Here is a 57,671-nt window from a genome sequence, read left to right as displayed (position 1 = left end):
TCCGCGGTCGTCGTCGCCGGGGAGCTCCTCGATCAGGCCGAGGAACTCCTCGACCAGGATATCCACGCGACCACGCTCGCGCAGGGGTACCGTCAGGCCGCCGAGAAGGCCAAGGAAATCCTCGACGAGCAGGCCATCGAGGTCTCCGAGGACGACTACGACACGCTCGTCCAGATCGCCCAGACGGCGATGACGGGCAAGGGCGCCGAGAACGCGAAGGACCTGCTCGCCGAGCTCGTCGTCGACGCCGTCATCGCGGTCAAGGACGACGACGGCATCGACACGGAGAACGTCTCCGTCGAGAAGGTCGTCGGCAGCTCCATCGACAAGTCCGAGCTCGTCGAGGGCGTCATCGTCGACAAAGAGCGCGTCGACGAGAACATGCCCTTCGCCGTCGAGGACGCCAACGTCGCGCTGTTCGACGGCGCCATCGAAGTGAAGGAGACGGAGATCGACGCCGAGGTCAACGTCACCGACCCCGACCAGCTCCAGCAGTTCCTCGACCAGGAAGAGGCGCAGCTCCGCGAGATGGTCGACCACCTCGTCGACATCGACGCCGACGTCGTCTTCGTCGGTGACGGCATCGACGACATGGCTCAGCACTACCTCGCCCAGGAGGGCATCCTGGCGGTCCGCCGCGCGAAGTCCGGCGACCTCAAACGCCTCGCCCGCGCGACCGGCGGCCGCGTCGTCTCCAACCTCGAGGACATCGAGACCGACGACCTCGGCTTCGCCGGCTCCGTCGCCCAGAAGGACATCGGCGGCGACGAGCGCATCTTCGTCGAGGACGTCGAAGAGGCGAAGTCCGTCACGCTCATCCTCCGCGGCGGCACCGAGCACGTCGTCGACGAAGTCGAGCGCGCCATCGACGACTCGCTCGGCGTCGTTCGCACGACGCTGCTCGACGGGAAGGTTCTGCCCGGCGGCGGCGCTCCCGAGGCCGAGCTCGCGCTGCAGCTCCGCGACTTCGCCGACTCCGTCGGCGGCCGCGAGCAGCTCGCCGTCGAGGCGTTCGCCGACGCGCTGGAAGTCATCCCGCGCACGCTCGCCGAGAACGCGGGTCTCGACCCCATCGACTCGCTCGTCGACCTCCGCTCCCGCCACGACGGCGGCGAGTTCGGCGCCGGTCTCGACGCCTACACGGGCGACGTGATCGACATGGAGGCCGAGGGCGTCGTGGAGCCGCTCCGCGTCAAGACTCAGGCCATCGAGTCCGCGACCGAGGCGGCCGTCATGATCCTCCGCATCGACGACGTCATCGCGGCCGGCGACCTCAAGGGCGGCGGCTCCGACGACGGCGGCGACGAGGGCGGCCCCGGCGGCGCGCCCGGCGGCATGGGCGGCATGGGCGGTATGGGCGGCATGGGCGGCGCGATGTAAGCGACGCTCGGACACACTTACACCACCCCGACCGCAGCCGTTCCACGAACCGACCCAACGACTGACCGTCGCGCGCCCCTTCGGGCCTCGACGACACGCGATTTTTATCGACGACGGACACGACGACCGACCGCGGAGCCGACGGCCCGTCGCTCGCGGCGTCGTCCCCTCTGCACCGCCGCGTCGATCCGGAGCGATCGCCTCACCGACACAACGATAACACCGGTGTCACCACCCGACACGAGTGTTCGCGAGCGATTAAGTGGCGTCCGACCCTCCGATCGAGTGACGAGACGAATCCGGTGCGAGCCGGTGCGGTCCGGTGTGCTCCGGTGCGACGCAGTGCGATTCGCTCGATTTGATACACAATGTCACAACAGAAAGCCGACTACGCAGACGACACCGCGATCGACGACGCGCTCGACCAGATCCCCGACGACGAGACCGTCGCCGAGACGGTCGCGAACCTCGAGGAGAGCGGATTCGACGTTATCGTCGTCGACGACGCCGCGGCCGCGCTGGAGGCGGTCGAGGCCCAGATCCCCGCGGGCGTCTCCGTGATGAACGGTCACTCGACGACGCTCGAAGAGATCGGCTTCGACGACCTCCTCGGCGAGGGCGACCACGAGTGGGAGAGCCTCCCCGACCAGATCTGGAGCATCGACGACGACGCGGAGCGGCAGGCCGCACGCCGGCAGTCGCAGACGGCCGACTACTTCCTCGGCGGCATCAACGCCATCTCGACGACCGGCGAGCTCGTCGCCGCCGACCTCTCGGGCAGCCGGATCGGCGCGTATCCCTTCGCCGCCGGCAACGTCGTCATCGTCAGCGGCGTGAACAAGATCGTTCCCACGCTCGACGACGCGCTCGATCGGCTGGAGTCGGTCGCGTACCCGCTGGAGAACGAGCGCGCACAGGAGGCGTACGGCGTCGAATCGGCGGTCGCCAAACAGCTCATCTACCGACGGGAGACCGAGGACGGTCGGACGACGATCGTGCTCGTGCGCGAGCGACTCGGGTACTGAACTCCGGTTAGGAGTTCCTTATCGAGCCGTTAAAAGAGTAGATTCGCGGCAGTGATAGTACTGATCACGAGGATCGCTGCGAGGAAGACGTAGCGGGCGTGTCGTGTTACGCTCGCTCTCGTTCGTCGCGCTCTCGGTGGCGATCCATCGCTCGCTTCCACTCTGGAGGCCTCTGACCGACGACCGTCGACCGATCGCTCACGTCTCCCATCGCCTCGAACGGAACCCCGTTTCATACTGGATGTGAACAGTAGCTATGCAATAATTCTTTGTATGGTATATACTAACGGCATTCGACCACGCGGCGATCGAGGGGACGGTCGACCGGAACCCTGCTATCGGTTGGTTAACGGCGCACGAGCGGTCTGCGGGAAATGGCACAACAATAAGGTTAATAATTGATTAGATACCAACAGTATATCACGTGCGACCCGAGACCCAGTCGTCGATTATCTGTCGGAGTGAGGCCGGTGATCCGCCGCCTCGCACGCCACGAACCGAGATCGTCGTCGACGGTAGAGTCGAGCTCGTTGCGCGGACCCACCTTCAAAACATAATTTAACATACACTAGATCATGATCCAAAATTCAGCAGATATGAGCCATATTAAACAATTTGAGCGGCGAAATTATCAGCTCAAAAACTATATATGAGATTAGTTTTTAATCTGATTCAATGGGAAACACGCTGGGTCAAGACGGTGATCAGCGAATGAGCATCGACGAAGAGGTCCCCGAACTCGACTGGGCCGTTATCAAGTCATTAATGGACGCACAGGCGAATACGAACACCTCCCTCGAGCGGTATCTGTTGTACGTTACCCACGACGACTTCGACCTCGACGAGCGACACATGGAGCGGTGTCTCTCACAGGCGATCAACCACCATCAGCGCGCGCTGGAAGACCTGAAGACGGCACGGGATCTCGTCGCCAGCACTCCGGACTGAACGCGACCGTCGCGGATTCTTCGTCTCCGATGCGGAGGGCGTATTCATAACGACCGGTAACTCCGTTCATAAGGATATATATACGATCAGTAGCGATATCGGGTGATGCGGCTCACAGTCCCCACTGATTTCGAAATTTTGCAGATCCTTTCCAACGGGAGGCGTAACAACGCCATCAACATCGCCGCCCATCTCGATAAGAACCGGTCGTACGTCAACACGCGTCTCCCAGTGTTGGCCGACTACGGGCTGCTCAATCGGGTCGGTCCGGCGCCGAACAGCGGCTTGTACGAAATCACCGAAAAAGGGCGGATCGCGGCGAACCACCGCGCGGAGTACGCGGACGACGACGTCGACTTCGAGGCGCTGATCGAGCGGAAGCTGGCGGAGCGCGCCGAAGAGTGATACTGCACCTCGGGGGAGTGTGAGGCGGCAGTCGGGCCGCAGTCGTCCTGTTTTGATTGAGACCGTCGCGTTCGGGAGCCTCGGGCTCGTCGACGGTCCTCGCGGGCGCGGGCCTCACACGCGTGCTAGTGCCGGCGCTGTACGGGAAGCAGTCGAGCGGTGGGTCGGCGCGCCCGCCGTGTTCGTATCCGGTGCCGTGCGCGCAGCCGGCAACGCCGCCGAGCCGAATCTCGCGAGCCGGTAGGTACCGCTAGTAGGTTGATCGCGGGCGTCCGCCGCACAGGATGCGGCACTGGCGCCGAGGATCCCGCACCGATTTCTTCATCTCGACGGCGACGAATCAGGCGTTAATGCGGAGCTTATGCCGCTAACTGCTCTAACACGACCGATTCTCTTGCGATCGATCTTGCCGATATCCGTGATCGAGGGATCAGTTAGCAACAGCATATACTGACGGTAGATATAAGTGGCATCCTTAGGAATGTGCTAACTGCAACGTGAAGTGTCGACTACAATTCCGTGGAGCAGTACAGAGCGAGGTGATTGCAGATTAGTGGCGATGACAGACGACACCAACGGGGACGAGGCCGTCGATCTGACACGGACGACAATCGAGTTGGACCGAGAGGTCTGGCGGGAGGTTCGCTCCGATGCGGTCGCGGACGGGGCGAACGTCTCCGAGAAACTCGAGGAGGTCCTCGTGGACTACTACGGAGTAGACCGATGACACGAGGGACCAACGTCCACGACGAGCTCGTCGAGACCCGAACGACCGAGGCGCATCGCGCGACGACCGACACGCAGACAACAACATACACACACACTACATGACAGACGGTAATAGACGGAAGAAGGCGCAAGCCGTCTTCTTCTCGATCGTGATGGTGCTCTCCATGGTGGGGGGTACTGTCGCGCTTGCGGGGAGTGCTGCGGCCGAAGCACCCAGTGGCGGCAGTCTGAGTGACACACACGTTCAGTCTGACGCAACGGTAACGATAGAGGGAATTGAGCCGAACGCGGACGGAAATAGCTTAGAAATCATCGCACTCAACGAGAGCGGAGATCAGGTTGGAAGTGCCTCAATCTCCGACAGCGATGTCTCAGATTCGGAAAGCTGGAGCACTGATCTCAGTGTCGCCGACCTCGGCGTCTCTGACGGCGAGTATGACATCTTCCTCAACGACACAAATGACGGCGTTGATTCGTCGGTAGGCACACTTACGATTGACGACGAAGAGCCGCTCGTCACTCCGGTTGGTCCGGAAGATGGTGAGGTTATCAACCACGTTGACCCGACAATTGAGTTTGAGGTCACGGACAATCAGTCCGCGGAGGCATTCTCGCAGAACGCTGACGTTGAACTGATCGTCGATCTCGTGAGTGCTGAGACGTCCGAAACCTACGTCATCGATCCTGTCGATGGTGAAAACACGGAAGGTCTCACATACGATACGAGCGACGGAACGCTCACTATTGAGCCCGGCACGGGCGATGTCCCTGAACTTGATGAAGGTCAAGTCGATGTCGACGTGACGGCTACTGATGAGGCCGGCAATCAGAACGTCTCTGACTCGTACGGCTTCGAAGTGAATAGCGGTGAACTTGAATTCGACCTGTCTGAGGTCGAGGCTATTGGATCCACGAATGATGTGAACGAAACGTTCACCACCAGTGTTTCGAGCACCGGTCCGGCTCTCAACGATTCGGAATCTCAGCTCACGATCACGGGTCCGGAGTACGATCTGACCCTCTCCGAAGATAATGAGACTGCGTACACCGCCGGTGGTCAGTTCGATATCAACCCGGAAACTGACGACGATATCCCGTCCTTCGATGAGGACGGTGTCTACACGGTTGAGTACTCTGCTGCGGACGAAGCCGGGACCTCGGCGTCATCCTCAGCTACTAGTTTCGAGGTGGACACTGAATCGCCGAACGTGACGGACCTCTCGCTCGCGTTCCCTGAGGTCGTCACGACCCAGACGAACGGCGAAGAAGTGGCTGTTACCTTTGACGAAGAGGTTCCTGCTGACACTGTCCGCGTGGACATTGACTCCGAGGAGGCAGATGCAAAGACCCAGACGCTCGACGATACGGATCTTGTCGTTGAGCAAGATGCAGTCTCCGATACGGTGACGTTCAACGCATCCTCCAAATTGGAGGCGGCAAACTTCGGTGAGATTGAAGATACTGAGGCAGTGGTCAATGTGACGACAGCAGACGACCTCGCCCAGAATGGACTTGGTAATGCTGACGCGGATGCCAGCAATGCCACCTTTGAGGTCGATAATGACGGTCCAACTGTCGCCCTCGATCCTGTTGAGACGAATAATGACGGCACGGTTAGCGGCCTGACGAACTTCACCGACTTTATCTCGAACACTGATGACGTCGATGAAGTGGTCGCATTCGTGGATGTCGGTCAGGATCCCGCCTCTGCACGCGACGTAACGGCAGACGCGGATTCCGTCCCGACGCAGAACTACCCTGACGGGACTCACGACTTCACCGTTGTCGTCTACGACGAGAACGGGAACTTCGATATTACGACTCAAGAGTTTACGCTCGACAACGATCAGGCGTTCTCCATTGACGAGAACCTTCTCGCCAATACCGTTGAGCAGAACCCTGATCTAAAGTCGCCTACTGGCGAGTTCGAAGTGCAGAGCGCGTTCGTGAACGATCCCGAAAACGTCGATCAGTTCTACGTCAACGGCGAATCCGTCGACGATGACTACACGCTCGACGCTGCGGAATACCGTGGCGACACTGTCTCCATCACGGCGGAGAACACGACAACTGATGATGAATTCACGTACTACGTCGAATTCTCCCAGTTCGTCGGTGTTGAGTCCGATGACGAAGGCACTGTCACGGTGAACGTCCAGACCGACGAAGAACTCGAAGAGGGCGATGCGCTCAACGTGTCGGTCAGTTCCGTTGACGGTCACCACGATGCTGTTGACCTCGACTTCACGCGTGACGATCTCACGTTCAAGGAGGTCGACTCGGACGCGAACATCTACAGCACCCAGATAGACGCGCCGCGTGACGGTGAACACGAGATTACTGTTGAGTCGAGTGATGTCGACGTGGCGCTCGAGCGCGACACCTTCGGCAGCCAGCAGAGTCAGACAAAGATTGTCGACTCGACGCTTCCGGAGCTTGTCAGCGCAGAGCTTAACGTCGATTACGACGCAGCGGCTGACAAGCGTACTACCACTATCGAAGCCAAGTTTGACCAGCCGTTCAGCGGTGCGGAGGATGTCGCGTTTGAGGGCGATGCCAATATCATCGGTAGTAGCTCAAACGCAAAAGAGCCCGGAACCTTGGTTCTTGAACTCGATCAGGAACCGCAGACCGGTGATGCTCCCCTGGTGAACGTATCGCAGCCGGAGGGCCTCGGTGACAACACGGCTCCGGAATCCGGAGACTTCACGACGATCGGTACGTCCACTGAGATCCTCGAACTCGAAGACGGCGTTAACGTCGTCTCCGCCCCGGCAGTTACGGGCGAAGTCGACGCGTCGGACTTCGATGAAGATGGCGTCGAGGCCGTTTGGGCGTACGACGCTGACGCAGCGGAAGGAGAAGAATGGTCCAGCTACGTGCCTGATGCAAATGAAGACGCGAACTCCTTGACTGGCCTCGAAGGCGGTCAGGGCTACGTTGTGAAGACTGATGGTGCGGTCGATGTCGGCATCAACGCCGAGAACGTTCCGAGCGCGGGAGACGGCGAAGTGCCGCAGTTCCGCACTGAGCAGGATCTCGTCGAGGGCTGGAACCTGATCGGTCACTACCAGACCGTGACCCAGCCGCAGGACGAGGCACTGGACTCGATCTCGGACAGCGTCCACTCGGTCAAGTACGGCTACACGACGCAGACTCCCAGCGCCCTCGAAACCGGTCAGGGCTACTGGGTCAACATGGATGAGGGCGACAACTACGCACCGACCGACCTCAACACGGTCGGACCGACGGTGCTCGATGTGTCGGTGAGCGACGAACCCGCCACGGATGGCGGCGAAGTTACGCTGACGGTTCAGGTCGAGCCTGACGAGGCCGCGATCGACCGTGTCGGCGTGACTAGTGACGAACTCGGACTGGAGGACGAACTCTCGGAAGTCGAGCGTGACACGCAGGGCGTGACGTTCGAGGGTACTGTCGACACCGACTACGCGGACGGATTCGTCGGTGGCACTGACGTGCCGGTCGGCGTCACCGTGGAAGACCTCGACAACAACGTGGCATACGGTAGCGTTGATGTCTCCGCCGAGGATAACCGCGGTACTCTCAGCGGGACGGTGAACGATTCGAGCGGGACTGCCATCGCCGACGCGACAGTCACGATCGAGCAGGACGGTACCCAGGTTGNCGGTACTCTCAGCGGGACGGTGAACGATTCGAGCGGGACTGCCATCGCCGACGCGACAGTCACGATCGAGCAGGACGGTACCCAGGTTGACTCGGTAACTACTGATTCGAACGGCGACTACAGCACAGAAGTCGAAACCGGCACGTACAACGTGACCGCAGACGCTGACGGCTACGTCGCTGATACTAACAACAACAACGAGGTTACCGTCGACGCGACGACTACCGTCGACTTCGCCCTCGCTGATGAAACNGCTGACGGCTACGTCGCTGATACTAACAACAACAACGAGGTTACCGTCGACGCGACGACTACCGTCGACTTCGCCCTCGCTGATGAAACGTCAGGATAGCAGAGACGTTCTGTTCACAGCTGACCGCCCCCGGGTTACGGGGGTAACACCGCGGGGCGGTCGGTCACGCGACCACGACACCACGAACGAAAACACGCCATCGATTCACAGCACATGAAAGAACGGTGACAGACACGATGACTCAAGAACAGCGACAGACGCACGCACGCGGGCTACTGATCGTAGCTATCGCGCTGTGCGTTGCGATGAGCATGGTAGCCATCCCGTTCGGCGCGGGAACGGTTGCTGCACAAGACAGCCCGCCACAGCCGCCGCACCGCGTCTACGGTGACGTGGTCGACGACAGCGGTAACGCGGTCTCGGGCGTGACAGTCGAAGCCGTCTACGACGGCCAGACAGTCGCGTCCACCGAGACGAACGCCGACGGCTACTACGACTTCCAAGTCTCCAACGAGGACAACTCGCTGGAGGCCGGTGACGAAGTCGAAATCACGACCGACGGCGCCTCCGACACGATCGAGTGGCAGTCGGGCGCCGCCGAACGACTCGATCTCTCCGGTGCAAACGCACCGGATGACGGCGGCGACGGCAGTACGGATGACGGCGGAGCCGACGACGACACGGATGACGACGGCGCCAGCGGCGGTGGCGGCGGTGGCGGTGGCGGCGGCGGTGCCGGCACCGGTGACGGCCCGGACACCGACGCCGAACCGCCGGAGCCGCCGGCTGACGTCGACGTCGAGTCCGACGAGACGGCCGACCTCGCGTTCGATTCGGAGACCGGCCAGACGACGGCCACGTTCAGCGAGGACAGCGCCGTCGCCTCGGTCGCCTTCGACTTCGAGACGGACGGCACGGTCAACGCCCGGACGCTGAGCGCGGCGCCCGACGAGACCGGTCCCGCGCCCGGCGCGGAGGCCGCCGTCTCGCAGATCACCGTCGGCGATTCGCTGACGAACAACGCGGCGACGATCCGAAAGCGGGTCTCGCAAGACCGGCTCGACGAGATCGGCGCCCCGGCCGAAGACCTCACCGCCTTCCGCTTCGCGGACGGCGAGTGGCAGGCCCTCGACACCGACGTCGTCGAGGAGACCGACGCCGGCGCGACGGTCGAGTTCGAGACGCCCGGCTTCTCGTACTTCGCGGTGAGCGCCACCGGCGAACCGACCGCGGCGTTCGACGCGCCCGGCGAAGTCGACGCGGGCGACGACGTCGAACTCGACGCGTCCGCGTCCGAGGACGAGTACGGCGAGATCGCCTCGTACGACTGGTCCGTCGGCGGCGAGAGTCTCAGCGGCGAGACCGCCACGACGACTCTCGACGACGCCGGCGATGTCGACGTCGAGCTGACCGTCACGAACGACGCCGGCGAGACCGACACGACGACCCAGACGATCTCCGTGCTGGAGACCGGCGATGGCGACGGCACGGCCGACCCGACGCCCGAGGATGACGGCCTCCCGGTCGGCCTCATCGGCGGCATCGTGGTCCTGCTGCTGGTCCTCGTCGGCCTCGGCGTGTTCGCCCGCGGACAGAACGACTAACCACTGCCGGCCCGGCCGGCGGCCTGTTGCGGTTTTTTGACGACCGATCTACAGCACGCAGCCTGCGCCTCTCTTTCCCCCGGCTTCAACGCGCGTGAGGCCCCTCAGTGCGTCACCGTTGTGTTCGTTCGAGCACAATTTCCTTATCCTCTCCCCGAGAAGTCCGAGCCGGTCCTCTCATGACGGCCCCAACTGCGCGTCTCCGGACCGACACGTACACCCTCTCCGACGGACGAACGCTGTCGTTCGCTACCGGTGGTGATCCGAGCGGCCATCCGATCATCGTTCATCACGGCACCCCGGGGTCGCGACTGTTCGGGGCGCTGCTGGCGGCGCCTGCAACTGAGATCGGAGCTCGAATCCTCGTGCCCGACCGTCCGGGATACGGGCGCTCGTCGCCGCCACCGGCGGGGTGGACGTGGCGGGACTGGCCAGACGATCTAGCAGAACTCCTCGACGCGGAGGCGATCGATCGGGCCGGTCTCGTTGGCTTCTCCGGCGGCGGTCCCTTCGCGCTCGCGGCCGCAAACGGCGACTGGGCGACCCGGGTCGGCCTGATCAGTACCGTGGTTCCCCCGGCCGAGAACGCCCTCTCCGCGCTCGGATCGATCCCGTTCGCGCTGCGCATCGTGTTTCGACTCTCGAAGGCGCTAACCTCGGTCGCCGGGCCGACCCCGATCGTGTCGCAGTACACGGACCGGTCCGTGTCGGACTCGGTCGCCGAGGCGGTGAACGCTGATTTTCACGAAGCCCTCAGACGAGACGCGAGAGCGGTCGAACGAGAGAGCCGGGCGTTCGCGAGCGCGTCGTTCGATCCGACACCGCCGGACGTGCCGGTCCGTGTCTGGCACGGGACACGAGACGAGAATACTCCTCTCTCGCCCGTCCGGACTTTCGTTCGAGAGTCCGAAGCGACGTTAACCACCGTCGAGGCCGACCACCTCGGAACGCTCCTCGACCGGCAGCGGGACGCGCTGGTGTGGATCGGCGCGGACTGGTGACTCCGGAACAGAAGTCGCTCCCGTTGGTCGCAGGAAAACGGGCCGGGAGGGATTCGAACCCCCGACCGTCCGGTTAAAAGCCGGACGCTCTCCCTAACTGAGCTACCGGCCCAGACACGAACGGCTACGAGCAGACCACGGATAAACGTTTAGAAACCGCCCGCAGCAAGGGGGCCACCGCGGCGACCCCGCCACCCCCGCCCTAGCCCGCTCCGGCCCGACCCGAAACGGTTTCCGAGCCCCCGCCGTCGCCGCAGGTATGGACTTCGACATGCGCGCGTTCGCCGCCGACCTCTGTGGGTTCGCCTCGACCGCCGGCGAAGAGGCGGCGGCCGCCGACTTCGTCGAGAACCGGCTGGCCGACCTCGGCTTCGAAACGTACGCGTGGGACGCCGACGCCGACCGCCTCGCGGACCACCCGTCATTCCCGGACGACCTCACCGCCGCCGACGTGGCGGGGCGCCGGAGCGTCGCCGGCGTGCTCGCGCTGGGCGGGGCCGACGGCTCGGGCGGCACTTCCACTCCCACGATCGTCTTGAACGGACACATCGACGTCGTGCCCGCCGAGCCCGCCGAGTGGTCGAGCGACCCCTTCGAACCGGTGTGGAGCGAGACCGAAGACGAGCGCGAGGGCGGCCGGACGGGAACCGAAACCCTCACCGCGCGAGGCGCGGCAGACATGAAGTCGGGCGTCGCGGCGTGCGTCGGTGCGGCCCTCGACGTGCGCGAACGGGTCGAACGGGGGGCGGCCGATCTGCCCGAGGCCGGCCTCCGGGTCGTCGTCGAGGCGGTCGCGGGCGAGGAGGACGGCGGATACGGCGCGGCGACCGCGGCGCTCTCGAACCCCTACCCCTTCGAGCGCGACGCGGCGATCGTCGCGGAGCCGACCGAACTCCGACCCATCGTCGCCTGCGAGGGGTCGCTGATGGCGCGGCTGGAGTTGACCGGGCGGAGCGCGCACGCGGCCACGCCCTGGCGCGGCGAAGACGTGCTCCCGCGGTTCGAGGCGATCCGCGGGGCGTTCATGGACCTCGAAACGGAGCGGGGCGAGTCGGTGACGCACCCCCTGTACGGCGAGTTCCCGGTGCCGTGGCCGGTCGTCTGCGGAACGGTCACCGCCGGCTCGTGGGCGTCGACGGTACCGGCGACGCTTGCCGCTGAGTTCCGGATCGGCGTGGCGCCCGGCGAGACCGTCGACGAGGTCGAGGCGGCGTTCCGGGCGCGACTCGACGAGGTGGTCGCCGACGACCCGTGGCTCCGCGAGCACCCGCCGACGTTCGAGCGGTTCTCGGTGCAGTTCGAACCCGCCGAAATCGCCGTCGACGAGCCGATCGTCGAGGCGGCTCGCGCGGGACTCGTCGAGGCCGGCGTCCCGGACGCGGAGCCGACCGGCGCCACCTACGGCGCGGACTCCAGACACTACGTCGCGGCGGGGATCCCGACGGTGCTTCTGGGGCCCGGAAGTATCACCGAGGCGCACTACCCGGACGAGACGATCGCGTGGGAGGAGGTGAAAGAGGGACGCGAGGCGATCGCGAACGCGATCGTCCGGTTTGCAGCGGATTACGCCGACCGGCGCGAGTCGGGGTCGGCGTCGCCGGCACCGTCGTCGAAGTAATCGTCGAGCGCCTCCGCCACGAGGGCGCCGGGCTCGACGTTGCGGTTCGAGGCTCGTCGCCTGAGTTCCACGTAGGTGTCGAGCGGGAGCCGGAGGTCGACGTGGCCGAGGTCGACGCCCGCCTCGCGGACCGCGCTCTCGACGTCGCTCCCGTCGTTGACCGCGGAGGCGATCGATCGAACCTCTCGGACCGTGAGGTCGCCGTCGATGGTCGCCCACGCGAGGAGGTAGCGGTCGGTGCCGCCGAGTCGGGCGATATGTTTCGCGGCGCTCGGCGCGATCCGCCCGTTCGCGACCTGTCGGCGGATCGCCTGCGGGAGGTCGTGGACCCGCGCCCACTTCCGGATGAACGCCACGGAGACGCCGTCGCCGGCGCGCGCGGCCGCCTGTTTATACGAGCCGACCCCGCGAACGAGGGCCGCGCACGCCGCCGCCCCCCGGAGCATCAACACGTTGTCGTCGTCGCCGACGTCGCCGGCCGCGAAGCGGCCCACGGTCTCCGCGGCCTCGGCGACGCTCTCGGGGTCGTTCGGGTCGAACCCGACCGCCTCGGCGGCTCGGTCGCCCGTGACGGCCGGGTCCGACCGGACGACGGGCTTGCCGACGGGGGAGCGCCGGTCGGCGCGTGAATCCTCGTTCATACCACTCTGTACGAGTGCGCGCACATAAGCGACCGGCACCGGGGCAGGTTTCGCTCACGACCGCGACGCCGCGGGCGGACGGTCGCGGACCCGACTAGTTCCCGGTCCAGCGCAGGATCGCCAGCGTCCCCTCGTACAACACGATCATGGTGAGCGTCACGATGATCGGCGCCATCCCCGTCGGGTCCGGGCTGAACAGGAAGGCGATCCCGAGGAACGCGCCCCAGAAGATCAGCCGCTTCGCCTCCAGCCACTGCCGAGTGACGAGGTTCATCATGATCGCGAGCATGATGAAAAGCGGGATCTGGAAGACGATCGCCATGAACGCCAGCATGATCACGATCAGGTTGAACGTCTCTGCGAGCCCGAACGCGATCGTCGCGGCGTCGGCGCTGTAGGTGGTGAAATACGAGAAGATCGCCGGCAACACGAGGAAGTGCGCGAACGCGATCCCGATCCCGCCGAGCACGAGGCTCGTCGGCACCGCCGCGAGGTAGTAACGCCGTTCGTTCTCGTACAGCCCCGGTTTCATAAACCGGTACGTCTGGTAGACGAACGCCGGTAGCCCGACGACGACTCCCGCGAGTCCGGCGACTTTGAGCCGCGTGAGCGGGAGTTCGAGGGGCCCGTACAGCCGCGGTCGGTTCTCTACGGGCTCGGGGATGTGGTAGCTCCAGAAGTAGTTGATGAGCTCCGTCGACTCCGTGACGACCACGAGCGTCGCGAGTCCGCCGATGGCGAACACGACCGCGAGCCGTCGCATCATCTCCTCAATGTGGGCCGCCAGCGGCATCTCCTCGTCCGTCTCCGGCCCCTCGATGCCCTCGAACGATTCGTCGTCGACGGTCGCCGTCGCGCCGCCGTCGCCGGCGGCGGCCTCGATATCGTCGGGGCCCGGCTCATCATCGCCGTCGTCCTCGATATCGTCGGGGCCCGGCTCATCATCGCCGTCGTCCTCGATATCGTCGGGGCCCGGCTCATCATCGCCGTCGTCCTCGATATCGTCGAGGTCCTCTTCGCCGTCGCCGGTCGTGACCTCCGGCGTCACCTCGGCGGTCACCTCGGATTCGACGGTCGTCGACCCCTCGTCGCCGGAGCCGGCGTCCGCGTCGGACTCCGCAGAGTCGGCGCCGTCGTCGCCGCTATCGACCGTCCCGTCGTCGGCGACCGAGTCGTCTACCGGGTCCGAGGGCTCGTCACGCGACCGGTCCGAGTCGTCCATTCAGTTCATCTACGCAACCGGGTGACTATAGGCCTTTTCGGATAGTCGCGGGCGCGGTCGCCCGTCGCGACCCTCTCGCGGAGCGCGCACGCGGTCGAAAAGGTTGATAACGACGACGGACTTCGGATGCCGTATGGCGAGTGCCCTCGACGAGGATACCCAGCAGTCGCTCGCGGACGGTCGCGAGTCGGCGAAGGCGTTCCTTCGGTCGGTCCAGAAAGACCTCCAGAAGGTGTTTATCGTCTTCCTGTTGGGCTTTCTCGCGACGTTCTGGGCGCTCCGAATATACGTTTGGGACACGCTCAGGGGAATTACCGAGGCGAACATGGACCCCGCGGTCGCCGCGGAAGCCGACGTCATCGCGACGACGCCGTTCGAGGTGATCCTGCTGCAGGCGAAGATCGGGCTGATCGTCGGTGCGATCGTCGCGATCCCTCCGTTCATCTACGTTTCTCGGGACGAACTGCGCGCCCGCGGTGCGTGGCCGCGGTCGCCCGTCTCTCGCTGGAAGCTCGCGGCGATCGGCCTCCTCGGCGCCGGGCTGTTCACCGTCGGGGTCGCGTACGGCGTCTTCGCCTTCTTCCCGATCATGTTCTCGTTTCTGGCCGGATTCGGCCTCGAAGCCGGGATCCAGCCGACGTACGGGATCGTGATGTGGACGGAGTTCATCGTCTTCCTCTCGCTGTCGTTCGGGCTGGCGGGGCAGATGCCCCTGATGGTCACCGGCCTCTCCTACTCCGGAATCGTTCAGTACGAGACGTTCCGCGACAAGTGGCGCTACGCGGTCGTCGCCATCTTCGTTTTCGGGGCCGTCTTTTCGCCGCCGGACCCGTTCACGCAGCTGATGTGGGCGTTCCCGCTCATCGTGCTGTACGGATTCAGTCTCTATCTCGCGAAACTCGTCGTCACCGCCCAGCGGAGCTCCGACGGTATCCGGGTCCTCGGGTCGGTTCGGAACCACTGGAACGTCGTCGGCGGCGCGGCGGTCCTCGGCGGCGGACTCGTCTACGCCTTCTACGAGTACGGCGGCCGCGACGGCGCCAACGGTCTTCTCCGGTGGGCCAACAGCGACTGGCGCTTCCTCGAACCGGGCGCCGGCCTCGGCGTCGACCCCGTCACGGCCGCCGCGATCTACGCCGCCGCGTGGGGGATCGCGTTCGCACTCCTCGCGACGCTATGGGCGGTGTTCACCGATCTCGACACCACGAGCGCGGGGTACCAGTACGGCGACCCGACGGCGATCGACGTGAGCGAACTCGACGCCGCCGGCGTCCGCGCAGCCCCCGACGACGCCTTCGCGGAGATGGAGGAAGGGGAGTCGCTCGCGCTGGCGCAGGCCGCGATCGAGGACGACGACGCCGAGAAGGCGCAGGCGATCCTCGACCGCTTCGACGCGGTACACGACGGGGAGGACGGAGACGGTGACGGCGACGGCACGGACTCCAGCGGTGCGTCGGCGGGAGGCGGCTCGGGCGGCAGTGGCGGTGGGAGCGGCGGTCTCATGGGATCTGTGCAGGACCGGTCCTCCCGGGCGGGGTCCACGTTCCTCTCCGAACTCACCGACGGCGACGAGGAGGACGCCGAAGACGACATCGGCGGCTACTACAAGGACCTTCGGTTCATCTTCGACTCGGTCCGCTCGCGGTCGTTCCGGCTCGTCGCCGTCTTCTCGAGCGTGATGGCGCTCGTGTTCACGTGGCTGTACCTCGGCGGACTCGCGACGGTTCGAAACGACCTCGAACGGCGGGTTCCGGCGGAACTCGGCGGCGGGATCAACATCATCACCCTCCACCCGGTCGAGGCGCTGATCTTCATGGTGAAGTTCTCCGTGCTGCTCGGGCTCGTCGCGGTGTTCCCCTTCCTCCTGTATTACGCGTGGCCCGCCCTTCGCGAGCGCGGCTTCGTCGCCGGGCGGATCTACCAGGTGTACCTCTGGGCCGGCGCGCTGCTGACCGGGCTCGTCGGCGGCTTCGCGCTCGGCTACGCGTACATCGCACCGGGGATCATCGGGTGGCTCGTCACCGACGCCGAGCTGGCGAACATGATCATCACCTACCAGGTGAGCGACTTCCTCTGGCTCGTCGTCTACACGACGATCGGGATCGGGTTCCTCGCGGACATCCCGGTCGTGATGCTGCTTCTGAACAAGGCTGGCGTCCCGTACGACGTCTTCCGCGAGCGCTGGCGCGAGGTCACCGTCGGGACCATGCTGTTCGCGGCCGTGTTCACCCCGGCCGACGTGATCACGATGTTCCTCGCGACGCTCCCGCTGATGGCGGCGTACGGCGTCGGCGTCGGCGTCCTGTTCCTCGTCACGTTCGGTGGCCGTCGGAACCTCTCGCCGCCGGCCGACTTCGTCGGGCGCTGACCGAGAGGTCGCGCCGGGCGACCGTCCCACTGTGTGTCCACTGTGAGCCCACCGCGAGCCCGCGGACGCGGGCGACGACGATCCGTCAAACCGCCGAGACCGACGAGTATTCCCGCGCGCGCCCGTTACGAGCGGACAAGATGAGCAAGGACTACATCGAGGTCCGCGGCGCCGAGGAGCACAACCTCAAGGACCTCGACGTCCGGATCCCGCGCGAGGAGTTCACCGTCGTCACCGGGCTCTCCGGGTCGGGGAAGTCGTCGCTCGCGTTCGACACCGTTTACGCCGAGGGACAGCGCCGGTACATCGAGTCGCTGTCGGCGTACGCCCGCAACTTCCTCGGGCAGATGGACAAACCGCAGGTCGAGGCCGTCGAAGGGCTCTCCCCGGCGATCTCTATCGACCAGAAGAACGCCGCGAACAATCCCCGATCCACGGTGGGGACCGTCACCGAACTGCACGACTACCTCCGGCTCCTGTACGCCCGGATCGGCACCCAGTACGACCCCGTCACCGGCGAGGAGGTCGGCGAGCAGTCCGCACAGGACATGGTCGCGCAGATCCTCGAACTCCCCGAGGGGACCCGCGCGAAGATCGCGGCGCCGGTCGTCCGCGACCAGAAGGGCGCGTTCGAGGACCTGTTCGACGAACTCGTCGGCGACGGGTACGCCCGCGTCGAAGTCGACGGCGAGCCGCTCGATCTGACCCTCGACGACCCCGAACTCGACCAGAACTACGACCACACGATCGACGTGATCGTCGACCGGGTACAGGTGTCGCCTGACGCTCGCTCGCGGATCACGGACTCGGTCGAGACCGCCTTGGAGGAGGCCGGCGGCGCGCTCAAGCTGATCGTCCCGGACCCGCCCGAGGACGTGCCGTTCGCCTCGAACGCTCGGTCGACCGGGTCGCTGGCGGCGGACGCGGAGGGCGACGACCGGCTCGTCGTCGAGTTCTCCGAGGAGCTCGGCAACCCCAACTCCGACTTCCAGTTTTCCGCGATCGAGACCCGCTCGTTCTCCTTTAACAGCCCGTACGGCGCCTGCGCCGAGTGCGAGGGGATCGGATCGACGAAGGAGGTCGACGAGGATCTCGTCGTCGAGGACCCCTCGAAGCCCCTCAAGCACGTCTTCGAGCCGTGGAGCTACAACCGCACCTACTACTCCCGCCAGCTCGACAACGTCGCGGACCACTTCGGCGTCTCGCTTTCGACGCCCTTCGAGGAGTTGGACGAGTCGATCCGCCGGCAGTTCCTCTACGGCACCGACGACGTCGTTCACTTCGAGTGGACGACGAAGAACGGCACCCGCGAGAAGACCGAGCGGTTCGAGGGCGTGATCCCCAATCTGGAGCGCCGGCACGTCGAGACCGACTCCGAGCGCGCCCGCGACCACATCGAGGAGTACATGGCCGTGACGACGTGCCCGGAGTGCGACGGCACCCGACTCAAAACGCAGTCGCGACACGTCCTCGTCGACGGCACGCCGATCACCGAGGTGAACCGGCTCTCCATCGCCGACGCGCGCGCGCACTTCGAGGGGATGGAGGAGACGCTCTCGGAGCGCGAGACGACGATCGCCGCGGAGATATTAAAAGAGATCCGCGCGCGGCTCGGCTTCATGGAGGAGGTCGGCTTGGAGTACCTCACGCTCGACCGGGAGGCGTCGACCCTTTCCGGCGGCGAGAGCCAGCGCATCCGGCTCGCCACGCAGGTCGGATCGGGGCTCGTCGGCGTGCTCTACGTGCTCGACGAGCCCTCCATCGGGCTCCACCAGCGCGACAACGACCGCCTGCTCGACACGCTCTCCGGGCTGCGCGATCTGGGCAACACCCTCGTCGTCGTCGAGCACGACGAGGAGACGATGCGCCGGGCCGACCACGTGATCGACATGGGACCGGGGCCGGGCAAGCGCGGCGGCGAGGTCGTCGCGCAGGGCGACTTCGACGACATCGTCGCCGCCGACGAGTCGATCACCGCCGACTACCTCTCGGGCCGCAAGGAGATCCCCGTCCCGACGGAGCGCCGGGAGCCCGACGGCGAACTCGTGGTCCGGGGCGCCCGCCAGCACAACCTGACGGACGTCGACGTGCCGATCCCGCTCGGCACGCTCACGGCCGTCACCGGCGTCTCCGGCTCCGGGAAGTCGACGCTCGTCAACGACATCCTGTATAAATCGCTCGTCCGCGAGATGAACGACAACACCTCCGTCGACCCCGGCGACCACGACGGGATCGACGGGATCGACCAGATCGAGACGGTGCGGCTCATCGACCAGTCGCCGATCGGGCGGACGCCGCGCTCGAACCCCGCGACGTACACGGACGTGTTCGATCACGTCCGCGAGCTGTTCGCGGAGACCAAGCTGTCGAAGCGGCGCGGCTACGAGAAGGGTCGGTTCTCGTTCAACGTGAAGGGCGGGCGCTGTGAGGAGTGCGGCGGGCAGGGGACCGTCAAAATCGAGATGAACTTCCTCTCGGACGTGTACGTCCCCTGCGAGCAGTGCGGCGGCGCCCGCTACAACGACGAGACGCTCGACGTGGCGTACAAGGGCGCGACCATCGCCGACGTTCTCGACATGAGCGTCGAGGAGGCGTACGACTTCTTCGAGAGCCACCAGGGGCTCCAGCGCCGGCTGAAGCTCTTGAAAGACGTCGGGCTCGACTACATGGAGCTCGGACAGCCCTCCACCACGCTCTCCGGCGGCGAGGCCCAGCGCGTCAAGCTCGCCGAGGAGCTCGGCAAGAAGGCGACCGGCGACACGCTCTACCTGCTCGACGAGCCGACGACGGGGCTCCACAAGGAGGACGAACGCAAGCTGATCGACGTGCTCCACCGACTCGTCGACGGCGGCAACACGGTGGTCGTCATCGAACACGAGCTCGACCTCGTGAAGAACGCCGACCGCGTCATCGACCTCGGTCCGGAGGGCGGCGAGGGCGGCGGCGAACTGGTCGCCAGCGGCACCCCCGAGGAAGTGGCCCGCACCGACGCCTCGCACACGGGACGGTACCTGCGCGACCTGCTGCCCGACGTCGACATCGCCGGGCCGCGCGACGACCGCCGGAAGCCGGCGATCGCGGACGACGACTGAGCGTACAGCCACGGCGATGATGGAGTGCGGGAGTGGGTGACTCGATCCGATGGCGCAGTTCTTTATAAGTGGAGCAGCGGTGTTGCTGTCGGCTGTTTATAAATCGTTGAGCGCGGCCTAACTATGCCAACGCTCTAACCGTACCACACAGCACCGCGCCTCACGCCTCCCCAGCCTCGCGGCTCCCTTCGGTCGCCGCGTCCCTCGCGCTCGGATTCGCGCCGCAGTGCGGCGCTCACCGGAGCGCGCCACCGCCGATTCGTTTATCAATAGTCGTCGCCACCGCTCTCGGTCATTTATAAAATATGTCGGCAGCGGCGATCTGCGACATCCACTCCGGACGCGATGGAGAACTCCCCGAGGCGGCGTCGGTACCGTTTTGTGTGCCACCCGTACCCTACGTACATGGACAGCCAGACGGAGGCGGATCGGGAGACGATCGCCATGTCTCCGCGGCCCGGAGCGCGGTTCACGTCGCTGCCGGAGCGGGAGTGGCGCGACGCCTTCTTCGGGCTCACGGTCGACGTCAGAGCCGCGGTCGCGGCCGACATGAGCCGGGCGGAGCTGGAGTCGTTCCTCGACCGGCTCGACCCCGACGAGGTCACGGACGTGCTCGGCTACGTCGACGAGCCGACCCGCGAGACGCTGCTCGAGACGCTCAACGCGGCCCGCCGCGAGAAGGTCGATTTCCTGCTGTCGTTCGACCCCGAGAGCGCGGCCGGGGTGATGAACCTGGATTACGTCACCGTCGACGCCGGCCGGTCGTTCGAGGCGGTGACGGAACGCGTCCGACGCTTCGAGGAGCGGACCGGGCGGATGCCGACGATCTTCGTCACCGAAGACGACGCGCTCCTCGGCGAACTGCCCGGGGCGGCGCTCTCGACTGCCGATCCGGAGACGGACGTGCTCACCGACTACGTGCGAGAGACGCCGTCGGTCCGGTACGACCGCGCCGACGAGGACGTGTTGGCGGTGTTTCGACAGAACAGCGAGCGAACCGTCGCGGTGCTCGACGAGGACGACGGTATCTTAGGCGTGATCTACGGAAGCGACCTCCTGCAGCTGATCGACGAGGCCGCCGGCGAGACGCTGTACGAGTTCACCGGCGTCGCCGAGGCGGAGAGCGTTCTCGACGGTCCTCTCGTGAAGATCCGTCGGCGGTACAAGTGGCTCATCCTCAACCTCGCGACGGCGTTCATGGCCGCCGCGGTCGTCGGACTGTTCGAGGCGACGATCACCGCCGTCGCGATCCTCGCCGCGTACATGCCGGTCGTCGCCGGGATGGGCGGAAACGCGGGCACGCAGTCGATGGCGGTCACCGTCCGCGGCATCTCGCTCGGGCAGGTGTCGCTGTCGACCGGGAAGCGCGTCATCGCGAACGAGGTCGTCGCCGGCGCGGCGAACGGGATCATCACCGGCGCGCTGGTCGCCGTCGTCGCGACCGCCTTCTCGTACGGCGAGTTCGGGGTCCTGCTCGGCGCCGTGATCGGCGTTTCGATGGTCGCGAACCTCGTCATCGCCGGCTTCTTCGGCGCGCTCATGCCGCTCGTGCTCGACCGGTTCGGCCTCGATCCGGCGACGTCCGCCACGATCTTCATCACCACGGCGACCGACGTGCTGGGCTTCTTCGTCTTCCTCGGGCTCGCGGGGGCCGTGCTGTTGTGACGCCCCCGTGATCCGCGCTCAGAACTTCTCCAGTAGCTCCGCGTAAAAGTCGGTGTCGCGGTCGCCGGCGAGCTTCTCGACGATGAGCTCCGGCGTCGACCGCGCGAGGTGTCCCTTCCGCGGCGAGCGGTTCACGCGGAGTTCGCCGTCGACGAGACCCTCCGCTTCGATCCCGTCGACGGCCACGTCGAAGTCGGCGGCGGCGCGGATCTCGCGGGCCAGGTGCGAGACGAAGACGGCGGTCGCGTTCTGCCCGTCGAGCGCCTCAAGGATGCCCGCGATGATCTTCGCGGAGGCGCCCGGCTCCGTGATCGACTCAAGCTCGTCGACTAAGACGAGCCGGCCGTCCGCGCCCTCGACGAGGTCGCCGAAGTCCCGGAGGGTCGCCTCGAAGGCACCGGCGTCGAGGGTGCCCTGCGATTTCGCGTAGTAGTGGATCTCCTCGAAGCGCTCGACCGTGGCCGACTCGGCGGGGACGGGCATCCCCATCTGCGCGAGGACGACGACGAGCGCGACCAGATCGAGGGTGGAGGTCTTCCCGCCGGAGTTGACCCCCGAGAGGAGCGTCGCCCCGGAGACGGCGTAGTCGATCGCCTCGACGTCCGCGAAGTCGACGTCGAGAAGCGGGGAGCGCCCGCCCTCGATGCGGAAGCCGGGGGAGTCGCGGTCGGCCGCGGATCCGTCGCCGCCGACCGCGGACTCACCGCTCTCGCCCGGATCGACCACCGCCGGCATCACGCAGTCGAAGTCCCGGGTGAACGCCGCGATCGCCAGCTCCACGTCGAGTTCGAGAGCGTCTCGAACCAACGCTTCGACGGGCTCGCGGAGGTCGCCGAGGTCGCTCGCGAGCTCGGCCTTGAGCCGGGCGGCTCGGCGGTCCCGCGCGGCGGCCAGTTCGGTCCGGAGCCGCGAGACGGCCGTCTCGTCGTGGTCGACCGGGAACGAGGGGTCGTCGCCGAACACGCGGTCGGCGAGCTCCGCCTCCTCGGGCTCCAGTCTGAGCGCGTCGGCGAGGTGCTCGCGGGCGCGCGCCATCGCCGCGTCGTACTCGTCGGCCAGTTCGCGGTCCAAAAGGGAGTCGACGCGGGCCCCCTGCTCGACTAACGACAGGAAGTCCGTCCCCTCGATGGTGACGTCGCGCTCGCGGATCGCCTCGCGGAGCCGGTCGTCGGCGACGGACTCCGCCGTCGACACCGCGGCGTCGAGGTCGTCGACGGCGGCGGTGAGCCGCTCCAATTCGGCGTCGCCGACGATCGTCCCGTCGTCGTCGAGCCGCGAGAGCGCGTCTCTGAGCCGATCGATATCTGCCGCGGGGTCGCCGTCCGGCGAGACCGGCGTCCCCGTCGCGGCCGCCGCCTCGTGGACCGTCGCGGCCGCCTCCAGCCGATCGCGATTCGCGGCGAAGAAGGCGAGCAGGCGCTCCGGAACCGTCTCCGCGGGCGTTTCGAGGGCGTCGGGACGCACGTGGACGTCGCCCTCGACGTCGAGCCCGGCGAACGCCTCGTCGAGCACGATCACGGTCGCGTACGACCGGGCGAGTTCGGTAATGTCGCGGGCGTCCTCGACTGTCTCGACCGAGAGCTCGGGGACGGCCGCCTCCGCGCGAGCGAGCGTCTCGGCGTCGCCGCTGGCGAGACAGCGGTCGCGGACCCGGACGGTCGGCGGATCCGCGAGCGGCTCGACGCCCGCGAGCGCCTCGCGGACGGTCGGGTCGGGGTCGCGCTCCATCGCCGCCGCGACGAACGACTGCGCCTCGTCGATCCGCGAGGCCGACGCGCTCGGGTAGAACGTTTCCAGCCGTTTCGCGGCGTAGTCGGTGACGGTGCGCTCGCGCAGCAGGTCGATCGCCGAACGGTACACCTCGCGGGCGCGGTCTGTCGCGAGCACGCGCCCCGCGTCGTCGTGGCGGCGGCGGATCGCTCCGCGGGCGATGCGGGCCGCGCGGGCCTCGTTGACGCCCGGCGCGCGGGCGATCGCGGCGACGTCGCCGGACTCGACCGTCGCCAGCGGGTCGTCGAGCTCGCGCAACGCGGCGGCCGTCTTCGCGCCGACGCCGGGGATCGCCTCCAACTCCATCTACTCGCGGATATCGCGGCAACGCGCAAAAGGATAGGGGGTCGGCGGGCGGACGCGGAGGCGTTCCGGTCGACTGCCCCCACCCGGCCGTCTGCCCGGCCGACCGCGGCCGACGCGCTTTTTCCCGCCGGCCGCGAACCCGAGGCCATGAGTCAGGATACGCTCGCCGTCGACGGCGACGGCGAGGGAGGCGAGAACGGCGACGGACTCGCCCCGGAGACGGCGGCGAAGGCGCGGACCGCCCGCGAGGCGCTCGGCGAGCGCGACGGCGTCCTCGTCGCCTTCTCGGGGGGCGTCGACTCCGCGGTGGTCGCGGCGCTCGCGCGGGACGCGCTCGGCGAGGACGCGGTGGCGTGTACCGCGCGCAGCGAGACGCTGCCGGCCGCGGAGCTCGACGACGCCACCCGGGTGGCCGAGGAGATCGGGATCCGCCACGAGACGGTCACCTTCTCGGAGCTCGACGATCCGAACTTCGTCGCCAACGACGGCGACCGCTGTTACCACTGCCGGACGATGCGGCTCGGCCGGATGTACGACACGGCGAAGCGACTGGGGATCGGCACGGTCTGTGACGGGACCAACGCCGACGACCCCGGGGAGGGTCACCGGCCCGGGCTCCGCGCGGTCGAGGAGCTCGACGTGTTCTCGCCGCTTCTGGACGCGGATATCTCGAAACCCGAGGTCCGAGCGATCGCCGAGGCGTACGACCTGTCGGTCGCCGACAAGCCGTCGATGGCGTGTCTCTCCTCGCGGATCCCGACCGGACTGGAGGTCACCGAGGCGCGGCTGAGTCGCGTGGAGAAGGCCGAGCGAGTGCTCCGCGAGTGGGGCTTTTCGGGGTTCCGCGTTCGCGACCACGACGGGCTCGCGCGCGTCGAACTCGCGCCGGACGAGCTCGAGCGCGCGCTGGACCCCGCGTTCGCCGACGCCGTCCACGAGCACCTCACCGACCTCGGCTTCGAGTACGTCACCCTCGACATGGCCGGCTACCGAACCGGGAGCGTCAGCCCGGGGGGCGACGAGGCCGACGCGGATAGTGAGGTCGACGCGGATAGAGCGGCAGGCGACGGGACGAACGTCGATCTCGGGCGGCAGTACCCTAAGTAGCCCGGGCCAACGTCGGCGACCCCGCGAGGGCGTGCCCTCGTCGCCGTTATCACCCGAGAGAACCCGGCGCGAACGCTTATAAGGTCTGTTGAGGAATCGACAGCTATGAGCGAGGCACAGACGCTCGCGGTCATCGCCGGGGGCGTCGGCGGTGCCGTCGGCGCGTTCGTCGGGGTCACTATCGGCGGCGACGCGCTCACGGTGTCGCTGACGACGTTCGTCGTCGCGCTGCTCGTCGGCGGCGCGGTCGTCGCGAGCGCCGTCATCGCCGGCGACGTCGACTTTCTCACTAGCGCCGACGGGGAGTAGGGCGGTCCGGGCGACTCACTCCTCGTCGAGCAGTTCGACGAGCAGCGCGTTCTGCGCGTGCATCCGGTTTTCCGCCTGGTCCCACACCAACGCGCGGTCCGACTCTAACACGTCATCGGTGATCTCTTCGCCGCGGTGTGCGGGCAGACAGTGCATCACCTTCGCGTCGGTGCCGGCGAGGAGGTCCGCGTTCACCTGGAACCCGTCGAAGGCGGCGAGCTTCTCGTGTCGCTGGCCCTCCTGTCCCATCGAGATCCACACGTCGGTGTAGACGACGTCGGCGCCGTCGATCGCGGCCTCCGGATCGGTCGTCGGCTCCACGTCCGCGCCGAACGCGGCCGCGCGGTCGAAGACCTCGGGGTCCATCCCGTAGTCGGCCGGCGTGGCGACCTCGACGTCGATACCGGCCATCGCGGCGCCGACGACGAACGACTGCCCGACGTTATTTCCGTCACCGATCCACGCCACGGTGGCGTCCTCGCCGACGGTCTCGCGGATCGTGAGCAGATCCGCGAGCGTCTGACAGGGGTGCGCCTCGTCCGTGAGGCCGTTGATGACCGGGCAGTCGGCGTACTCGGCGAGCGTCTCGACGTCCTCGTGGTCGAACAGGCGGGCCATCACCCCGTCGACGTACCGGCCGAGCACGCGAGCGGTGTCGCGCAGCGGCTCGCCGTGGCCGAGCTGGATGTCGTCCGGTCCGAGGAACATCGCGTGGCCGCCGAGCCGCGTCATCCCCGTCTCGAAGGAGACGCGGGTGCGCGTCGAGGGCTTCTCGAAGATCATCCCGAGCGTGGCGTCCGCCAGCCGGGGATCGGTCTCTCCGGCCTTCATCGCGGCGGCGCGGTCGAGCAGGGCGTCCAGTTCGGCGGGCGTCACGTCGTCGATGTCGAGGAAGTCGTCGGTAGCGAGTGGCATTGGATGTGTGTGGTGGATGTGGGTGGATGTGGGTGGATGTGTGGTGGCCGTCGGCGGTCGCGGTGCGGTGACAACGGTGCGATCAGTCGTCGGTCGCGAGGCGCGTCGATTCAAAAGAAGCCGGCGTCGCGGCCCGCGCCGCGACGCCTACGGTCGGTCCCGACAGACGTCGCTCAACACGGTCGTCGCCCGGTCCAGGTCCGAGAGCGGGAGCCGCTCGTCGGGCGCGTGGTCGAGATCGGAGTTGCCCGGGCCGTAGGTGACCATCGGGCAGTCCCACGCGGCCGCGAAGAGGTTCATGTCGCTCGTCCCGGTCTTGCGCAGCAGGCGAACGTCGCCGCCGGCGCCGCGGATCGCGACGCGGAACGCCCGGGCCAACTCCGTCCGGGGGCTCTCCATGACGGGGGGGATCGGCTCCTTCCAGTGGACCGATCCGGTCGACAGCTCCGTCTCCGCCAGCTCGTGGATCTCGTCGACGGTCCGGTTCGGCGGCACGCGAAGCTGCACGTCCATCGTCGCCTCGACCGCGAGCCCGTCGTCGGTGAGCCCGCCGTCGAACGAGACGGGCTTCGTCGTCACCTGCTCGAACACCGGCGTGTCGGGGTCGGCCGGGTCGAACGTCTCTTCGACGCCGTGCCACCAGTCGATCGCGTGCTGGATGGCGTTCGGCTCCGGCCGGGAGGTGTGGCCGGACTCGCTCGTGTTCACGTACGTGCCCGCGAGGAACCCGCGGTAGCCGAGCGTGATCCCGTCCCAGCCGGAGGGCTCGCCGTTCACCACGGCCTCGGGGGCGTCGCGGTCCTCGACGAGGAACCGGGCGCCCCGCGAACTCGTCTCCTCGCCGCTGACGCCGACGAACGAGACGCCCGTTTTGACCGCCGCGACCGCCATCGAGACGAGGGGACCGGTGGCGTCCACCGAGCCGCGCCCCCAGAGCACGGGCTCGCCGGGCTCACCGACCTCGTCGTCCTCGGTGGCCGGCTTCACTTCGACCGGGATGTCGCCCGGAACCGTGTCGATGTGCGAGGTCAGGAGGACGGCGTCGCTGGCGGGCGCGCGAACGTTCCCGACCTCGTCGATCCACGCCTCGCGGCCGTTGGCCTCGAAGAAGTCGACGAGGCGCTTCGCCGCCTGCTCCTCCTCGCCGGAGGGAGAGGGGATAGACACCATGTCGTACAGCAGCTTCCGGGCCGGCGTGTCGCAGGCTTCGGGGTACCCACCGCCGGCGACGACGTCGGTCCCGGCCGCAGACGACTGGGTCTCGGACGATTCGCTCCCGGACGAGTCGGTCTCTGAGGACTCGGCGGTCGAGTCGTCACCCTCCCGCTCCTTCCCGGTCGACATCATCCGACCACCTCTTCGATGGCGTCGACGACCGCGTCGGCGTGCTCGCGCTCGATCGTCAGCGGCGGGAGCAGCCGCAACACGGTGCGGCCCGCCGGCAGCGCGAGGATCTGGTGGTTGATCGCCAGGTCGCGAAGCAGGCGGTTCGAGCCGCGCTTCACTTCGATGCCGATCATCAGCCCGTCGCCGCGGACGTCGCGGACGTCGTCGCCGAGGCGGGCTTCGATCTCGCCGCGGAGGTACGTTCCCATCTCCTCGGCGTGCGCCGGGAGGTCCTCGCGCTCGATGACGTCGAGCGTGGCTCCCGCGGCCGCGGCGATCGCGGGGCCGCCGGAGAACGTCGATCCGTGGTTTCCGCAGTCCTCGGCGATCCAGTCGCGACACAGCGTCGCGCCGATCGGGAGTCCGCTGGCGAGCCCCTTCGCGGTCGTGAGCACGTCGGGCACCACGTCGTGGTGGTCGGCCGCCCACAGCGACCCGGTGCGGCCGAGCCCGGTCTGGATCTCGTCGAGGATCATCGCGGCTCCGGCGTCTGCCGTCGCCTCGCGGACCGCCTGCAGGTACTCGGTGGGTGCGGGGTTGATCCCGCCTTCGCCCTGCAGCGGTTCGAGAATCACCGCGGCGGTCTCCTCGTCGACGGCCTCGCGCATCGCCTCGGCGTCGCCGTACTCGACGAACTCGACGCCGCCGGCGAGCGGCTCGAACCCCTGTTTGTACTTCTGTTTCCAGGTGGTCGCGAGCGCGCCCATCGTCCGGCCGTGAAAGCCCTGGGTCGTCGCGACGATCTTCTCGCGGCCCGTCGCGTGCCGGGCGAACTTCAGGGCGGCCTCGTTGGCCTCGGTCCCGGAGTTACAGAGCCAGACGTTGTCGACGTCGCCGGGTCCGGCCGCTGACAGTTGCTCGTACAGCGCGGTCCGCGCCGCGTGCGGGTACGACGCCTGCACGTACATCAGCTCCTTCAGCTGGCTCGTCGCGGCGTCGACGACCTCGGGGTGGCAGTGCCCGACCGGGGTACACGCGTAGCTCGCGCCGAAATCGAGGTACTCGGTCCCGTTCGCGTCGGTGAGGTGAACCCCGTCGCCCGAGGCGATCTCGATCGGTTTCTCGGAGAAGACGAAGCCGCTCATGCGGACTCACCTTCCGTTTCGACCGATTCAGCGATCGCGGCGCGCTCGATCGTCGTCCCCGCGCCGCCGAGTGCGGCGACGATGGGGTCGTTGACGTTGGCGTCCGCGACGATCACGCGCCCGGAGCCGCCCGAGAGCGCCTCTTTGGCGGCCATCACCTTCTTGCCCATGAAGCCCTCGGCGGCGGCTTCGACCGCCGCCAGTTCTTCGGGCGTCGCCGCCGACTCGATCAGCGTGTCGGGGTCCTCGGGGTCCGCGTACACGCCGGCCACGTCCGTCAGCAAGACGAGGTCGGCGTCCAGCGCGCCCGCGACCGCGGCGGCCGCCCGGTCCGCGTCGGTGTTGACCGGCGTGACGCCGCCGTCGCTCTCTTTCCCCTCCATCGGGGGCGAGACGACGGGGGTGTAACCGTCCTCGAGCAGGCCGCCGAGCAGGTCGGCGTTCACCGACTCGATCCGCCCGGAGTGCTCGCCGCGACGGATCTTCTTTTTGCCGTCCTCGACCACTCGGACCGCCGACTTGCGCGGGCCCGAGAGGAGCCCGCCGTCGACGCCCGAGAGGCCGACCGCGTCGACGCCGGCCTCGCGGAACAGCGCCGTCAACTCGGTGTTGAGCGTGCCGGCCATCGCCATCGTGAACGCCTCCATCGTCGCCGCGTCGGTGAACCGACCGGTGACGCCCGAGGCGGACTCGACGTACTCCGGCTCCATGCCGAGCCGCTCTATCGTCTCGTCGACGACGGTCGAGCCGCCGTGGACGACGACGACCCGCCGACCGTTCGCCGCGAGGTGGGCGACGTCGCCCACCGCGCCGGCCGGGTCGACCGCCTTCGCGCCGCCGATCTTGACGACGACGGGCGGCTCGTCGACGGGCGCGACGCCGGTGTCGGTCCCTTCCTCGCTCATGGCGATCCCACGGGGTGGAGCCCCTGGAACTCGAGGCCCGCGGTCTCGGGCAGCCCGAGCGCGACGTTCGCCGCGTGGACGGCCTGTCCGGCGGAGCCTTTCATCATGTTGTCGATCGCCGAGAAGACGACGACGCGCCGGTTGCCGGGGTCGAGCTCGAAGCCGACCTCGCCGTAGTTCGTGCCGGCGACCGCCTTCGGCTCGGGGTAGCGGTAGACGCCGCCCCCGCCGGAGACGATCCGCATGAACGGCTCGTCGGCGTAGGCGCCGCGGTACGCCTGCCACAGGTCCGCCTTCGAGACGGGCTCGTCGGGGAAGACGTGGCAGGTCGCGCTCGCGCCGCGGACCATCTCGACCGCGTGAACGGTGAAGGAGACGTCGAGTCCGAGGTACGCCTCGATCTCCGCCTCGTGGCGGTGGCCGGTCGGGGCGTAGGGACGCACGACGCCCGAGCGCTCCGGGTGCGAGGAGGCCGCGCCGCCGCCGGCGCCGCCCTCCGAGGAGCCGACCTTCACGTCGACGACGACCTCGCCGGTATCGGGGCCGAGCGCGCCCGCGTCGACGAGGGGCTTGAGCCCGAGCATCGTCGCGGTCGCGTTACAGCCCCCGCCGGCGATCAGGTCGGCGCCGGGGAGGTTCTCGCGGTTGATCTCGGGGAGCGCGTACTCAGCGCGCTCCAGGTACTCGGGCGCGGTGTGCCCGTCGTACCACTCGTCGTACAGCTCGGCCTCGGGCAGCCGGAAGTCCGCCGAGAGGTCGACGACCGTGTCGGCCGCCTCGAAGTACTCGTCGACCTGTCCCATCGAGACGCCGTGCGGCGTCGCCGAGAAGAGCACGTCGACGGACTCCAAGTCGTCCGGGTCCGAAAAGCGCAGGTCGAGCCCGCGCAGGTTCGGGTGCGAGCGGCCGACGGTCATGTTGTCGGCAGACCGAGACGTGGCCTGCACGACCTCGAAGTCGGGGTGGCCCGAGAGGAGCCGCAACAGCTCGCCGCCGGTGAAGCCGGTGCCGCCGACGACGCTCGCGGTGTAGGTCTCGTCCGTCATGCCGTGACCTCCTCGCCGTCGGCCGCCGCAGCCGCCTTCGCCTCCAGCCAGTCGACGACCTTCGCGGGCACGTCGACGTCGGTGGTGGCGTCCAGCGCCTTGAACTCCACCGTGTGGTTCACCTCGTGTACGGTGTACTCGCCGGAGCCCTCGCCGCCGACCTCCATCAGGTCGACGCCGAGCAGCCCGTCACCGACCGCCTCGCTCGCGCGCTCGACCAGTTCCAGCGCGCGGTCGTCGAGGTCGAACGGCTTCGTCTCGCCGCCCTTCGCGGCGTTCGTGAGCCAGTGGTCGGACGACCGAGTCATCGCGGCGATCGGCTCGCCGTCGACCGCCAGCGCGCGGATGTCGCGGCCGGGCTTGTCGACGAACTCCTGGATGTAGAACACCTTGTGCTCGTAGTGGCCGAGCGTCTCCTTGTGCTCTAAGATCGCCTCGGCGGCGTTCCGCGAGTCTATCTTCGCCATCAGCCGGCCCCACGACCCGACGACGGGCTTGAGCACGCAGGGGTAGCCGAACTCCTCGATCGACTCCATCGCGGCCTCCTTCGTGAACGTGACCTCCGTCGCGGGCGTCGGCACGTCGGCCCGCGCGAGCGCGAGCGAGTTCTTCGCCTTGTCGGCGCAGATGTCGCCCGTCTCGGGCGTGTTCACGATGGGGACGCCGTAGCTGTCGAGGAACTGGGTCGCGTACAGCGACCGGCTCGTCGACAGACAGCGGTCGACGACGATATCGAGGTCATCGACGTTCGCGGTCGTCGAGTCGAGTCCGAACCGCTCTTTCCGGACGTCGATCTTCTCGACCTCGTGGCCGCGGTCGCGCAGTTCGCCGAGCAGCAGCTTCTCGTCTTTACGGATCCGCGAGTAGAGGATCCCTATTTGCATGTCGACCACTCGCGTGTCGCGGTCGTGGCGATCGTCGCCATCTACTCGCCCCAGTCCTCCTCGAGTTCGGGGGCCTCTTCCAACACGACGGGGTCAAGCGAGATGACCTCCAGCTCGGTCCCGGTGACCGGACTGTCGATGATCTCGCCGACCTCCACGTCGGCCGGAAGCTCGATCTCTTCGCCCGTAATCGGGTCCTCTGCCAGCACCGGGTCGGTGTCACTCGTCATCGTAGCTGGTACTCGACGGTGAACCCGCATAAACCCTTCGGACTTATAATTTAAATTACACTATGTAGACCGGCCGCTAACGGAACTGAATCGGTTATACAATCGCCGTGTGGAATCCGCTGTCAGATTCCAGTAGTGTTGTTGTCCCCTCGCGGGGACGGCGGCGCGATCGGCGGTCGCGGCTCGACCACCGATCGCACCGATCGTCGTCGTCGTCGCTGACGCCCGCGGATCTGCGGCCGTCGCAGTCCGGTCGGTCGCTCCGGCTCGGTCGTCGTCGCGGTCTCACACATACCCGGCCACCTCTGCGTCGAGCAGCTCGGCCGCGTCCGCGAGCGATTCGCGGCGCGCGGCCACCGCTTCCGCGTCGGTCTCGATCTCCGTCTCGGCCGCCGCGAGGTCGTCGGCCACCGTCTCGGGAGCGGGCCCTCCGGCGGAGTCGCGGCTCGCGACGCTGGTGGCTGGGTCGAGCGCCGACTCCACGTCCTCCCGGCTCACGTACGTCGAGAGGGGCTCGTCCGTGACCTTTCGAGTGGCCTCGTCAACTTTTGCGGCCGCCGCCTCCGCCGTGTCGTCGTCCGAGACGGTCTCCGCGGCCGTCGCGACGATCTCGTGAGCGGTCCGGAAGGGCATCCCGCCCATCGCGAGCAGGTCGGCGACCCCGGTCGCCGTCGAGAAGCCGTCGCCGGCGGCGTCCGCGAGCGCGGGCTCGTCCCAGTCGGCGGTCGCGACCGCGCCCGCGGCGATCGCCGTCGCCTCGCGCACGTCGTCCGCGATCTCGAACACGCCCGCGTGAGCGCGCTGGAGGTCGCGGTTGTACGCCCGCGGGAGCCCCTTCAGCAGGCTCAGCGTGCCGGTCGCCTCGCCGATCGCGTCCCCGGCGACGCCGCGGGTCAACTCCAGCGTGTCGGGGTTCTTCTTCTGGGGCATGATCGAGGAGGTCGACGCGTACGCGTCCGACAGCTCCACGACCCCCTTGTTCGAGAAGATGATGAGGTCCTCCGCGAGTCCCGACAGCGTCGTCGCGAGCGTCGCGCACGCGGTCGCCCCCTCCGCGAGGAAGTCGCGCGCGGAGGCGGCGTCCATCGAGTTGCGAACGGTCCCGTCGAACCCGAGCAGCTCGGCCGTCCGATCGCGGTCGACGTCGAAGGGCGTCCCCGCGAACGCGGCCGCGCCGAGCGGCGAGCGGTTGACGCGCTCGTACGCGTCGAGCAGCCGGGCGGTGTCGCGGGCGACGGCGCCCTCGTACGACAGCAGGTAGTGCGCGACCGTCGTCGGCTGGGCCGGCTGGAGGTGGGTGTAGCCGGGCATCACCGTCTCGGTGTGCTCGCTCGCCACGTCGACGAGCGCTTCGCGGAGGGCGAGCGTCGCCTCGACGGCCGCGAGCAGATCCTCGCGCAACCGGAACCGGATGCAGGTCGCGACCTCGTCGTTGCGCGAGCGCGCGGTGTGCATCCGGCCGCCGTCCGGGCCGATACGGTCGATGACGGCCGTCTCGATCGCCTCGTGGACGTCCTCGCCGTCGGAGAGGTCGCCGTGGCCGGCGTCCGCCACGTCGGCGAGCGCCGCGAGGATCTCGCCCGCGACCGCGTCGTCGACGATCCCCTGCTCGGCGAGCATCACCGTGTGCGCGCGGTCGACCGCGAGATCGGCCTCGAAGATGGCCGCGTCGGCCGCCAGGCTCGACAGGAATTCGCGGGCGGGGCCGCCGCTGAAGCGGTCGCGGCGGACGGCCGTGCCGGGGTCGTCGTCGGTCATTTAGTTCTCGTCGTCGCTTTCGTCCGTCTCGCCGGAGCCGTCGGTCGTCAGTTCGGGCTTCGAGACGCTCGCTTTCACGTCGTTCGCGAGGCGCTCCTGCAGCCCGTGGTACTTGGCGACGCCCGTCGCGTCCTCCTGGGCGATACCGGCGACGTCCTCGGTGTTGAACGAGGCCATCTCCTCGGAGTACACGGCGTACTCTGAGTCGCGAGCGACGACGCGGCAGTTGCCGCCCGAGACCTTCACGGTCGCCGTGCCGGTCACGACGTCCTGGGTCTCGTCGACGAACGCGTTCAGCGCGTCGACGACGGGCGCGAACACGAGCCCCTGGTACGCCTTCTCGGACCACTCCTGTTCGATCCCCTTCTTGAACGAGCGCTCGTTCTTGGTGAGAACGAGGTCTTCGAGGGCCTGGTGGGCCGTCAGCAGGACGGTCGCGGCCGGGTGCTCGTAGTTCTCGCGCACCTTCAGCCCGAGCATGCGGTCCTCCATCACGTCGGTGCGGCCGATGCCGTAGCCGCCGGCGTAGTCGTTGAGGTACTGGATGAGCGGAACGGGGTCCATCGCCTCGCCGTCGACGGCGACCGGGACGCCCTCCTCGAAGGCGATCTCGATGGTCGTCTCGCCTTCGGGCTCGGCGGTCCACTGGTAGATGTCCTCCGGCGGCTCGTAGTTCGGGTTCTCCAGCTTGCCGCCCTCGACCGCGCGCGACCAGATGTTCTCGTCGATGGACCAGACGCCGCCGTCGCCGGCCTCGACGGGCAGGTCCTTCTCGGCGGCGTAATCGATCTCCCACTCGCGGGTCAGGCCGAGCTCGCGGACGGGCGCGATCACTTCCAGGTCGGAGCCGCGCCAGACGGCCTCGAACCGGAGCTGGTCGTTCCCCTTGCCCGTGCAGCCGTGCGCGATGGCGTCACAGCCCTCGTCCTCGGCGACTCCGAGGATCGCCTCGGCGATGACGGGGCGCGCGAGGGCGGTCCCGAGCGGGTAGCCCTGGTACGTCGCGTTCGTCTTCACCGCGTCGAAACAGAGGTCCGCGAACTCCGCTTTCGCGTCGACGACGTGGAGGTCGAGCCCCAGCGCGTCGGCGGTCTCTTCGGCCTCGTCGAACTCCTCGGTCGGCTGCCCGACGTCGACGTTGACGCCGATGACCTCGTCGTAGCCGTACTCTTCTTTCAGTAGTGGTACACAGACCGTGGTGTCGAGTCCGCCGCTGAACGCGAGTGCAACGCTTGCCATTATCGGAGTAAAACAGCCTCTACCCCTTATATTCACCGGTTTAGATGACTCAATAAAAACGCAGCGGCGACGCTACGGACGGACGTAGCTGTCACTCTCGGAAACGGAACGGCGCGAACGCGACGAGGGATGAAGATTAGTGGCCTCGGGGGGCCGGTCGTCGCGTCGCGCCGGAAGCCGGTCGCGGCGGTCGGACGCCTCGTCGCGGTCGCGGGGCTCGTCGGCCTCGGAAGAGAGCGGCGTCGAGACGAGCCTCCGCGCGCATTACCACCATCTAGCCCGGTTTCGGTATAAAAATATTCCGCAATTCCGACGCGCTCGGCGGCGACGGCGCTTCATCCGCGACGTTGTGCGCTCGTTCGAGAGCGGGGCTGGGCGGATCAGTTCGTGGGGGTGGTCGTTTATAAGTGGCCAGTGTCGCTGTCGGCTGGGTATCATTCGTTGCTGGCGGGGTGAACGCCTCCAAAGCCCCGGCCGCACCACTGGAAGACGTTCCTGGTCGCTTCGCTGCGCGGGCTGCGACTTCCATGCTCCCGCTCGTTGCACTCGCGGGACCGCACCCGCAGCCTCACGCCTCCCCAGCCTCGTCGGCCGCCCTCCGCTTCGCTCCGGGCGACCGACTCCCTCGCGCTCGGTTCGCGCCGCGTCGCGGCGCTCACCGGAGCGCGCCACCGCAACACCTTTTTTATAAATAGCTGTCGCCGCCGCTCTCGGTTATTTATAAACAACGCCACCGCCGGCGGCCCGCAACACCCGCTCCCGTTCCCGGTCAGATCGCTTCTCGGTACGCGTCCAGCGTCCGCTCGACGTCCTCCTCGGTGTGCGCGTAGGAGGTGAACTGGCACTCGAACTGGTTCGCGGTGAGGAACACGCCGCGGTCTTTCATCTCCTGCCAGAACACGCGTTCCCAGCGGTCGGTGGCGGCGTCGGCCACGTCGGCGCCCGTCTTGGGGCAGGTGTCGTAGCGATCGCAGTCGGCGTTCTGTCGGCACCCGCCGGCACAGCAGGCGTCGACGTCGTCGGGCGCCTCGCGGGTGAAGATCGTCTTGAACATCGAGTCGGTGCCGACGACGGTGTACTCGGGGGCCCGCTCCGCGCAGATGTCGGTGATACCCTCGCGGAGCTGCCGCCCGAGGCGATTCACGTGCTCGTACACGCCGTTCTCGGCGGCGTACTCTAACCCGGCCTTCCCGGCGGCCATCGTCACGGGGTGCCCGGAGAACGTGCCGGACTGGAACACGTCGCCCGCGGGCGTGAACTCCTCGATGACGTCCGCTCGCCCGCCGATCGCGCCGACCGGGAAGCCGCCGCCGATGATCTTGCCGAACGTCGTCACGTCCGGGGTGACGCCGAACTTCGACTGCGCGCAGCCGAGGCCGCCGACCCGGAACCCGGTGATCACCTCGTCGAAGACCAAGAGAGCGCCGTGGTCGTCACACAGGTCCCGCAGCGTCTCGTGGTAGCCGTCGACGGGCATCACGATCCCCATGTTCGCGAGGATCGGCTCGACGAGGACGGCCGCGATGTCGTCGCCGTGCTCCGCGAACACGGCCTTGGCCGCGGCGGGGTCGTTGAACGGGATCGGGAGGGTGTGTTCGGCGAACGACTCGGGGATGCCCTTCGTCGAGGGGTGATGGTCCTCGGGCGACCCCTCCACGAGCGTCGACTCCTGTGCCCCGTGGTAGCCGCCCTGCATCACGACGACCTTGTCGCGACCGGTGTGGCCGCGGGCGAGCCGGACCGCCGAGACGGTCGCCTCCGTTCCCGAGTTGACGAACCGGATCGACTCGACGCTCGGGACGTGCCGCGCCACGAACTCCGCGTGCTCGACCTCGATCTCGGTCGGCGCGCCGTACATCGGCCCCGCGGCCGCGTGCGACTGGATCGCCGACTCGACCGGATCCGGGAGGTCGTGGCCGTACAGCAGCGGGCCGTACCCCATCACCCAGTCGACGTACCGGTTGCCGTCGGCGTCGATGACGTGGCCGCCGTCCCCGCGCTCGACGAAGAAGGGGTGCGGCATCGTCGCCCGGACCGAGGAGTTGACCCCGCCCGGCATGACCGACAGCGCGCGGTCGTACAGCCCGCGAGAGCGCTCGTGGTTCATACCCCGCGGTTGGGACGCAGGGGTGAAAGTAGTTGCCGACCCGGCGGCGGCGGTCGTTTCGTCGGTCTCGCGTCCCGCTGTCGACGTCGCGTCCCACTGCCGCCGCGCCGCCGCATCCCGCTGTCGCCGTCGCTCGGCGTGTCAAAAAAACAAGCGTCGAATGCGGTCGTTCGAAGTCGTTCACTCGCCGTTGCGGCGTCGAGCCGGTGCGAAGCCGACTTACACCGCCTCCGGGCCGGTCGCGCCGGTGCGGACCTGCATCGCGTCCTCGACGGGCAGGATGAACACCTTGCCGTCGCCGGGCTCGCCGGTCTTGGCGGCCCCGCTGATGGCCTCCGCGACCTCGTCGGCCGGGATGTCCGCGACCACGACCTCGATCTTCACCTTCTGGTGGAGGTCGACGGTGAACTCCTCGCCGCGCCACTGGCCCTTCTTGGCCGGCTGGCTGCCGCGACCGGAGACGTTGGTGACGGTGAGCGAGGGCGCGTTGATCTCCGCGAGCGCCTGCTTGATCGCACCGAGCTTGTCGGGGCGGACGACCGCGGTGACCATCTTGATCTCCGCGCCCGCCTCCTCGCCGCCGTCGGCGCGCGGGGAGCCCTCGGTGGTGTCGACGACGGCCAAGCCGCCGTCGGTCGCGACGTTCGCGCGGCCGAACTCGGGGTACGTCTCGACGCCGTGTTCGCTGACGTCGAGGCCGTCGCGCTCGTGGTCGGGGGTGACGCGGGCCTGACCGGCGGCCTTGAACGTGCCGAACACCACGACGGTCGCGACGACCGTCCACGCGGTGATGACGACGACGCCGATGACCTGCGAGACGAGCACGTCGACGGAGAAGCCGTTGACGCTGACGAACGGCAGCGCGAGCACGCCGATAACGCCCGCCGAGCCGTGCACGGGGAAGACCGCGCACACGTCGTCGATCTTCATCTTGTCCGAGACGAACTCGAACACCAGCGGGAGCTGGAGGCCGCAGACGAGCGCGACCAGGATGGCGCCCCACCAGGTGGCCAGGTCGGCGATCCCGGTGACCGCGACGAGGCCGGCGAGCACGCCGTTGGCGACGTAGAGGGTGTCGACCTTCTTCGTGAGGTACATCGAGCCGAGCGCCGCGCCGACGGCGCCGGCGCCCATGCCGAGCGTCGTCGTCAGCGCCACGCGGCCGACCACGGCGTAACCGCCGAGCGCGAGCTCGCCGGACTCGGTGACCGAGAACACGGTCGCGGTCGTACCGACGTTGAAGCCGTACCAGCCGAACGCCAGAATGAGGGTGCCGAGCACCGCGAACGTCATCGAGTGACCGGGGATGACGTTCGTGGTGCCGTCCTCGGCGTAGCGGTCCATGCGCGGCCCGAGCATGTACGCCGCGGTGAGGCCGGCGATACCGCCGACGCCGTGGACGATCATCCCGCCCGCGAAGTCGACGAAGCCGACGCCGGCGAGGAAGCCGCCGCCCCAGGTGATGCCCGCGACGACCGGGTAGATGACCGCCGAGATGGCGATCGTGTACGCCACGTACGCGCGGAGCTTCGCGCGACCGGCGACCGCGCCGGAGACGATCGTCGCCGCCGTCATCGCGAAGACGGCACCGAACAGCCAGCTGTTGATCCAATCGCCGTCGGCGAGCGCGGACGCCGGCGAGAAGCCGCCACCGCCGGCGACGCCTTCGATGCCGAAACCGACCAGGAAGTACACGAGGATGCCGATACCCCAGGTGAGCAGGTTCTTGGTGAGCTGGTTCGCGACGTTCTTCGCACGCACCTGCCCCGCCTCGAGCATCGCGAAGCCGGCGTGCATGAAGAAGATCAGGAAACAGACCACGGCGACCCACATCAGGTTCACCCCTTCGGCGATCACGCTCGGATCCACGGTCGCGAGCACGCCGGCCGTCACGCCGACACCACCTCAACTGAACATACGTCTTCCAGACAGCGCGTTTCGTTCGTGTTCATGTGCTGAATCACGTATCAACCGCGGGGAATGAGAATATATAAACGTTCGAGTTGGGTTTCACAAAAAAGACCTTTGATAATACGACGGTTGTCAGATATAAGGACGCATCTATGGTGTATAAGGTCGTTCTCTCGACGATACCTCGGCAATTGTTGCACTAGAACCGATCAGACGTGTTGGCTCGATATCGTCAATACCTGCCGGATCGGCCGAAACTGGCCCGCAGTCCGTCGGGCGCGGCGGTTCTCGGTGATTTTTGCCGCCGAACCGTCCGTCCGATTCTCACCTTACGGCCTGAAACAATCGAAATCAGTCGTTCTGGCGGATCTGGGCGGATATTGACGTTCGTACACCCGGCGCGCAGCCGTGCAGTCGCTCGTCGATCGCGGTCGCCACGCCGACTCGTCTCACGGCGACGGTCGAAAAGAAAAATCTGAGACCCGGATCGACGCCGACTACTCCGGGACTACTCCGGGACTACTCCGGTTTCAGTCCCTCGCCCTGGACGCGCATCACGGCCTCGCCGTCGGCGAGGTTCGGCGCGTCGACGAGCCGGACGATCCGCTTGTCGCCCTTCGATTTCCGGAGGTACATCCGGAACGTGGAGGCGTGACCGAGGATGTTGCCGCCGATCGCCTGCGTCGGGTCGCCGAAGTAGGAGTCGGGGTTCGACGCGACCTGATTCGTGACGAGGATGGCGGTGTTGAACAGGTCGCCGATCCGCATCAGGTCGTGGAGGTGCTTGTTGAGCTTCTGCTGGCGGTCGGCGAGCTCGCCCCGGCCGACGTACTCGGCGCGGAAGTGGGCGGTCAGCGAGTCGACGCAGACGATTCGGATGGGCCACTCTCCCTCCTCGTGCTCGCCGGCGAGCTCTTTGGCCTTCTCGGCCAGCAGGATCTGGTGGTTGGAGTTGAACGCCTTCGCGACGTGGATCTGGTCTAAGAACGCCCCGACGAGTTCCTCCATCGCCTCCTCGTTGTTCGGGGTCCCTTCGATCTCGCGCCGCTCCATCTCGTCGGCGAGGATCTCGTCGTCGAGCCCGCGGACCATGTCGTCGATCCGCTCCGGGCGGAACGTGTCCTCGGAGTCGACGAAGATACATCCGCCGTCGAGGCCGCCGTGCTCCGCCGGGAGCTGGACGTTGACGGCCATCTGGTGGGTCACCTGCGACTTCCCGGACCCGAACTCACCGTACACTTCGGTGATCGACTGCGTTTCGATGCCGCCGCCGAGCAGGTCGTCGACCTCGTCGATCTGCCAGGAGAGCTTCCCGATCTCCTCGCGTCGTTCGAGGACGGTCGCACCCGTCTCGAAGCCGCCGACGTCCGCGGCGTCACGGGCGGCGTTGATGATGTCGGCGGCCGACGATTCGCCGATGTCGGCGGTGTTCGACATCTCGCCGGGGCTCGCAACGGCGATCGACTGATAGCTTTCGAACCCGTTCTCGACGAGTTTGTCCGCGGTGGCGGGGCCGACTCCGGGGAGGTCCTCGAGTTCGTCTTCAGGCATGTACCCGCTCCTTGTTCGGCATCGGGTATAAAGTCTGGTTTACACCCGAGTGAAAGTGAAACTCCGGCGCGCGGGCGTTCCGGAATGGCTCGGCTCTGTATATAAGGGTCCACGGCGATATCGCGAACCGAATCGCCGGTGAAACTGAACGCGGTGCACGACCGTCGTCGCAGGAGTTGCCACAGAGGTGTTGCCGCGGGAACGCCGCCTCGGGACGGCCGATTCGGGCCGCTCAGAACCCGACGCGCCGGACGTAGTCGAGATCGCGGATCTCGACGAGCAGGTCGCCCGGGAGCTCGGTGTCAGTGATCACGTACAGCTTCGGGTCGTCGGTGAACTCGGGGTCCTCGCTCAGCACTTGGCGGATCGAGACGTCGTGGTCGGCCAAGATTCCGGTCCCCTCGGCGACGATCCCGGCCTCGTCGGCGGCCGCGACCTCGATCGTGAGCACCGTGAGATCGAGGACGGGAGCCAGGTCCATCAGACTCGGCACCGACGAGATGTTGGTGAAGATGCGCTTCAGGTCGGGGTCGGCCAGGATGGCGTCGGTCGTCGAGTCGACGACTCGGCGGTCGACGTCGAGCTCGCGCGCGATCCCGGTGTACGGGATCTCGATCCCGCCGGAGACGACGCGCCCCTCCTCGTTGACCGAGAAGCCGCGCTCTAAGAACAGTCTGATCACGGCCTGTTGGCTGGGGGACCCCTCGAACTTCTCGAGGATCTCGTCGAACATTCGTTACGGGACTCCTCGCGGGCCGCCATTAAAAAGGAAGGTGAGAGCGAACCGTCGCTGCTCGGCGTCGGGAACGGCTCTCGTCGGTCGGACCGTCTATTCGACGAGTCCGGCGTACACGGCGCCGAGCACGACCCCGTACAGGAGGTGTCCGACCGCGCTCAGCAGTCCGATGTTGGGAAACGGCGGGTTCGCCGGCGAGCCGACGGCCGGGAGCCAGATCGGCATCACGATCACGGCGAGGACGAGCCAGACGAGCAGCCCGTACGCGGCACCCGCGGCCGCCGCCGCTCCGACGCTCCTACCGAGTGCCGGCTTCGCCGTGAGCAGGGCCGCGAACCCGACGCCGATCACCGCGCCGTGGGACATGTGGATCACCCACCCGACGAACGGCGCCTCCGGCGGTGCGAGCCCGTACATCGACGGGATCACGATCTCCAACATCGGGTCGGGGATGAGAAACGCCATCACGAGCCCGAAGACGACGCTCCCGGCGAGCCCTCCGGCCACGCCCCCTCTCCAACTCCCGGCTTCGGTCGATACGCCCGTCGTTGTCGCTGTTTCTGTCGCCATGGCTCTCTCATGGACCGAATACCGGTAATAATTGCTGGCACAATGCGTTCACATTGCACATGCCCAGAATACCTAAATAGATTGAAACCATTACCACGGCGATCGCCGCCGGTTCTCTGCGGTCGTCGTCGGCTCCCGCCACACCACCCAACCCCTTTTAGCCGGTGGCGCCGAACCCCGTCTCGTGTCAGAGTCGTCGCACCTGCGGTTCTTCCCCTACGAGGAACCGTACCCGAACCAGCGCGAGGCGATGGACAGGATCGCCAACGCGTTAGACCGGGGCCAGGACGTGCTGTTCGAGGGCGCGCCGGGGACCGGAAAGACCCTCTCCGCGCTCGTTCCCGCGCTCGAACACGCCCGCGAGCACGACCGCACGGTCGTCATCACGACCAACGTCCACCAGCAGATGCGACAGTTCGTCGAGGACGCGCGCGCGATCACCCGAACCGAGCCCATCCGCGCGGTCGTCTTCCGGGGAAAATCGTCGATGTGCCACATCGACGTCGACTACCAAGAGTGTCAGACGCTCAGAGACACCACCCGCGAGGTGGTCGAGACGGAAAGCGAGGTCCGCGAACTGGAGACGCGCCAGCGCGAACTGCTCGCCGAGAGCCGCGAGGGCGACGCCGGCGCGGCGGAGGCTCGCGAGGCGATCATGGACGAGCTCGACGATCTGGAGGCCGAAATCGACGAGTACGAGACGGCGAACGTTTGCGCGCACTACCGGAACAACCTCGTGGAGGACACCGGGGAGTTCTTCGGCTGGCTCTTCGAGGACGTCCGCACCCCCGACGACGTGTACGCGTACGCGGACGAGCGAGAGCTGTGCGGCTACGAGCTGCTCAAGGAGGGGATGGAGGGCGTCGATCTGGTCGTCTGTAACTACCACCACCTGCTGAATCCCCAGATCAGAGAGCAGTTCTTCCGCTGGATCGACCGCGACCCCTCCGAGATAATCACCGTCTTCGACGAGGCCCACAACATCGAGGACGCCGCCCGCGACCACGCCACCCGCACCCTCACCGAGAACACGCTCGACGCCGCCGTCGAAGAGCTCGCCGACAGCGACGACTCGCGCGCCGAGGCCGCTGGAAACGTCGTGCGCGCGTTCCGCGACGCCCTCGTCGACACGTACGACGACGCACTCGGCTTCGGCGCCCACGAGGGCGTCGGAGAGAACTGGGAGGACCTCTCCATCGCCAACGACGACCGTCGTGACGACCTCACGCTCGCGTTCCTCGACCGCTACGAGGGGAAGGGAATCGACACGGAGACGGAGCTCGCGGTCCAACTCGGACAGGCGCTCGACGAGGAGTACGAGCGCCGCTACCGCGACGGCGAGACGACCACCCGGACGGAGTGTCAGACCCTGCAGGTCGCCCGGTTCGTCTCGACGTGGATGGACGAGGGGACGGCGCTCGGGCAGTACCCGGTCGTCTCCGTGCGTCGCGACGGCGGCACCGACGAGGTGTACGGACGCGCGGAGCTGTACACGTGTATCCCGCGACGCGTCACGGAGGAGCTGTTCGACGAGGTGGCCGCGAGCGTGCTGATGAGCGCGACGCTCCGCCCCTTCGACGTGACTTCGGACGTGCTCGGGCTGGAGGACGTGGCGTCGCTCGCGTACGGGATGGCGTACCCCGAGGAGAACCGCCGGACGTTCGCGGTCGACACGCCCCCGCTGTTCGCCTCGGAGCGAAACGACCCGGAGACACAGGAGACGGTGTCGTCGCTGCTCCGCGACGCGATCCGCTTCACCCCGGGCAACACGCTCGCATTTTTCCCCTCGTACGCCGAGGCCGAGCGCTACTACGAGCGACTCGGCGGCTCGACGGGCGAGGACGGCGCGGGCGGCGGGCTCGCTGGCGCGGGCCTCGGACGGCTCTACCTGGACGGGTCCGGCGAAGACGAAGCGGAACTGCGCCGGCGGTTCGTCGAGCGCGACGACGCCACCCTGTTCACCTCCCTGTGGGGGACGCTCGCGGAGGGTGTGAGCTTCGACGACGACGACGCTCGGACGGTCATCGTCGTCGGCGTCCCGTATCCGCACCTCTCGGACCGCATGGAGGCGGTCCAAGCGGCGTACGACCGGACCTTCTCCGACCGCGACCGCTCCCGCGATCCCGGCTGGTCGTACGCCGTCGAGATCCCGACGATTCGGAAGACGCGACAGGCGCTCGGGCGCGTCATCCGCGGCCCCGACGACTTCGGCGTCCGCATCCTCGCGGACCGGCGGTACACGGCGGCGGACATGGGGAAGTACTCGGTCCGAGGGGCCTTCCCGCCCGAGGAGCGCGCGGAGCTGCTCGATATCGACCCCGAGAAGCTGAAGTTCGCGATGCTGAACTTCTACGGCGACCACGACGCCTACGACGGCGCGCCGCCGGAGCCGTGAGCGACCGCGCGTCGCCGGAGCCGTGACCGACCGACCCCGCGCCGCCGCGCTCCGATCTACGCCGGGCGCGCCGCGAGCAACACCGCGATTCCGAGCAGTACGATCCCGAGAAGCGTCGTGATCACCGCGTGGATGAGCGTCATTCCGACGACGACGCGGCGCGGTTGGTCGTAGCTCCACGCGAACATGGCCCCGTCGACCAGTAACGCCGCGGGGACGAGTAGCGCTTCGGAGACGGAGAACGCACCGCCGACGACGCCGATGATCGCCGGGAGCGGGCCGACGTAGAGTGCCCGCCGAGGGTCGACGTCACCGAGGACGTTCCGCGCGGCGAGGTGCGCGGTCACGGAGAGGAACAGCGCGAACGCGACGGTCGTCCCGAGCACCGAGACCGGTGTCACCGTCTGTAAGAGCATGGTCGACGTACGGCTCGGCGGGTAAAAGTGGTCGCGAAATCGAGCCGACGGGTGCCGGCCCGCGGGGAGTCAGCCCAGCAGTCCGAGCCCGGTCAGCTCCTCGACGATCACGTCGACGGCGGCGGCCGCGTCGTCCGGCGTCGTGCCGCCGGTGACGACGAGCTTTCCGCTGCCGAACAACAGCGCAACCACGTCGGGCTCGTCGAGTCGATAGACGAGTCCGGGGAACTGCTCCGGCTCGTACTCGATGTGTTCGAGCCCGAGCCCGATCGCGATCGCGTTGAGGTTGAGGCTCTCGCCGAGGTCCGCGGAGGTGACGATGTTCTGGACCGTGATCTCCGGGTCGTCGATCGGGATCTGGAGCGCGCGGAGCTCGTCGAAGACGATAGCGAGGCTCTCGTGGACGGCGTCGATCGAGCTGGCGCCGGTACAGACGATCTTTCCGGAACGGAAGATCAGCGCGGCCGACTTCGGGTCCGTGGTGCGGTAGACGAGGCCGGGAAACTGCTCGGGGTCGTAGTCGGCGCCTTCCAGGTCCATCGCGACGCTCTGGAGATCGAGCTCCTGTCCGATCCCCGTCGACGCGACGACGTTCTCTATCGTGATCGTCTCCTTCGGATCGGCCATCTATACGTCATCGTCACTTGAAAGAGATAAAAAGGTGGTTGGTCGGAACCGCTATCCTCTTGCGACCCGGCGCCGGATCCCGGGTCGTGTACTGGCTCGAACTCGCCGGCGAAGAAGACGCGTTCGCCGCCGCCGAGGCGGCGACCGCTGCCGCCGGCGTCACCCTCCTCGCCCCGGGTGTCGCGGGCGCCGGGAGTATCGACGGCGCGGCGATACCCCGCCTCGCGTATACCCGCGCCGCCCACGAGGCGCTCGCCCGAACCGACGCGGCCGTCGACGCCGCGGTCGCCGCGCTCGAGGCCGCCCCGCTCGACCGCACCGGAACCGTCGCGGTCCGCGCCCGAAACGTCCGGAACACGACCGACGTCTCGACGAGCGCGGCCGAGCGCGAACTCGGCGGCGTCCTCGTCGACCGCGGGTTCGACGTCGACCTCGACGACCCCGACCACGTCCTCCGGGCGCTGTTCGCCGCGGGCGAGCGCACCGCCCACGACGCGGTCGACGGCGCCGACGGCGGGGAAGCCTCGGTCTGCACGCTCGGGTGGGTCGCCGCCGAGGGCGCCCGCGACTTCGCGCCGAAGCCGACCGACCGCCCGTTCTTCCAGCCCGGGAGCATGGCGCCGGCCGACGCCCGCGCGTACGTGAACCTCGCGGGCGCGGCGCCCGGTCGCACCCTGTTGGACCCGATGTGCGGCACCGGTGGGCTCCCGCTGGAGGCCGGCCTCGTCGGCGCCGACGCGATCGCGTGCGACGCGCAGCGGAAGATGGTTCGCGGGACGCGCGAGAACCTCCGTGAGTACGTCGACGCGACCGCCGACGCCCCGGACTGGCACGTCCTCCGGGGCGACGCGACGGCCCTCCCGTTCCGTGACGACGCGGCCGACGGGGTCGCCTTCGACGCGCCCTACGGTCGGCAGTCGAAGATCGCCCGTCACGAACTCGCAGATCTCGTCTCGGGCGCGCTCGCGGAGGCCGAACGCGTCGCGCCCCGCGCCGTCGTGGTCGCCGATCGCGATTGGCGTCGCGAGGCCCGCGCGGCCGGGTGGGCGGTCGCCGCCGCCTTCGAACGCCGGGTTCACCGATCGCTGACGCGACACGTGCTCGTTCTCGACGGACGCGCCGGTCGGCACGGCGCCGTCACGGACCGCGACTGAGCCGCTCGCAAGACGATTCTGGAGTGGACGATCGATCGGCGAAACCGCCGTCGAACGGGCGTTACACCTCCTGTTTCACTTTCGCCGTCCCCGCGGGCAACGGTTAAGTGGACGGCCTGTCGTGGTTTGCACATGACCGGGGACGCCGGCGGCGACATGCTCTCGTGGGACGAGTCGGTGTTCCGCGACGAGTCGGTGTTCGAAATCGACCACGTCCCCGAGACGTTCCGCCACCGCGAGAGCCAGCTGGAGAGCTTGAAGTACGCGCTCCGCCCCGCCGTCCGCGGCTCTCGCCCGCTCAACACGATGGTCCGTGGCCCGCCGGGGACCGGAAAGACGACCGCGGTCCAGAAGCTGTTCGGGGAGCTCGGCGCGCGCACCGACGTCCGGACGGTCCGCGTCAACTGCCAGGTCGACTCGACGCGGTACGCCGTCTTCTCGCGGCTGTTCGAGGGGATATTCGACTACGAACCGCCCTCCTCCGGGATCTCGTTTAAAAAGCTCTTCGGCCAGATCACCGACCGGCTCGTCGAGGAGGACGACGTGCTCGTCGTCGCCCTCGACGACGTGAACTACCTCTTTTACGAGAACGAGGCCTCCGACACCCTCTACTCGCTGTTGCGCGCCCACGAGGCGCACTCCGGCGCGAAGATCGGCGTCATCGTCGTCTCCTCCGATCTGGGCCTCGACGTGATCGACGACCTCGACACCCGCGTGCAGTCGGTGTTCCGCCCGGAGGAGGTGTACTTCCCCGTCTACGACGCCACCGAGATCTACGATATCCTCTTCGAACGCGCGAAACGCGGCTTCCACGACGGCGTGATCGGTGACCCCGAACTGGAGCGCGTCGCGGACCTCACCGCCGACAGCGGCGACCTCCGCGTCGGCATCGACTTGCTCCGCCGGGCCGGACTGAACGCGGAGATGCGCGCCTCGAAGACGATCGCCAAGGAGGACGTCGAATCCGCCTACGACAAGTCGAAGCACGTCCACCTCTCGCGATCGCTGCGGGGCCTCTCCGACTCCGAGCGCGCCCTCGTCCGGGTGCTCGCGTCCAACGACGGCGAGCGCGCCGGGACGGTGTACGAGGCGTTCCACGACGAGACCGGTCTCGGCTACACCCGTTACTCCGAGATCATCAACAAGCTCGACCAGCTCGGCGTGATCGACGCCGAGTACGCCGACGTCGAGGGGCGCGGACGCTCCCGCGAGCTCTCCTTGGCGTACGACTCGACGGCCGTGCTCGACCGACTGGAGTGAGGGCCGCTCGGACTGACGCCCCGCCGGTGCTCGCGACGCCGACGCCTTTTCAATCCACCCCGTCCAGTCGACGGTATGAAAACGAGCGGCGGGAGCGACGCGGCGAAGCGACGCGCCGGCGAGTCGGCGGCCGGGACGGTCGACGACGGCGACGTCGTCGGGCTCGGGACGGGCTCGACGGCGGCACACGCGATCAGACGGCTGGGAGAACGGGTCGACGCCGGCCTCGATATCCGCGGCGTGGCGACCTCGTTCGCGAGCCGCGAGCTCGCGATCGAGTGCGGTATCCCGCTCCTCGATCTCGACGAGGCCGTCGGCGCCGACGCGCCCGGAATCGACCTCGCGATCGACGGGGCGGATCAAGTCGCGGTCGGCGGCACCGGCGACGCCGGCGACTCGTTCGCGCCCGCCCTTATCAAGGGAGGCGGCGCGGCCCACGCCCGCGAGAAGCTGGTCGACGCGACCGCCGATCGGTTCCTCGTCGTCGCCGACCCCTCGAAAGAGGCCGCCGTGCTCGACAGGGCGGTCCCCGTCGAGGTGCTCGCGAGCGGTCGGTCGGTCGTCGCCGAGGCGGTGCGAGCGGTCGGTGGTGAGCCGACCCTGCGGCGCGCAGAGCGGAAGGACGGACCGGTCGTCACCGACAACGGGAACCTCGTGCTCGACTGCGCGTTCGGCGACATTCCGGAGCCGGCCGCGCTGGCGACGACGCTGTCGACGACCCCGGGCGTCGTCGAACACGGGATCTTCGTCGACCTCGCAGACGAGGTCCACGTCGGGACGACGTCGGACGTTCGAGTGCTTACGCGCTGATTCTGTCGGCAGCGGCGGTTCTCCGGTGACTCATTGGGCGGCTCCTCGGTGGTTCCTACCAGCGGCTCCTCGGTGAGTCCTCGGTGTCTCACTCGGCGAACGCGTCGCTCGCCGATCGGCGGTCGGTCAAAAAATCGGAACGGGGGTCGCGTCCGTCTTAGAGGTCGCGAGGCTGGACCGTCTTCCGGTCGTTGGCCTCGGCGCGGCGCGCGGCGTCTTCGAGCAGCTCGTCCACTTCTTCGTCCAGCGCGTCGTAGAAGTCCGAAGCAACGTTCTTGTCGTCCAGGGCTTCCTTGACGGCCGCTTTGACAATAAGGTCTGCCATGCGATCGGGAATATCCGTCGACAGTTAATAAGAGTTCCTGAATTCGACCGCGAGGAGCGTCGTGCGTGCCGTTCGCGAGGGGGTGCCGGAACGCTCACTTATAAACTTTGTGAGAGAGCCGGACGATCCCGGGTCGTCACCGCCGCGAGTGGCGACTCGGACCCGGTCGTCGTCTCGGACCCGGTCGTCGTCTCGGACCGATAGGTACGACTCCGTTCGACCCCGACGGTCCGGCATGCGCGACACGCTCGAAGCACTCGACGCGGGCGAAATCGGCGTTTCGGAGGCGGAATCGCGGCTCGCGGGTTACGCGACGACGGCGGCCGGCCGGTTCGACGCCGCCCGCGAGCGACGGCGCGGGATCCCCGAGGCGATACTCGCGGAGGGGAAGACGCCGGCCGAGGTCGCGGCGCTGACGACGACCGCGGTCGAAACGACGGGGCGCGCGCTCGTCACCCGGGCGGACGCCGACGACGCGGCCGCGGTCCGGACGGCGTTCACGGCGGGTCCCGACGCCGACGACGAACTGAGCGCGGCCGTCGACCACGACGAGCGAACCCGGACCGTCGTCGTCCACGGCGACGAGTTCACGCCTCCGTCGCTCGACGCGACCGTGGCGGTCGTCGCCGCCGGCACCGCGGACGCGGCGGTCGCCGGCGAGGCCGCGATCGTCGCCCGGGAGATCGGCGCGACGGTCGACCGCGTCGACGACGTGGGCGTCGCGAACCTCGACCGCATCCTCGACCAGCGCGACCGGATCGCCGAGGCGGACGTCGTCGTCGTCGCCGCCGGTCGCGAGGGGGCGCTCTCGACGGTCGTCGCCGGGCTCGTCGACGCGCCGGTCATCGCGCTCCCGGTCTCGACGGGGTACGGCGTCGGCGGCGAGGGAGTCGCGGCGCTGCAGGGCGCGCTCCAGTCCTGTTCGGTGCTCACGGCGGTGAACGTCGACGCCGGGTTCGTCGCCGGCGCGCAGGCCGGTCTGATCGCCCGCGCTGTCGACGCGGCGCGGCGCGACTGATCCCAGCTACGGCGCTGTTTCCCGGTGACGGTTTATAAGGTGTTTTCCGGAAGCTGGTGGGGGTGAGAAAGGGTATTTGTTCGTCGAGTCCCTACTGATATTTGCCGGTGAATACCGGTACCAAATGCCACGCTGTGACCACTGCGGATCGCACGTCTCGGACCGCTTCGCGCGCGTGTTCTCCGACGAGCACGGCACCCTGCGCGCCTGTCCGGACTGCTCCGCGAACGCGGGAATCGCCGAGGTCTCTCGGGAGCGCGGCCGCACTGGGGACTGACCCGCACCGGAGATCGACCGGCGGTCCCCGCCGACAGCCACTCCGCCGACAGCCACTCCGCCGACAGCCACCTCGCCACCGATCATCCTGCCAGTAGCCACTCCGCGACCGGCAGCTATTCGTCGCCCGCGAGCCGATCCCCGGCCGTGTCCGATCGGGCCCACCACGTGTACGTCATCGAGTGCGCCGACGGGTCCCTCTACACCGGCTACACCGTCGACGTGGAGCGCCGCGTCGCGGAACACGACGCCGGCGAGGGGGCCAAGTACACCCGCGGCCGAACCCCGGTGACGCTGCGGCACGTCGAATCGTTCGACTCGAAGTCGGCGGCGATGTCGCGCGAGTACGCGATCAAGTCGCTGACGCGCACCCAAAAGGAGCGACTGGTCGGCGAGGAGTGACCCGCGAGTCGGGTCCGTGAGACGCACTTCGGTTCCCGAGTCGGACTCCCGGCCTATTCGACGAGCCGTTCGATCTCCGTGACGAGGATCCCGCTCGCACCGACCGTCTTCAGTTCCGATATCGTCGCGAACACGTCGCGCTCCTCGACGACGGCGTGGACCGCGACCATCCCGTTGCCGTTCTCGTCGGCCTCCACGTCCATCACGGTCGGGCCGCCGAGTCCGGGGATCACGTCTTTCACCGCGTCTAGTCGGTCCTTGGGCGCGTTCATCATCAGGTAGCGGCGGCCGTCGGCCGCGAGCACGGACTCGAAGGCGGTCCGCACCTGCTCGACCTTCGGGTCGTCGACGACGTCCGGGCGCGCGAACAGTCGCACCGAGGAGTCGAGCACGTCGTCGATCACGGCGAGCCGGTTCACCTTCAGCGTCGTCCCCGTCGAGGTGATGTCCACGATGGCGTCGGCCATGTCGACGTGCGGGGTCAGCTCGGTCGCACCGGTCACGGTGACCACGTCGGCGTCGACCCCCACCCGGTCGAGGTAGTCACGGGTGATCCCCGGGAACTCGGTGGCGATGGTGCCGCCCGCGAGGTCCTCTACCGCCGAGATGTCGCCGTCCTCCGGCGCCGCGAGGACGAGCTTACAGGAGCCGTACCCCAAGTCGAGCAGGTCGACGAGGTCGTCGTCGCCCGCGGCGGTGGCGGAGTCGGCGACGCCGCCGGACTCCGCGGCCTGATCGAGGCCGGTGATCCCGATGTCTGCCGCACCGTCTCGGACGTACTCGGGGATGTCGGCCGCCCGCGCGAAGAGGATCGACACGTCGGGGTCGACGGTGTCGGCGTACAGCTGGCGGTCGGCGGTCTCCTCGATGTGGAGCCCGGCGCGTTCGAGAAGCGAGAGCGTCGGATCGTGCAGGCGGCCCTTGTTGGGGACGGCGATGCGCATACCTCGACGGTCGCGGGGCGACGGGGAAACGTTTTCGTCCGGCCGACGGTCGGTTTCCGCTGACCCGTCCCGCCGCGCCGCTCAAGTGTCTTCGCCGCCAACGACGCGTATCGTGAGCGACGCCGACTCCCCCCTCTCGGAGGACCGCCCGACCGTCGACCGCCCCCTCCGCGTCGACGCCCCGTTCGAGCCCGCGGGCGACCAGCCCGCGGCGATCGAGGAGCTCGTCGAGGGGTTCGAGTCGGGCGCGGACACGCAGACGCTGCTCGGCGTGACGGGGTCCGGGAAGACGAACACCGTCTCGTGGGTCGCCGAGGAGCTGAACCGACCGACCCTCGTGTTGGCGCACAACAAGACGCTCGCGGCCCAGCTGTACGAGGAGTTCCGCGAGCTGTTCCCGGACAACGCCGTCGAGTACTTCGTCTCCTACTACGACTACTACCAGCCGGAGGCGTACGTCGAGCAGACGGACACGTTCATCGACAAGGAGATGTCCATCAACGAGGAGATCGACCGCCTGCGCCACTCTGCGACGCGCTCGCTGCTCACCCGCGACGACGTGATCGTCGTCGCCTCGGTCTCGGCCATCTACGGGCTCGGCGACCCGCAGAACTACCGCGACATGGCGCTCCGCCTGGAGGTCGGCGAGGAGGTGGGTCGCGAGGAGCTGCTCACCCGGCTCGTCGACCTGAACTACGAGCGCAACGACGTGGACTTCACCCAGGGGACCTTCCGCGTGCGGGGCGACACCGTCGAGATCTACCCGATGTACGGGCGATACGCGGTGCGCGTCGAGCTGTGGGGCGAGGAGATCGACCGCATGCTCAAGGTCGATCCGATGAAAGGCGAGGTCGTGAGCGACGAGCCGGCCGTCATGCTCCACCCCGCGGAGCACTACTCGATCCCGGACGACAAACTGGAGCAGGCGATCGGGGAGATCGAGGCCCTGATGGAGAAACGCGTCAGCTACTTCGAGCGGCAGGGCGATCTGGTCGCCGCCCAGCGCATCGAAGAGCGCACCACCTTCGACGTCGAGATGCTCCGCGAGGCGGGGTACTGCTCCGGGATCGAGAACTACTCGGTGCACATGGACGACCGCGAGTCCGGCGACGCGCCGTACACCCTGATGGACTACTTCCCGGACGACTTTCTCACCGTCATCGACGAGTCCCACCAGACGATTCCGCAGATCAAAGGCCAGTACGCGGGCGACAAGTCGCGGAAGGACTCGCTCGTCGAGAACGGGTTCCGGCTCCCGACCGCCTACGACAACCGCCCGCTCACCTTCGAGGAGTTCGAAGAGAAGTCGGACCGGACGCTCTACGTCTCGGCCACGCCCGGCGACTACGAGCGGGAGACCTCGGAGCGGATCGCCGAGCAGATCGTCCGGCCGACGCACCTCGTCGACCCCAAAGTCGAGGTGACCGAGGCGACCGGGCAGGTCGAGGACCTCCTCGAACGCGTCGACGAGCGGGTCGAGCGCGACGAGCGCGTCCTCGTCACCACCCTCACGAAGCGGATGGCCGAGGACCTCACGGAGTACTTCGAGGAGGCCGGGATCGACGTCGCGTACATGCACGACGAGACGGACACCCTCGAACGTCACGAGATCATCCGCGACCTCAGACTCGGCAACATCGACGTGCTCGTCGGCATCAACCTCCTCCGGGAGGGGCTCGACATCCCGGAGGTGAGCCTCGTCGCCATCCTCGACGCCGACCAGGAGGGCTTCCTGCGCTCCACCACCACCCTCGTCCAGACGATGGGGCGGGCCGCCCGCAACGTCAACGGCGAGGTCGTGCTCTACGCCGACCGGATGACCGACTCGATGGAGGCGGCGATCGAGGAGACCCAACGTCGCCGGGAGATCCAACTGGAGTACAACGCCGAGCACGGCTACGAGGCGACCACCATCGACAAGCCGGTCGGGGAGACGAACCTCCCGGGCTCGAAGACGGACACCTCGTCGGTCAGCGTCGGCGACGTCGAGAGCGAGGACGAGGCGAAAGCGCAGATCGAGGCCCTCGAAGACCGGATGGACGAGGCCGCGAGCAACTTGGAGTTCGAGCTGGCTGCGGACATCCGCGACCGCATCGCCGAACTCCGCCGCGCCTTCGAACTCGACGGCGGCGACGACGGCGTGCCGGCGCCGATGATCGACGAGTAGCCGGGCGCCCCCGCGTCGGGCAGTAGCTGGGCGCCCCCGCGTCGGGCAGTAGCCGGGCGCCCCGCGTCGCACACTCCCGACGTCCACTCACGGCGTTCCCGATTCTCAGACCGCGAGACTGCGACGCCGGGGTTTTTATCTACGAGCGTCGGAGCCGGTCACATGCATCGCCGCGCGGTCGTGGTCGGCGCCCTCTCCGTCGCCACCGCCGGCTGCGTCGACCGGCTTCACGACGTGGCCGCGTCGACGCCGCGGGACCTCCGCGTCCGGAGCCGGTACGTCGACGGGAACCCGCTCGTCGACGGTCAGAGCGTTCACGACCGCCCCGAAGAGCTACTCACGCATGCGGCCTCGTTCAGTTCGGGGGCCGACGCGCGAGCCGCTGTTCGGCCCGACGCCGCCGCGACCCGGGCGTTCGTCGACGAGACGGCGTTCGTCGACGACGGGGGCGGCGCCGTTCTCGTCGTCGCCCAGCGGCTCGCGGCGCCCGCGGTCGAACTCCGACTCGGGTCGATCAGTCGGACGGGCGACCGGTCCCTCCGGGTCGCCGTCGAGGAGGCGGGGGTCCGCGGGGACCCCGACGTCGCGGACGACGAACTCGTCGCGAAGACGCTCCTGTTACGGCTCACCGACGACCGCGGCCCGCCGGCGCGCGTCGTCGTCTCGGTCGACGGCGACCGCGCCGGCGTGACGATCTAGGGGCGGGCGCGTCCGACCGGGTCCGATCGCGTCCAACTCCGCCCGACCCCGTCCCGGTCCCGCGATCGTTTAGTGGCCCGGCGGTCTGTCGCCGATATGGCACCCTCTCGTCGACGCCTTCTCGGAGTCGCGCTGCTCGCGGTCGCCGCGGCTATCTTCTCGCTCGCCAGCACCGTCACGCCCGGGTTCGTTCCCGGCGTGGAGACGGCTTCGGACCTCCCCCCGTTCATCACCCCGTCTCCGTTTTCGACGTTCGCCGCGCCCGCGCTGCTCGCGATCGGATCGGTGCTGCTGGTCGCCGGCGCGGCCGGGCTCGCGGCCGTCGACCTCTCCGCGCGTCTCGCCCTCTTGGCGCCCGTGATCGGCGTTCTCGTCGCGCTCGGGTTCGCTCTCGGGTTTGCTCGTGACCCGGTGGCGTCCCTCCACGCAGTCGTCGAGTCCGGGACGCTCGCAACGGTGCGCTCCGGGACGCCCGCCGCGGCCGGTGCGGCCTTCGGTAGTGCGGTAGCGCCGGTCGTCCGCGCCGCGACCACGGAGGACACGGTCGCGCTGCTCGTCGGCGCGGCCCTGTTGCTCGCGGCGGTCGCGGCGGTGCCCGGATCCGTGTTCGCACTCGTCTCTGGGGGCGTCGCCGGCGCGCTCGCTGTGGGCGCGCTCTGGGTGGTCGATCCGGTGACGTGGCGGCCGTAGCTCGTCGTCGCTTCTCCTCGGTCGCTCCCCTCGACTGCTTGTCCCGACTCACGCCGTATACAAATTCGCTTGTACTACTGAAATTCGGTTGGTAATATTTATGCCAGTGGGGCCGGAGATGTGTGACACGGTTCGAGGGGTTTCCGCCGCGGACGGCGGTCGATAGCCGTGCTCTCACGGCCGTCTGCTCGACGCCACACAGTGGCAACGCTGCCCGGTGGCGACGTGCTCGCTGTGCCGCCGTTCGCCAGTGGCAACGCTCGCGCAGTGACGACGCCGGCGGGCGTTCCGCGGTGGACTCGACTCGACTCGAACCGAGCACACACATGAGCACGACCACACACGACACCGCGATTCGCGATCTGCTCGACCGGGCTCGGGCGGGCTACGAGGACGTACTGGACGAGGCCGAACGAGATCGGATCACCGCCGAAGTCGAACGGGCGCTGTACGACGGTGCCGACCGAGACGAGATCGCCGAGGCGACGATCGACGCGCTCACGGCGCGGATCGAGCGCGACCCCGCGTACGATTCCGCGGCGGCCCGAGTCGCCCGCGGGGACTACGTCCGGCGGGTGACCGGTGAGCGGCCGCCCGACGGCGGCGAGGCGCTCGCGGAGGCGTACCGCGAGTCCTTCCGGGCGGCCATCGACCGCGGACTCGACGCCGGGCTCCTCGACGAGCGGATGGGCGAGTACGACCTCGACCGGCTCGCCGAGGCGATCGTTCCGGAGAGAGACGAGCTGTTCGATTACACCGCACTCGACACGCTCGAGCAACGGTACTACCTTCGAGAAGCCGACTCGGAGCCGTTCGAACTGCCGCAGGTCTTCTGGATGCGGGTCGCGATGGGCGTCGCGCTCCGCGAGGACCGATCCGAGCGCGAGGCCCGCGCCGAGGAGTTCTACGAGGTGCTCTCCACGCTGCGGTTCGTCCACTCGACGCCGACGCTGTTCCACGCCGGGACGACGCACCCGCAGCTTTCCTCGTGTTACCTCACCACCGTTCCGGACGACTTGGAGGGGATCTTCGACGCGTACAAAGAGCACGCGAAGCTGTCGAAGTGGTCCGGCGGGCTCGGGAACGACTGGACCCCGCTCCGGGCGGACGGCGCCCTCGTCTCCTCAACCGGCGTCGAATCGACGGGGACGGTCCCCTTCCTGAAGATCGCCAACGACGTGACCGGCGCGATCAACCGCTCCGGGAAACGACGGGGCGCGGCGGCCGCCTACCTCGAAGCGTGGCATCTCGACTTCCCCGCGTTCATCGACCTCCGCCGGAACACCGGGGACGAACGCCGACGCACGCACGACATGAACACCGCCGCGTGGGTGCCGGACCTCCTGATGAAGCGGGTCGAGAACGACGAGGAGTGGACGCTGTTCTCGCCGGACGAGGTGCCCGATCTCCACGGAGCCTACGGCGAGGAGTTCGAGACCCTGTACGAGGAGTACGAGGAAGCCGCAGCGAACGGCGAGCTCCGGCAGTACGAGACCGTCGACGCGAGCGATCTCTGGCGGGAGACGCTCACGCGGCTGTTCGAGACCGGACACCCGTGGATAACGTTCAAGGACCCGTGTAACGTCCGATCGCCGCAGGACCACGTCGGCGTCGTCAACTCCTCGAACCTGTGTACGGAGATCACACTCAACACGAGCGAGGACGAGACCGCGGTCTGTAACCTCGGATCGATCAACCTCGCGCGCCACATGACGTTCCGCGGCGACGCCGAGTCGCACCCGGCGCCCGACGACGTCGCGGTCGCGGCGCGGAGCGGGACGGAGGACGGGCGCCTCGACTCTCCCGTCAACCGCGGCGCCGACGGCGAGGCGGCCGAACTCGACGCCGAGCTGTTCGCCGACACCGCCGAGACGGCGATGCGGATGCTCGACAACGTCGTCGATCTCAACTTTTACCCGACCGAGAAGGCCGAACGCTCCAACATGCGCCATCGCCCGATCGGGCTCGGGATGATGGGCTTCCACGAGGCGCTCCAGCTCGCCCGCGTCCCGATGAACTCCGAGCGCGCCCTCGGATTCGCCGGGAAGGCCGGCGAGCTACTGGGGTATCACGCGCTCGACAACTCCGCGAAGCTCGCCGCCGAACGCGGCGCCTACGAGACGTTCGAGGGGTCGAAGTGGGACCGAGATCTCCTCCCGCAGGACACCCTCGACCTGTTGGCGGACGAACGCGGCCGGGAGGTTCCGGTCGACCGCGAAGAGACGCTCGACTGGGACGCCGTCCGCGACCGGATCGCCGACCACGGGATGCGGAACTCCAACACCACCGCGGTCGCGCCGACGGCGACGATATCGACCATCGCCGGCACCTCCGCGTCCATCGAGCCGCAGTACTCGAACCTCTACGTCAGATCGAACATGTCTGGCGACTTCACCGTCGTCAACGAGCGGCTCGTCGCGGACCTCAAGGCTGAGGGGCAGTGGGGGTCCGAGGCGCTCGATCGGTTGAAGTACCGCGACGGCGCCGTCGGCGATCTCGACCTGCCCGGAAGCTTGTCGGACCTCTACCGCGGCGCCTTCGAGATCGACCCGCGCCACCAGCTCCGACTCACCGCTCGTCGCGGCGCGTGGATCGACCAGAGCCAGTCTCACAACGTCTTTTTCCCGTCCACCGACGGCTCGCTCCTCTCGGACGTGTACGAGACCGCGTGGGAGCTCGGGTTGAAAACGACGTACTATCTCCGTACGCTCGGCGCGTCGAGCATCGAGCAGTCGACGCTCGACATGAGCCAGTACGACGACACGCAGTCGCGCGGCGGCACTCGGAACGCCGCGGACGACGCGGATCTCGACGACGGATCCGGGTCGGTCCCCGCCGAGTCCGGGTCGGCCGACGAGGTCGGAGGCGACCTGCCGACGGTCGAGGACCCGACGTGCGACGCCTGTCAGTAACGCTCCCCCAACGACCGTCCAACAGCCGAACTCACGACACCACCAATGCCGATACTCAACACCGACAGCCACCACGACCCGAACAAGATCCTGCCGATCGACTACGACTGGGCCCGCGAGTACTACCGGAACGGCGTCAACAACAACTGGGTCCCGGAGGAGGT

The 57,671-nt window shown here is 67.9% G+C and carries 47 protein-coding genes and 1 tRNA gene (2 of these 48 only partly in view); 26 read left to right on the top strand and 22 right to left on the bottom strand.

Annotated features, from left to right (window positions below; genetic code table 11):
• The 8 genes from thsA to C461_RS12550 all read left to right on the top strand — a co-directional run.
• Window positions 1-1,380, top strand: partial view of a thermosome subunit alpha gene (thsA, locus tag C461_RS12580; RefSeq protein ID WP_080506295.1) — the 3' portion only. It extends 270 nt beyond the left edge of the window; the window shows 1,380 of its 1,650 coding nt (coding positions 271-1,650); the start codon falls outside the window, past its left edge; it ends in the stop codon at window positions 1,378-1,380.
• Between the two features lie 368 nt (window positions 1,381-1,748).
• Window positions 1,749-2,405, top strand: coding sequence for a lactate utilization protein (locus C461_RS12575; RefSeq protein ID WP_008001821.1), 657 nt, complete (start codon window positions 1,749-1,751; stop codon window positions 2,403-2,405).
• A gap of 711 nt (window positions 2,406-3,116) precedes the next feature.
• Window positions 3,117-3,353, top strand: a complete 237-nt coding sequence (locus C461_RS12570) for a hypothetical protein (RefSeq protein WP_008001820.1) — start codon at window positions 3,117-3,119, stop codon at window positions 3,351-3,353.
• A 105-nt stretch (window positions 3,354-3,458) separates the two neighbouring features.
• Window positions 3,459-3,758: a hypothetical protein gene (locus C461_RS12565; protein ID WP_008001819.1), complete on the top strand. Its 300-nt coding sequence runs from the start codon at window positions 3,459-3,461 to the stop codon at window positions 3,756-3,758.
• Window positions 3,759-4,317: 559 nt separating this feature from the next.
• Entirely contained in the window at window positions 4,318-4,485 is a 168-nt protein-coding gene (locus C461_RS15870) for a hypothetical protein (RefSeq protein ID WP_008001817.1), read from the top strand.
• Between the two features lie 100 nt (window positions 4,486-4,585).
• Window positions 4,586-8,485, top strand: a complete 3,900-nt coding sequence (locus C461_RS12560) for a carboxypeptidase-like regulatory domain-containing protein (protein ID WP_008001815.1) — start codon at window positions 4,586-4,588, stop codon at window positions 8,483-8,485.
• Window positions 8,486-8,622: 137 nt separating this feature from the next.
• The gene (locus tag C461_RS12555) at window positions 8,623-9,990 is read left to right on the top strand and encodes a PKD domain-containing protein (RefSeq protein WP_152418401.1); all 1,368 of its coding nucleotides are present in this window, start codon (window positions 8,623-8,625) and stop codon (window positions 9,988-9,990) included.
• Window positions 9,991-10,169: 179 nt separating this feature from the next.
• Window positions 10,170-10,991 (top strand): alpha/beta fold hydrolase, encoded by an 822-nt coding sequence (locus C461_RS12550; RefSeq protein ID WP_008001811.1) that lies wholly within the window; start codon window positions 10,170-10,172, stop codon window positions 10,989-10,991.
• A gap of 38 nt (window positions 10,992-11,029) precedes the next feature.
• Here C461_RS12550 and C461_RS12545 read toward each other — a convergent pair.
• A tRNA-Lys gene (locus C461_RS12545) sits at window positions 11,030-11,103 on the bottom strand.
• Window positions 11,104-11,250: 147 nt separating this feature from the next.
• On the opposite strand from C461_RS12545, the gene C461_RS12540 reads away from it, so the two are divergent.
• Window positions 11,251-12,609 (top strand): M20/M25/M40 family metallo-hydrolase, encoded by a 1,359-nt coding sequence (locus tag C461_RS12540; protein ID WP_008001810.1) that lies wholly within the window; start codon window positions 11,251-11,253, stop codon window positions 12,607-12,609.
• Here C461_RS12540 and C461_RS12535 read toward each other — a convergent pair.
• Window positions 12,555-13,250: a DUF7119 family protein gene (locus C461_RS12535; protein ID WP_008001808.1), complete on the bottom strand. Its 696-nt coding sequence runs from the start codon at window positions 13,248-13,250 to the stop codon at window positions 12,555-12,557. The two genes, C461_RS12540 and C461_RS12535, sit on opposite strands and share 55 nt — an antisense overlap.
• Window positions 13,251-13,344: 94 nt before the next feature.
• Window positions 13,345-14,472, bottom strand: coding sequence for a twin-arginine translocase subunit TatC (locus C461_RS12530; protein ID WP_008001806.1), 1,128 nt, complete (start codon window positions 14,470-14,472; stop codon window positions 13,345-13,347).
• A gap of 133 nt (window positions 14,473-14,605) precedes the next feature.
• On the opposite strand from C461_RS12530, the gene tatC reads away from it, so the two are divergent.
• The 3 genes from tatC (at window position 14,606) to C461_RS12515 (ending at window position 21,597) form a co-directional block, all read left to right on the top strand.
• The gene (gene tatC, locus C461_RS12525; protein WP_008001804.1) at window positions 14,606-16,840 is read left to right on the top strand and encodes a twin-arginine translocase subunit TatC; all 2,235 of its coding nucleotides are present in this window, start codon (window positions 14,606-14,608) and stop codon (window positions 16,838-16,840) included.
• Between the two features lie 140 nt (window positions 16,841-16,980).
• A complete protein-coding gene (uvrA, locus tag C461_RS12520) occupies window positions 16,981-19,932 on the top strand; it encodes an excinuclease ABC subunit UvrA (protein ID WP_008001802.1) in 2,952 nt (983 codons plus the stop codon).
• A 405-nt stretch (window positions 19,933-20,337) separates the two neighbouring features.
• Window positions 20,338-21,597 (top strand): magnesium transporter, encoded by a 1,260-nt coding sequence (locus C461_RS12515; protein ID WP_008001799.1) that lies wholly within the window; start codon window positions 20,338-20,340, stop codon window positions 21,595-21,597.
• An 18-nt stretch (window positions 21,598-21,615) separates the two neighbouring features.
• Here the strand turns inward: C461_RS12515 and C461_RS12510 are convergent, their stop codons facing one another.
• A complete protein-coding gene (locus tag C461_RS12510) occupies window positions 21,616-23,673 on the bottom strand; it encodes a MutS-related protein (RefSeq protein ID WP_008001797.1) in 2,058 nt (685 codons plus the stop codon).
• A 147-nt stretch (window positions 23,674-23,820) separates the two neighbouring features.
• Between C461_RS12510 and larE the strand changes: the two genes are divergently transcribed.
• Both larE and C461_RS12500 read left to right on the top strand, forming a co-directional pair.
• Complete coding sequence (gene larE, locus C461_RS12505) at window positions 23,821-24,780, top strand: ATP-dependent sacrificial sulfur transferase LarE (RefSeq protein ID WP_008001794.1); 960 nt, start codon at window positions 23,821-23,823, stop codon at window positions 24,778-24,780.
• 105 nt (window positions 24,781-24,885) lie between these two features.
• Complete coding sequence (locus C461_RS12500) at window positions 24,886-25,089, top strand: hypothetical protein (protein WP_008001792.1); 204 nt, start codon at window positions 24,886-24,888, stop codon at window positions 25,087-25,089.
• Window positions 25,090-25,104: 15 nt separating this feature from the next.
• Here C461_RS12500 and argF read toward each other — a convergent pair whose 3' ends face one another.
• The 14 genes from argF to C461_RS12430 all read right to left on the bottom strand — a co-directional run bounded on the left by argF (window position 25,105) and on the right by C461_RS12430 (window position 41,412).
• Window positions 25,105-26,004, bottom strand: a complete 900-nt coding sequence (gene argF / locus C461_RS12495; protein ID WP_008001790.1) for an ornithine carbamoyltransferase — start codon at window positions 26,002-26,004, stop codon at window positions 25,105-25,107.
• A 147-nt stretch (window positions 26,005-26,151) separates the two neighbouring features.
• Window positions 26,152-27,348, bottom strand: a complete 1,197-nt coding sequence (locus C461_RS12490; RefSeq protein ID WP_008001788.1) for a [LysW]-lysine hydrolase — start codon at window positions 27,346-27,348, stop codon at window positions 26,152-26,154.
• The gene (locus tag C461_RS12485; protein ID WP_008001786.1) at window positions 27,348-28,475 is read right to left on the bottom strand and encodes an aspartate aminotransferase family protein; all 1,128 of its coding nucleotides are present in this window, start codon (window positions 28,473-28,475) and stop codon (window positions 27,348-27,350) included. Before C461_RS12485 ends, C461_RS12490 begins: the two co-directional genes overlap by 1 nt.
• On the bottom strand, window positions 28,472-29,380 hold the full coding sequence (locus C461_RS12480) for an acetylglutamate/acetylaminoadipate kinase (protein WP_008001784.1): 909 nt from the start codon (window positions 29,378-29,380) through the stop codon (window positions 28,472-28,474). Before C461_RS12480 ends, C461_RS12485 begins: the two co-directional genes overlap by 4 nt.
• Window positions 29,377-30,426 carry an N-acetyl-gamma-glutamyl-phosphate reductase gene (argC, locus tag C461_RS12475; protein ID WP_008001781.1) on the bottom strand — a complete coding sequence of 350 codons (1,050 nt, stop codon included), beginning with the start codon at window positions 30,424-30,426 and terminating at the stop codon, window positions 29,377-29,379. The genes C461_RS12480 and argC overlap by 4 nt, the downstream gene beginning before the upstream one ends.
• The gene (lysX, locus tag C461_RS12470) at window positions 30,423-31,310 is read right to left on the bottom strand and encodes a lysine biosynthesis protein LysX (RefSeq protein WP_008001780.1); all 888 of its coding nucleotides are present in this window, start codon (window positions 31,308-31,310) and stop codon (window positions 30,423-30,425) included. The genes argC and lysX overlap by 4 nt, the downstream gene beginning before the upstream one ends.
• Window positions 31,311-31,351: 41 nt before the next feature.
• Entirely contained in the window at window positions 31,352-31,540 is a 189-nt protein-coding gene (lysW, locus tag C461_RS12465; RefSeq protein WP_008001778.1) for a lysine biosynthesis protein LysW, read from the bottom strand.
• Window positions 31,541-31,825: 285 nt separating this feature from the next.
• Window positions 31,826-33,298: an argininosuccinate lyase gene (argH, locus tag C461_RS12460; RefSeq protein WP_008001776.1), complete on the bottom strand. Its 1,473-nt coding sequence runs from the start codon at window positions 33,296-33,298 to the stop codon at window positions 31,826-31,828.
• Window positions 33,299-34,537, bottom strand: coding sequence for an argininosuccinate synthase (locus C461_RS12455; protein WP_008001774.1), 1,239 nt, complete (start codon window positions 34,535-34,537; stop codon window positions 33,299-33,301).
• A 769-nt stretch (window positions 34,538-35,306) separates the two neighbouring features.
• Entirely contained in the window at window positions 35,307-36,644 is a 1,338-nt protein-coding gene (gene hemL, locus C461_RS12450) for a glutamate-1-semialdehyde 2,1-aminomutase (RefSeq protein ID WP_008001772.1), read from the bottom strand.
• A gap of 219 nt (window positions 36,645-36,863) precedes the next feature.
• Window positions 36,864-38,537, bottom strand: a complete 1,674-nt coding sequence (locus C461_RS12445) for an ammonium transporter (RefSeq protein ID WP_008001770.1) — start codon at window positions 38,535-38,537, stop codon at window positions 36,864-36,866.
• Window positions 38,538-39,074: 537 nt separating this feature from the next.
• Complete coding sequence (radA, locus tag C461_RS12440) at window positions 39,075-40,106, bottom strand: DNA repair and recombination protein RadA (RefSeq protein ID WP_008001768.1); 1,032 nt, start codon at window positions 40,104-40,106, stop codon at window positions 39,075-39,077.
• A gap of 232 nt (window positions 40,107-40,338) precedes the next feature.
• Window positions 40,339-40,839 (bottom strand): hypothetical protein, encoded by a 501-nt coding sequence (locus C461_RS12435; protein WP_008001766.1) that lies wholly within the window; start codon window positions 40,837-40,839, stop codon window positions 40,339-40,341.
• Between the two features lie 96 nt (window positions 40,840-40,935).
• Window positions 40,936-41,412: a DUF6789 family protein gene (locus C461_RS12430; RefSeq protein ID WP_049906642.1), complete on the bottom strand. Its 477-nt coding sequence runs from the start codon at window positions 41,410-41,412 to the stop codon at window positions 40,936-40,938.
• 184 nt (window positions 41,413-41,596) lie between these two features.
• Here C461_RS12430 and C461_RS12425 point away from each other — a divergent pair, with 184 nt between their 5' ends.
• Window positions 41,597-43,807: an ATP-dependent DNA helicase gene (locus C461_RS12425; protein WP_008001763.1), complete on the top strand. Its 2,211-nt coding sequence runs from the start codon at window positions 41,597-41,599 to the stop codon at window positions 43,805-43,807.
• 56 nt (window positions 43,808-43,863) lie between these two features.
• On the opposite strand, the gene C461_RS12420 is transcribed toward C461_RS12425, so the two are convergent.
• Both C461_RS12420 and C461_RS12415 read right to left on the bottom strand, forming a co-directional pair.
• A complete protein-coding gene (locus C461_RS12420; RefSeq protein WP_008001761.1) occupies window positions 43,864-44,223 on the bottom strand; it encodes a DUF7473 family protein in 360 nt (119 codons plus the stop codon).
• 69 nt (window positions 44,224-44,292) lie between these two features.
• Window positions 44,293-44,850 carry a TATA-box-binding protein gene (locus tag C461_RS12415; RefSeq protein WP_008001758.1) on the bottom strand — a complete coding sequence of 186 codons (558 nt, stop codon included), beginning with the start codon at window positions 44,848-44,850 and terminating at the stop codon, window positions 44,293-44,295.
• Window positions 44,851-44,936: 86 nt separating this feature from the next.
• On the opposite strand from C461_RS12415, the gene C461_RS12410 reads away from it, so the two are divergent.
• The 3 genes from C461_RS12410 to rpiA all read left to right on the top strand — a co-directional run bounded on the left by C461_RS12410 (window position 44,937) and on the right by rpiA (window position 48,074).
• A complete protein-coding gene (locus C461_RS12410) occupies window positions 44,937-46,004 on the top strand; it encodes a THUMP domain-containing protein (RefSeq protein ID WP_049906641.1) in 1,068 nt (355 codons plus the stop codon).
• A 132-nt stretch (window positions 46,005-46,136) separates the two neighbouring features.
• Complete coding sequence (locus C461_RS12405) at window positions 46,137-47,264, top strand: ORC1-type DNA replication protein (protein ID WP_008001754.1); 1,128 nt, start codon at window positions 46,137-46,139, stop codon at window positions 47,262-47,264.
• 75 nt (window positions 47,265-47,339) lie between these two features.
• On the top strand, window positions 47,340-48,074 hold the full coding sequence (gene rpiA / locus C461_RS12400) for a ribose-5-phosphate isomerase RpiA (protein WP_008001752.1): 735 nt from the start codon (window positions 47,340-47,342) through the stop codon (window positions 48,072-48,074).
• 157 nt (window positions 48,075-48,231) lie between these two features.
• Here rpiA and C461_RS12395 read toward each other — a convergent pair whose 3' ends face one another.
• A complete protein-coding gene (locus tag C461_RS12395) occupies window positions 48,232-48,399 on the bottom strand; it encodes a DUF1931 family protein (protein WP_004267503.1) in 168 nt (55 codons plus the stop codon).
• A 235-nt stretch (window positions 48,400-48,634) separates the two neighbouring features.
• Here C461_RS12395 and larB point away from each other — a divergent pair, with 235 nt between their 5' ends.
• From larB to C461_RS12385, 3 genes are all read left to right on the top strand, one after another.
• On the top strand, window positions 48,635-49,417 hold the full coding sequence (gene larB / locus C461_RS12390; RefSeq protein WP_008001733.1) for a nickel pincer cofactor biosynthesis protein LarB: 783 nt from the start codon (window positions 48,635-48,637) through the stop codon (window positions 49,415-49,417).
• A gap of 124 nt (window positions 49,418-49,541) precedes the next feature.
• Window positions 49,542-49,694 carry a DUF7563 family protein gene (locus C461_RS15865; RefSeq protein ID WP_008001731.1) on the top strand — a complete coding sequence of 51 codons (153 nt, stop codon included), beginning with the start codon at window positions 49,542-49,544 and terminating at the stop codon, window positions 49,692-49,694.
• A 146-nt stretch (window positions 49,695-49,840) separates the two neighbouring features.
• Window positions 49,841-50,095 carry a GIY-YIG nuclease family protein gene (locus C461_RS12385; protein WP_008001729.1) on the top strand — a complete coding sequence of 85 codons (255 nt, stop codon included), beginning with the start codon at window positions 49,841-49,843 and terminating at the stop codon, window positions 50,093-50,095.
• A 53-nt stretch (window positions 50,096-50,148) separates the two neighbouring features.
• On the opposite strand, the gene hisG is transcribed toward C461_RS12385, so the two are convergent.
• Window positions 50,149-51,039 carry an ATP phosphoribosyltransferase gene (gene hisG / locus C461_RS12380; RefSeq protein ID WP_008001727.1) on the bottom strand — a complete coding sequence of 297 codons (891 nt, stop codon included), beginning with the start codon at window positions 51,037-51,039 and terminating at the stop codon, window positions 50,149-50,151.
• Between the two features lie 112 nt (window positions 51,040-51,151).
• Between hisG and uvrB the strand changes: the two genes are divergently transcribed.
• From uvrB to C461_RS12355, 5 genes are all read left to right on the top strand, one after another.
• Complete coding sequence (gene uvrB / locus C461_RS12375; RefSeq protein WP_008001725.1) at window positions 51,152-53,206, top strand: excinuclease ABC subunit UvrB; 2,055 nt, start codon at window positions 51,152-51,154, stop codon at window positions 53,204-53,206.
• Between the two features lie 162 nt (window positions 53,207-53,368).
• Window positions 53,369-53,905: a hypothetical protein gene (locus C461_RS12370; RefSeq protein WP_008001723.1), complete on the top strand. Its 537-nt coding sequence runs from the start codon at window positions 53,369-53,371 to the stop codon at window positions 53,903-53,905.
• Between the two features lie 96 nt (window positions 53,906-54,001).
• Window positions 54,002-54,595, top strand: a complete 594-nt coding sequence (locus C461_RS12365; protein WP_008001721.1) for a hypothetical protein — start codon at window positions 54,002-54,004, stop codon at window positions 54,593-54,595.
• Window positions 54,596-54,921: 326 nt separating this feature from the next.
• Entirely contained in the window at window positions 54,922-57,507 is a 2,586-nt protein-coding gene (locus tag C461_RS12360) for a ribonucleoside-diphosphate reductase subunit alpha (RefSeq protein WP_008001720.1), read from the top strand.
• Between the two features lie 45 nt (window positions 57,508-57,552).
• A protein-coding gene (locus C461_RS12355) for a ribonucleotide-diphosphate reductase subunit beta (RefSeq protein ID WP_008001717.1) crosses the window boundary here: on the top strand, window positions 57,553-57,671 show its 5' portion. 874 nt of this gene lie beyond the right edge of the window; only the first 119 of its 993 coding nucleotides appear in the window; it begins with the start codon at window positions 57,553-57,555; its stop codon lies beyond the right edge, outside the window.

The sequence above is a fragment of the Halorubrum aidingense JCM 13560 genome, from assembly GCF_000336995.1.
GTDB classification, from domain to species: domain Archaea; phylum Halobacteriota; class Halobacteria; order Halobacteriales; family Haloferacaceae; genus Halorubrum; species Halorubrum aidingense.
The sequence above is the reverse complement of the archived record's forward strand: the minus strand, read 5'-3'. Positions and strand labels throughout refer to the sequence as shown.

Coding starts and splice junctions, on each gene's coding strand:
- C461_RS12575 (WP_008001821.1), top strand. CDS start 1,749: ATGTCACAACAGAAAGCCGACTACGCAGACGACACCGCGATCGACGAC.
- C461_RS12570 (WP_008001820.1), top strand. CDS start 3,117: ATGAGCATCGACGAAGAGGTCCCCGAACTCGACTGGGCCGTTATCAAG.
- C461_RS12565 (WP_008001819.1), top strand. CDS start 3,459: ATGCGGCTCACAGTCCCCACTGATTTCGAAATTTTGCAGATCCTTTCC.
- C461_RS15870 (WP_008001817.1), top strand. CDS start 4,318: ATGACAGACGACACCAACGGGGACGAGGCCGTCGATCTGACACGGACG.
- C461_RS12555 (WP_152418401.1), top strand. CDS start 8,623: ATGACTCAAGAACAGCGACAGACGCACGCACGCGGGCTACTGATCGTA.
- C461_RS12550 (WP_008001811.1), top strand. CDS start 10,170: ATGACGGCCCCAACTGCGCGTCTCCGGACCGACACGTACACCCTCTCC.
- C461_RS12540 (WP_008001810.1), top strand. CDS start 11,251: ATGGACTTCGACATGCGCGCGTTCGCCGCCGACCTCTGTGGGTTCGCC.
- C461_RS12535 (WP_008001808.1), bottom strand. CDS start 13,250: ATGAACGAGGATTCACGCGCCGACCGGCGCTCCCCCGTCGGCAAGCCC.
- C461_RS12530 (WP_008001806.1), bottom strand. CDS start 14,472: ATGGACGACTCGGACCGGTCGCGTGACGAGCCCTCGGACCCGGTAGAC.
- tatC (WP_008001804.1), top strand. CDS start 14,606: ATGGCGAGTGCCCTCGACGAGGATACCCAGCAGTCGCTCGCGGACGGT.
- uvrA (WP_008001802.1), top strand. CDS start 16,981: ATGAGCAAGGACTACATCGAGGTCCGCGGCGCCGAGGAGCACAACCTC.
- C461_RS12515 (WP_008001799.1), top strand. CDS start 20,338: ATGGACAGCCAGACGGAGGCGGATCGGGAGACGATCGCCATGTCTCCG.
- C461_RS12510 (WP_008001797.1), bottom strand. CDS start 23,673: ATGGAGTTGGAGGCGATCCCCGGCGTCGGCGCGAAGACGGCCGCCGCG.
- larE (WP_008001794.1), top strand. CDS start 23,821: ATGAGTCAGGATACGCTCGCCGTCGACGGCGACGGCGAGGGAGGCGAG.
- C461_RS12500 (WP_008001792.1), top strand. CDS start 24,886: ATGAGCGAGGCACAGACGCTCGCGGTCATCGCCGGGGGCGTCGGCGGT.
- argF (WP_008001790.1), bottom strand. CDS start 26,004: ATGCCACTCGCTACCGACGACTTCCTCGACATCGACGACGTGACGCCC.
- C461_RS12490 (WP_008001788.1), bottom strand. CDS start 27,348: ATGTCGACCGGGAAGGAGCGGGAGGGTGACGACTCGACCGCCGAGTCC.
- C461_RS12485 (WP_008001786.1), bottom strand. CDS start 28,475: ATGAGCGGCTTCGTCTTCTCCGAGAAACCGATCGAGATCGCCTCGGGC.
- C461_RS12480 (WP_008001784.1), bottom strand. CDS start 29,380: ATGAGCGAGGAAGGGACCGACACCGGCGTCGCGCCCGTCGACGAGCCG.
- argC (WP_008001781.1), bottom strand. CDS start 30,426: ATGACGGACGAGACCTACACCGCGAGCGTCGTCGGCGGCACCGGCTTC.
- lysX (WP_008001780.1), bottom strand. CDS start 31,310: ATGCAAATAGGGATCCTCTACTCGCGGATCCGTAAAGACGAGAAGCTG.
- lysW (WP_008001778.1), bottom strand. CDS start 31,540: ATGACGAGTGACACCGACCCGGTGCTGGCAGAGGACCCGATTACGGGC.
- argH (WP_008001776.1), bottom strand. CDS start 33,298: ATGACCGACGACGACCCCGGCACGGCCGTCCGCCGCGACCGCTTCAGC.
- C461_RS12455 (WP_008001774.1), bottom strand. CDS start 34,537: ATGGCAAGCGTTGCACTCGCGTTCAGCGGCGGACTCGACACCACGGTC.
- hemL (WP_008001772.1), bottom strand. CDS start 36,644: ATGAACCACGAGCGCTCTCGCGGGCTGTACGACCGCGCGCTGTCGGTC.
- radA (WP_008001768.1), bottom strand. CDS start 40,106: ATGCCTGAAGACGAACTCGAGGACCTCCCCGGAGTCGGCCCCGCCACC.
- C461_RS12435 (WP_008001766.1), bottom strand. CDS start 40,839: ATGTTCGACGAGATCCTCGAGAAGTTCGAGGGGTCCCCCAGCCAACAG.
- C461_RS12430 (WP_049906642.1), bottom strand. CDS start 41,412: ATGGCGACAGAAACAGCGACAACGACGGGCGTATCGACCGAAGCCGGG.
- C461_RS12420 (WP_008001761.1), bottom strand. CDS start 44,223: ATGCTCTTACAGACGGTGACACCGGTCTCGGTGCTCGGGACGACCGTC.
- C461_RS12415 (WP_008001758.1), bottom strand. CDS start 44,850: ATGGCCGATCCGAAGGAGACGATCACGATAGAGAACGTCGTCGCGTCG.
- C461_RS12405 (WP_008001754.1), top strand. CDS start 46,137: ATGACCGGGGACGCCGGCGGCGACATGCTCTCGTGGGACGAGTCGGTG.
- rpiA (WP_008001752.1), top strand. CDS start 47,340: ATGAAAACGAGCGGCGGGAGCGACGCGGCGAAGCGACGCGCCGGCGAG.
- C461_RS12395 (WP_004267503.1), bottom strand. CDS start 48,399: ATGGCAGACCTTATTGTCAAAGCGGCCGTCAAGGAAGCCCTGGACGAC.
- larB (WP_008001733.1), top strand. CDS start 48,635: ATGCGCGACACGCTCGAAGCACTCGACGCGGGCGAAATCGGCGTTTCG.
- C461_RS15865 (WP_008001731.1), top strand. CDS start 49,542: ATGCCACGCTGTGACCACTGCGGATCGCACGTCTCGGACCGCTTCGCG.
- hisG (WP_008001727.1), bottom strand. CDS start 51,039: ATGCGCATCGCCGTCCCCAACAAGGGCCGCCTGCACGATCCGACGCTC.
- C461_RS12370 (WP_008001723.1), top strand. CDS start 53,369: ATGCATCGCCGCGCGGTCGTGGTCGGCGCCCTCTCCGTCGCCACCGCC.
- C461_RS12365 (WP_008001721.1), top strand. CDS start 54,002: ATGGCACCCTCTCGTCGACGCCTTCTCGGAGTCGCGCTGCTCGCGGTC.
- C461_RS12360 (WP_008001720.1), top strand. CDS start 54,922: ATGAGCACGACCACACACGACACCGCGATTCGCGATCTGCTCGACCGG.